The organism is Halomonas sediminis, from assembly GCF_044871105.1.
In the GTDB taxonomy this organism is placed as follows: domain Bacteria; phylum Pseudomonadota; class Gammaproteobacteria; order Pseudomonadales; family Halomonadaceae; genus Vreelandella; species Vreelandella zhuhanensis.
Window position 1 is genome coordinate 685821 of sequence record NZ_CP085246.1, and the last position, 57165, is coordinate 742985.

Here is a 57165-nt window from a genome sequence, read left to right on the forward strand (position 1 = left end):
GATTACTTCAAGCGCGAGGCCATTCGCTTTGCCTGGACATTCTTGACCGAAACCTTGGGGCTGCCCAAGAGCAAGCTCTGGGTCACGGTCCATATCAGCGATGATGAAGCCGAGCGCATCTGGAAGGATGAGATCGGTATCGATCCTGAGCGTTTCTCCAGGCTGGATGAAGACAATTTCTGGCAGATGGGCGATACCGGCCCCTGCGGGCCGAGTTCCGAAATATTCTTCGATCACGGCCTCGAAGTCTGGGGCGGTCCGCCGGGAAGCCCGGAGGAAGAAGGTGACCGTTATATCGAAATCTGGAACCTGGTGTTCATGCAGTTCGACCGTGATGCAAGTGGCACCTTGAACCCATTGCCCAAGCCTTCCATCGATACCGGCATGGGGCTGGAGCGTGTCGCCGCGGTGATGCAGGGCGTGCATTCCAACTACGAAATCGACTTGTTCCAGAACCTGCTCGCGTCGGCAGCTGAGGTGACCGGGTTCAACAACACGGAGAACCCTTCTCTGCGAGTGATTGCTGACCATATCCGTTCCTGTGCCTTCCTGATTGCCGATGGCGTGCTGCCTTCCAACGAGGGCCGTGGCTATGTATTGCGTCGCATCATTCGTCGCGCCATTCGTCACGGCCATACTCTGGGTGCCGAAGGGCCGTTCTTCCACCGCTTGGTGGATGCGCTGGATGCGGAAATGGGCGAGGCCTACCCGGAGTTGCGCGAAGCGCGCGAGCAGATCACCCGTGTGCTGCTAAAAGAGGAGGAGCAGTTTGCGCGCACGCTGGAACACGGCATCACCTTGCTGGAAACCGCCCTGGACAAGCTGGAAGGCGTGGTGCTGCCCGGCGAAACCGTCTTCAAGTTGTACGATACCTACGGTTTCCCTTACGACCTCACGGCGGATGTGTGTCGTGAGCGAGGCGTGCGGCTGGACGAAGAAGGCTTCAAACGTCAGCTTGACGCCCAGCGTGAACGGGCGCGTGCCGCCAGCCAATTCGGAGCGGATGCCAGTATTAACATCGAGCTGGAAGGCAAGACCGACTTCACTGGCTACGAGCAGCTGGAAGACAGTGCCCAGGTCATCGCGCTGATGGATAGCGCCGGCAATGAACTTGTCACCCTGGAAGCTGGCAAGAAAGGCCTGGTGGTGCTGGACCGCACGCCGTTCTATGCCGAGTCCGGCGGGCAGGCGGGTGATACCGGTTATCTCTACTTGGCCAACGGCCGGTTCGAGGTGACGGATACGCAAAAATACGCGAGCCACCACCTGCATCACGGGGTACTGGTGGAAGGCGAGCTGACCGTCGGCGAGCCGGTGACCACCCAGGTGGATGCCGGTCTGCGCGATGCCACGGTGCGCAATCACTCGGCCACGCATTTGTTGCACAAGGCATTGCGCATGGTGCTTGGCGATCACGTTCAGCAGAAAGGTTCCTTGGTGACCGCTGAGCGATTGCGTTTCGACTTTAGCCACTTCGAGCCCATGACCACCGAGCAGCTGGACGAAGTCGAGCACATCGTCAATACGCAAATATTGGCCAATGCGCCGACCCGAACCGAACAGATGAGCTTGGAACAGGCCAAGGTCAAGGGGGCGGCAGCCCTGTTCGAGGCCAAGTACGAGGATAACGTCCGTGTGCTTACCATCGGCCCTGACGATTTTTCCGTCGAATTATGCGGTGGTACGCATGTGGGGCGCAGTGGCGATATCGGCTGTTTTCATGTGGTCTCGGAAGTGGGTATCGCCTCGGGAGTACGGCGCATCGAAGCGATTACCGGTGAAAATGCCTTGAGCTATTTCCGTGAACAGGAAAGTCGTTTGAATCGCATCGGTGAGCGCCTGAAGGTCAAACCCGAGCAACTGGAGTCGCGGGTCGAATCATTGGTCGAGCGTAACCGTACCCTGGAAAAAGAGCTTGAACAGCTCAAGGGCAAGCTGGCCAGTGCTGCGGGCAGCGATATGCTGAGTCAAGCCCGTGAGATCAGCGGCGTCAAGCTTCTCGCTACACAGCTGGAAGGCGTTTCCGGAAAGGAATTGCGCGGTATGCTCGACCAGCTCAAGAACAAATTGGGTTCAGGCGTTATCGTGCTGGCGGTGGCCGACGAAGCCGCCGGTAAGGTCAGCTTGATTGCTGGGGTCACCCAGGACCTGACGGATCGCGTCAAGGCGGGTGAGTTGATCAACTTCGTGGCGTCTCAGGTGGGTGGTAAAGGCGGAGGTCGTGCCGATATGGCGCAGGCCGGAGGAAATCAGCCAGCGGCCTTGCCTAGTGCTCTGGAAAGCGTGCCTAGCTGGTTGGAAGCTCAGCTCGGCTAAAAAACCGGGCCGGTGGCGAAATGCCCCGGCCCGGTTTTTTGTTATTATCCCTTTTTATTCATTTTCCAGTTTCATTCACCCTCCATTCCCGAACGAACAGGAAAAACGGCATATGGCACTATACGTACAGAAGTTCGGCGGCACCTCGGTAGGCTCTCCCGAGCGCATCAAGGCCGTGGCGGAAAAGGTCAAGGGCTTCCGCGATCAGGGCCATCAGGTCGTGGTGGTGGTCTCCGCAATGAGCGGCGAAACCAACCGGTTGACCGAACTGGCCCGCTCGATCAATGAAGAACCCACTCCCCGTGAAATGGACATGCTGCTTTCCACCGGTGAACAGGTGACGATTTCCTTGCTGGCGATGGCGCTACAGAAGATCGGTGTTCCGGCTACCTCACATACCGGTGCCCAGGTGGGTATTCATACCGACAGTGCCTACACCAAGGCGCGTATTCAGCGTATTGAAACCGATGATCTTAAGGCTGACCTGGATGATGGTCAGGTGGTCGTGGTCGCTGGCTTCCAGGGAGTGGATGAGGAAGGCAATATCACCACGCTGGGTCGGGGCGGCTCGGACACTACCGGTGTTGCCCTGGCGGCGGCGTTGGGTGCGGATGAATGTCAGATTTACACCGATGTGGATGGCGTTTATACAACCGACCCCAGGGTGTGCTCCAAGGCCAAACGTCTGGAACGCATTACCGTTGAGGAAATGCTTGAGCTTGCCAGCCTGGGCTCGAAGGTGCTGCAAATCCGCGCGGTCGAATTCGCCGGCAAGTACAACGTTCCCTTACGGGTGCTGTCGAGTTTCGAAGACGGCCCCGGCACCCTGATTGTTGCAGAATCTGACCAAGACGAGGACTCCATGGAAGAACCGCTGATTTCCGGTATCGCTTTTACCAAGAACGAAGCCAAGCTGACCCTGTTGAATACGCCTGATGTCCCTGGCGTTGCATCACGCATTCTCGGGCCGATTGCCGATGCCAACATCGAAGTCGACATGATCGTGCAGAACGTGGCACCGGCAGGCGATTACACCGACTTCACTTTCACCGTGGCCAAGGGTGACTACAAGGCTACCAAGCGCATTCTCGAAGAGACCGTGATTCCTGACTTGGGCGGCGGTGAGCTGCGTGGTGACGACAATATCGCCAAGGTATCCCTGGTCGGTGTGGGTATGCGTTCGCATGCCGGGGTGGCTTCCAAGATGTTCCGTGTGTTGGCGGATGAAAATATCAATATCCGTATGGTTTCTACCTCGGAAATCAAGATATCGGTAGTCATCGATGAGAAACGCATGGAGTTGGCGGTAAAGGCGTTACACACGGCGTTTGGACTCGATAAATCCGATATTGAAAGCGAGTAACGTTCACGTCACGAACCTTCTACCCTGAAAGGGACTCGCTGCCGAGTGGTGGTGGGCTTTATTTCAACGGAAAGTTTCAGTGCTATGAAACTGGAGCATTGGTGACTAGCATCACCATGCCGCATAATGGCATGGTGGCGCTGTTAGCGTGCACATCCCGTTGCTACAAAACGACTGAGAAGGAGATCAGCCATGCTCATCTTGACTCGCCGTGTCGGCGAAACCCTGATGATCGGTGATGAAGTCACCGTGACCGTACTGGGTGTAAAAGGCAACCAGGTACGTATCGGCGTTAATGCGCCTAAAGACGTCGCCGTACACCGTGAAGAGATTTATCAGCGCATTCAGCGTGAGAGAAGCAGTGAAGAAGGCGCCGAATAAGGTGCTTTCCACTGCCTGCCGAGCAGGCTGTTTCCGGCGCTGCCAAGCAAGATGGTTTGATGCGTGCGCGAAAAAATCCGCGGGATGACTGGACAAGCATCTCTGAAATCGGTAATATTCGCGCCGTGCCGTTAAGGAGAGGTGGCCGAGTGGCTGAAGGCGCTCCCCTGCTAAGGGAGTATAGGGTTTATAGCCCTATCGAGGGTTCGAATCCCTCTCTCTCCGCCAATCGGTAGATGTGAAGACAAGCGCCCGTAGCTCAGCTGGATAGAGTACCTGACTACGAATCAGGTGGTCGGAGGTTCGAATCCTCCCGGGCGCACCATCTTCATCCATGAAGTTAGCTGTAAATATCAAATTCTTACATCAGTCTTCATGCATTTGTTTAGCGCCCGTAGCTCAGCTGGATAGAGTACCTGACTACGAATCAGGTGGTCGGAGGTTCGAATCCTCCCGGGCGCACCAGATTCCAAACCCGCCCTCTCGTGAGGGCGGGTTTTCTGTTTCAGAGTTACTGTTTCAAAAATACTTTTTCTTCTTTTTACTGGCTAGACCAACTGCTGCTCGCAAGACGGTCTGGTGATCGTGTTTGGCGCCCTCGCTTTGCGAAGGGCGCTTTTTTTTAAGCCGCTCCCAGGGCGTCCAGGAGTGTAGGCAGATCAGTGATGCGCTTGAGCTGCTGAAAGCGTGTTTCCACTTCCTGGCTACGCAAGCGCATCTGGGCCAGCCACTGCTTGACCAGAGAGACCACAACACGCGGCGGCAAGCTTTGGCTCTGCCGAGCCGCGTAATGCCGGAGCATGTCTGCCTGCATCGCCCAGGTGGTGGCAGGTAGGCGCTCGCCAGTGGCTTGCCAGTGGCGAATACGGCTTGCCAGCCAAGGGTCGGCCAAGGCGCCTCGCCCAAGCATGACATCGCGACAGCCCGATAGGGTGCGCGCTTTCCAATAATCTTCCAGTGTCCAGATATCGCCATTGGCGACCACCGGTATGCGTAAACGGTGATGAATCCTGCCTATCCACTCCCAATGTGCCGGTGGGCGGTAGCCTTCGTCGCGAGTACGCCCATGTACCACGAGCTGGCGAGCACCCCCGGCTTCGGCAGCCAGGGCGCACTCAAGTGCCAGGCGGCGATCAGAGAACCCGAGGCGGATCTTGGCGGTTACGGGGATAGACTCACCGACGGCGTCGGCAACCGCCTGTACGGCTTGATGCAAGCGCTCCGGCCGACGCAGCATCGAGGCGCCACCATCATGCCGGTTGACAATTCTGGCTGGGCAGCCAAAGTTAAGGTCTATGCCGATTGCGCCCAATGCCAGTGCTTGGCGGGCATTGGCGGCGAGTGCCTCGGGTTCGGAGCCCAGTAACTGAAGATGTACCGGTACTCCACTAGGCGTTGCCACCGGTGTCCTATCGAGTTCTGGGCAATGTTTGCGAAACACTCGCGGGGGAAGGCGGGCATCGACCACGCGCACGAATTCCGTTACTGCCCAGTCGAAGCCGGAGACCTGTGTCAGAAGGTCACGGGTGGTGGCATCGATGACGCCTTCCATTGGCGCCAAGCCAATTTTTCCACTTTGTAGTAAATTAACAACGTTGACTTCCACCATGGCGACCTTGCAATCTTTTCAGGGTGTGGCAGGTTAATGCATCATTCGTAGTGGGCCAAGTTGCTTTTCTAGGCAGTTATACTGGCAACAAGTGCAAATATTCAGGAGAGAAACCGTATGCAGGATACACAGCTGCTCCGTGAAGGACTGGCCTTGATGGGACTGGGCATGGGGTTTGTTTTTGTTTTTCTTACGGTTTTGGTCATCAGCGTGACGCTGATGTCGGGCGTAATCCGACGTTTTGCTCCCGAGGCTGCGCCGGTCGCGACAGCTAAATCAGCGACACCAGCAACGTCGGGCACCCCCCAGGAAGATGAACTGAAGGTGGTGATCAGCACCGCCATTCACCGTTATCGCAACCGTCATCGGGATTGAACCACACACGACAGGCCGTTTGGGCGCCTGTCGTGTGTCGTTTTCGTGTGTTTATTTCCTATTCATATTTGCGTCTTTTTTCTTCATTTTTCATTAAAACGACACTAGGGCCTACATCATGAACGACACAAAACGTCCTCTAGGCATTACGGATGTTGTGCTGCGCGATGCGCATCAGTCACTGTTTGCCACGCGCATGCGCCTGGATGACATGCTGCCGATCGCCGAAAAACTCGACAAGGTGGGCTTCTGGTCGCTGGAGTCCTGGGGTGGCGCAACCTTCGACGCCTGTATCCGTTACTTGGGCGAAGACCCTTGGGAGCGCATTCGCGCCCTGAAGGAAGCGATGCCCAATACCCCGCAACAGATGTTGCTGCGTGGCCAGAACCTGCTGGGGTACCGCCACTACGCCGACGATGTGGTGGATAAATTCGTCGAGCGGGCCAAGACCAATGGGGTGGATGTCTTCCGGGTGTTCGATGCCATGAATGACCCGCGCAACCTGGAGCGGGCGATTAAGGCCGTGCGCCAGGTGAGCGGCCACGCCCAAGGCACGATCTCCTACACCGTGAGCCCCGTCCACACCCTGGATAGCTGGGTCGAGCTGGCCCGGTCGATCGCCGACATGGGCGCGGATTCGCTGGCGATCAAAGACATGGCCGGGCTGCTGACGCCTTACACGGCGTTTGAATTGGTGTCGCGGCTGAAAAAAGAGCTGTCGATTCCCATTCACATGCAGTGCCACGCCACCACCGGGCTTTCCACCGCGACCATTCTCAAGGCGGTGGAAGCGGGCATCGATAATGTGGATACCGCGATTTCCTCGATGTCGATGACCTATGGCCACAGCCCCACAGAGTCGGTCGTGGCGATGCTCAAGGACACCGACCGGGATACCGGCCTGGACCTGGAATTGCTTGAAGATATTGCCGGTTATTTCCGTGAGGTACGCAAGAAGTACGCCGCCTTTGAAGGCTCGCTCAAGGGCATCGACTCGCGCATCCTGATCGCCCAGGTGCCCGGCGGCATGCTGACCAACATGGAAGGCCAGCTCAAGGAGCAGGGCGCCGGTGACAAGCTCGATGCCGTGCTCGAAGAAATTCCGCGGGTGCGCGAGGATCTGGGCTTCATTCCGTTGGTCACGCCCACCTCGCAGATCGTCGGCACCCAGGCGGTGATGAACGTCATGATGGGCGAGCGCTACAAGTCGATTTCCAAGGAAGTCCAGGCGCTGCTCAAGGGCGAGTACGGTACCGCCCCGGCGCCGTTCAACAAGGAGCTGCAGAACCGCGTGCTCGAGGGCGGTGAGCCGATTACCTGTCGCCCGGCGGACAACCTCAGCCCGGAAATGGATAGGCTCACCACCGAGCTCAGGGAAAAGGCCAAGGCCGAAGGCATCCGTCTGGCCGAGGGCGAGCGCGAGATCGATGATGTGCTCACCTATGCGCTGTTCCCGCAGATCGGTCTGAAGTTCCTCAAAAACCGTGACAATCCGGATGCCTTCGAGCCGGTGCCCCAGGCTCAGCAGGCAACAGCTCAACCGGCCCAAGCGCCGGCCAAGTCCGCTGCCAAAGTGTCGGCCACTGCCGCCGCCCCGGAAACTTACACCATCAAGCTCAATGGCAAGGCCTATGTGGTGGAAGTCGCTGAAGGCGGCGAGGTCGGCGATATTCAGCCGTCGGCTGCAAGTACGCCATCCGTGTCACGCGACGAAGGCTCGGCGCCCTCTTCGGGGGAAATCATCAGTGCACCCTTGGCGGGCAATATCTTCAAGGTCAACGTCAAGCCCGGCGAGAGTGTCGCCGAAGGCGACGTGGTGATCATTCTCGAAGCCATGAAAATGGAAACCGAAGTGCGGGCCGCAAGCGCGGGTACCGTCACGGCTGTCAAGGTCAGCGAAGGCGATAGCGTCGCCGTCGGCGACACCCTGATCGAACTTTAAGGACAGGACATGGATAAATTACACATCCTGTGGGAAGGGTCGGGGCTATATAACCTGGAAGTAGGCCAGGCCGCGATGATTGCGGTGGGCTTATTACTGTTGTATCTGGCCATCTACAAGAAATTCGAACCGCTGCTACTGGTCCCGATCGGTTTCGGCGGCATCCTGGCCAATATTCCCGAAGCGGGGCTGGCGATTTCCGCGCTGGACCAAGCCATCGGGGTGGCGAAGCCGATGGTGCTCAACCAGATCGCCTCGGCTTTTGGGACCACTCTGGACCCTCTGACCAGCGTCGAGACCTGGCGCGAGACGCTCAAGCTGATCGCCAGTGACGGTGCCTCGCCGGATCAGTTGCGCGCCGCGCATGACGTCTCGGTCAATGTTGGCTATGGCGACGGCCTGCTGTATATGTTCTACAGCGTGGCGATTACCTCCGGTATTGCTCCCTTGATTATCTTCATGGGGGTGGGGGCGATGACTGACTTTGGTCCGCTGCTGGCCAACCCGCGGACCTTGTTTCTGGGAGCGGCGGCGCAGTTTGGTATTTTCGCCACGCTGTTTGGCGCCGTGGCGCTGTCGTCGATGGGCGTGATGGATTTCTCGCTCAATCAGGCGGCCGCCATCGGTATCATCGGTGGGGCCGATGGTCCCACCTCGATCTATGTCTCAAGCATTCTGGCGCCGGAACTGCTGGGGGCCATTGCCGTGGCGGCCTACGCCTACATGGCCTTGGTGCCGCTGATTCAGCCGCCGATCATGAAGCTTCTGACCTCGCGTAAAGAACGCGAAATCACCATGACCCAGCTGCGCCCGGTGTCCAAGCTTGAAAAAGTGGTCTTTCCCTTGCTGCTGCTGCTGCTGGTGGCGATGTTTCTGCCCGATGCTGCGCCGCTGCTGGGCATGTTCTGCTTCGGCAACCTGATGCGCGAGTGTGGCGTAGTCGAGCGACTCTCCGATACCGCCCAGAATGCCCTGATCAACATCGTCACCATCGTGCTGGGTCTGGCGGTGGGTTCCAAGCTGATGGCGGAAAGCTTTCTGGCGATCGAGACGCTGGGGATTCTGGGGCTAGGCATTGTGGCCTTCGGTATCGGCACTGCCGCCGGGGTGTTGATGGCCAAGCTGATGAACCTGATGAGCAAGATGCCGATCAATCCGTTAATCGGTGCCGCCGGTGTCTCGGCGGTGCCCATGGCGGCGCGGGTAGCCAACAAGGTGGGGTTGGAGTCCAATCCGCACAATTTCCTGCTGATGCATGCGATGGGCCCCAACGTGGCCGGGGTCATCGGCTCGGCGGTGGCCGCCGGGGTGATGATCAAGTACTTGGGATAAGTACTTGAGAAAGCCACTTGGCTTGAACGTATCACTGGTAAGAATATAAATAACGCGGCATGCCAGGGCATGCCGCGTTATTTTTTGGTGTCGAGATCCTGGTAGCTGAGTGACGATTTCAAGCGATTTTCCAAAGGCGAGAGATCCAGAGGGTGGTCGCTTGGCCAGCCAATGGTCAGATAGGCGCCTTGAGCATCATAAGAAACCTCAGTGATAGGAATGGCCTGCTCAGCTAGCCAGGCTCGCGCCTCGGCTTCGCCGGCAAAGGGCAGTTGCAAGCCATAACGGCGGCGCTCCACCAGTTCCTTAGTGGGCAAGTCGACAAGGGCTGCGCTGACTGCCTGGGCGTAGGCGCGGGCCAGCCCACCGGTTCCCAGCTTGGTGCCGCCGAAGTAGCGAGTCACCACGCAGCCGACTTGTCCCAGGCTACTGCCTTCCAGTACCTGAAACATGGGGCGTCCAGCGGTGCCGCCCGGTTCACCGTCATCGGAAAAGCCGATGTGGTTCTGCTCACCGGGCGGGCCTGCGATAAAGGCGCTGCAATGATGGCTGGCATTGGGGTGAGCAGTGCAGGCCGCCCTGAGCAGTACCTGGGGCTCGGCGGGAGAAGGCGCATGAGTTACCCAGGTAATAAAGCGGCTTTTTTCTACCTCGATATCGGCACTGTGCCATGTCCCAGGAGAAAGATGGGGAACGAGGAAGCGCATCAGTGCGCCGTGACACGGTGATTAATGCCCATGACCAGGCCCAGTACTTGAATATCACGATTATGCAGGAACATGGCGGGCTGCAGGGTGTCGGCGGGGAGCAAATGAACCCCAAGCCGGTTGATCGAGAGCTTTTTCAAGGTGATTTCCTGTTGATTGATCTCTGCGGTAAGCGTTTCTTCATCGGCGTCATTCTGGAAACGCCGGATAATGATGACATCGCCATCGAAAAGGTTGCAATCATGCAGGGCATTACCGCGAATTTTCACGGCATAGGTATTGCGGCGCATGACTCGACCGTGAGTGGGGGGAATCATGCGAGGAGAGGGTGCGGCGGAAGAGGGCAGCATCAGGGAGCTCCTGGCGGTAGCGCAAAGCGATGGGCTGTCATCCATGGTGGGAGTTTCCATACGTAGATTCTCTTGAATATGTCTTTTTATACAGTGATTGCCAGTATAGGCCTGTCTTTAATTACAGTGCCAGCGACGACTATCAACGTTTGGCTTTCCATGCGACCCGGCGCCGCAGGGCTCGACTAGCGACAAACCACCTTTCCGTGTAAAGTCTGGCTCGAATTCAATATGCTGGGAGAGTCCCTTTGAGCCTGCGGCTACACGCCCGAAACCTAGCCTGTGAGCGCGATGATCGCTGGCTTTTCCAAGGTCTCGACCTGGAGGTGCGCGGCGGTGAAATCGTTCGAATCGAGGGGCCTAATGGGAGTGGTAAAACCACGCTGTTGAAAATCCTTTCCGGCCAGCTGGCGGAGTACGAGGGCGAGCTCTTCTGGAACGACACCCCCATGCGCCAGGCGCGCGAGCATTTTCTGGCCAACCTGCTGTATCTGGGGCATGCCCCTGGGGTCAAGGCGGGCCTGACCCCCTTGGAAAACCTGAAGTGGTACCAGGCGTTGAGTGGCGAGACCGGCAATGAAACGGCTCGCTTCGCTGCACTGGAAAGCGTTGGGCTCGCCGGGTTCGAAGACTTGCCGGCAGGCCAGCTTTCCGCCGGCCAGCAACGTCGCGTCGCCTTGGCGCGGCTGGAACTGACCCCGCGTGCCCTTTGGGTGCTGGATGAGCCGTTTACCGCCATTGACCGAGATGGTGTCGCAGCACTCGAAGCGCGGCTTGTGGCTCATGCGCGGGCCGGGGGCAGTGTTGTGGTCACCACCCATCATGAGTTGGCGGCATCCACAGCATTAAGGCGCATTCAGCTGGGCCAAGGAGATAACCTTGCAGGTATCTGATACAGCTCCCGTGGCCTCTGCTGGCGTGGCGCTTGGGGAACCCGGCGGTAATCTCATGGTCGCTATTACAGCGACCCTAAAGCGTGACCTGACGTTGATGTTGCGACGGCGAGGCGAAATGCTCAATCCACTGGTGTTCTTTGCGCTGGTGATCACCTTGTTTCCGATCGGCATTTCTCCCGACCCCGAACTGCTCGCGTTGATCGCGCCGGGGCTTCTATGGGTGGCGGCGCTACTGGCGGCCCTGCTTTCCCTGGATAGTCTGTTTCGCAGTGATTATGACGATGGCAGCTTGGAGCAACTGCTGCTGGCCCCCCAGCCGCTGGCGGCATTGAGCTTGGCCAAAGTAGCGGTACATTGGTTGTTGACCGGCTTGCCCCTCGCCCTGATGGCGCCGGTGCTGGGCATCATGTTGGCGCTGCCGGCGGGCAGTTATTTGATCCTGGCCCTTTCGCTGGCGTTGGGTACCGCCAGTTTGAGTCTTATCGGGGCGATTGGCGCAGCGCTTACCGTGGGGCTGGCGAAAGGCGGTGTCTTGCTTTCGCTGCTGGTGCTGCCACTCTACATTCCGGTATTGATTTTCGGTACCGGTGCCGTCCAGGCGGCCGTTTTCGGTGATGGCGTCACCGCGCACCTGGCTATTCTAGGCGCGCTACTGGCAGGTGCGCTGATCTTCGCCCCTTGGGCAATTGCAGCCTCGCTGCGAATCAGTATCAACGGTTGAGGACGCATACAGAATGTGGGCTTTCATTCATAAACTGGGTTCGCCCAAGTGGTTTTACCGCATCAGCGCCAAGCTGCAACCTTGGTTCTGGGTGGCGGCAGCCGGTCTGATCGTGACCGGCTCGCTCTGGGGGCTGGCTTTCGCTCCGGCGGACTACCAGCAGGGCAACAGCTTTCGTATCCTCTATGTGCACGTCCCCGCAGCATTTCTGGCGCAATCGATCTTCGTGTCGATGGCCATCGCCGGGCTGGTGTACATGGTGTGGAAGATCAAGGTGGCGGACATGGCGGCGGCGGTCATGGCGCCGCTGGGAGCGGCGATGACCTTCATCTCGCTATTTTCCGGCGCGGTCTGGGGCGTGCCCACCTGGGGAACCTGGTGGATGTGGGATGCGCGTCTGACCTCGATGCTGATACTGCTGTTTCTGTATTTGGGTGTGATTGCCTTGCGTGGTGCCTTTACCAGCCGCGACAGTGCCTCACGTGCCGCCTCCGTGCTGGCCATGGTGGGGGTGATCAATATTCCGATCATCAAGTATTCGGTAGACTGGTGGTACACCCTGCACCAACCGGCCACCTTTACCATTACCTCGCGTCCGGCGATGCCCACTGAAATGTGGCTACCGTTGCTGCTCATGGTGTTGGGTTTTTACAGTTTTTTCATTGCACTGACCTTGATGCGCACGCGCAGTGAAATATTGCGGCGTGAATCGAATAAACGCTGGGTGCGTGAGCTGGTAGAGGAAAAACAATGATGGCATTCGATTCGTTTGGAGACTTTCTCGCCATGGGCGGCCATGCGCCTTATGTGTGGTCCTCCTGGGGAATCACCTTCATGTTGCTGATTGGCGCCGTGCTGCATGCACGCCTCGAACGTCGCCAACTGCTCACGACACTCCGGCGGCGCGTTCGCCGCGAACAGGCACGCCATCAGCCGGTGGCATCTCAGGCCCCGTTGAACACAGCTCAAGGTGGAGGCAATCATGACCCCCAAGCGTAAACAGAAACTCTTTATCGTGCTCGGCCTGGTGTCACTGGCGGCAATTGCCATCGGGCTGACCCTGTATGCCCTGCGGGCCAATATCAATCTGTTCTTCAGCCCGGTGCAGATCGCGGCGGGTAGCGCTCCCATGGAACGACAGATTCGCGCCGGCGGCATGGTCAAGGAGGGTTCCGTGTCGCGTAATAAGGAAAGCCTGGAAGTGGAGTTCAAGGTGACCGACTACGTCGATGATCTGGAGGTCTATTACAGCGGCATCCTGCCGGATCTGTTTCGTGAGGGTCAGGGCGTGGTGGTCGTGGGTGAGCTGCAGAGCGACGGGCGTTTTCGTGCCGATCAGGTACTGGCGCGCCATGATGAAAACTATATGCCCCCGGAAGTGGCTCAAGCCTTGGAAGAGGCCGGCTATTCTCCCGCCGACTATCAGGCCAAGGCGGCTGAAGTGGGTAAACGTCTAAAAGCCCAAGGTAATGCCGAAACCAGCCAGTATTGATCCGGAGCCCCCATGTTGATCAAGATGATTCCTGAAATCGGCCATTTTGCGCTGATCATCGCTTTGCTGCTAGCCGCAGTGCAAGCGGTCGTGCCACTGGCCGGTGCCGCTACACGGCGTCCGTTGTGGATGGCCTACGGTCGCCCCATGGCGATGGGGCAATTTCTGTTCGTGTTGATTGCATACGCCTGTTTGACCGCCAGTTACATGCTGGATGATTTCAGCGTGGCCAACGTGGCCAATAATTCCAATTCCTTGTTGCCCTGGTATTACAAGTTCAGCGCGGTATGGGGAAACCATGAAGGGTCTGTCTTGCTGTGGAGCTTGATGCTTGCAGGCTGGGCCTGTGCGGTCGCGGTGTTCTCACGGGACTTGCCCCGGGATATGGTGGCCCGGGTACTCGGAATCCTGGGCATGGTCTGCATGGGGTTCTTGCTGTTCATTCTGGTGACCTCAAATCCGTTTGAACGCCTGTTGCTCAATATTCCCCAGGACGGCGCCGACCTTAACCCCCTACTGCAGGATTTTGGCCTGGTGGTGCATCCGCCCATGCTCTATATGGGTTATGTGGGCTTTTCGGTGGTATTCGCCTTTGCCATTGCGGCATTGCTGGGAGGGCGGCTGGATGCCGCCTGGACACGCTGGGCACGTCCCTGGACCAATCTGGCCTGGGCCTTTCTCACGGTCGGCATCGCGCTGGGTAGTTGGTGGGCTTACTACGAGCTTGGCTGGGGTGGCTGGTGGTTCTGGGATCCGGTGGAAAATGCCTCTCTGCTACCCTGGCTGTCCGGTACCGCCCTGATACACTCGCTTGCGGTGACTGAAAAACGCGGCTCGTTCAAGAGTTGGACCGTACTCCTGGCGATTACCACCTTTTCGCTGTCGTTGATGGGCACTTTCCTGGTGCGCTCCGGGGTTCTCACCTCGGTGCATGCCTTCGCCAACGATCCAGCCCGCGGCTTCTTCATTCTCGTTCTGTTGGCCATCACGGTGGCGCTATCCCTGCTGATATTCGCTCTGCGCGCGCCACGGGTGAGCCAGAACGTGGGCTTCAGCTGGTTGTCGCGGGATGCCTTGTTGCTGATCAACAATATCCTGCTGGTGATCATGACGGTGACGGTGTTGCTGGGAACCATCTACCCCTTGATTCTGGATTCCTTGGGGCTGGGCAAGATCAGCGTGGGTCCGCCTTACTTCAACTCCCTGTTCGTCCCCTTGACCGTGATCATGTGTGTCTTCATGGGGCTTGGGCCGTCTTCACGCTGGAAGCGCATGTCGGCCTCGGCATTGGCTCGCAAGCTATGGATGTCAGGGGTGGCCGCACTGGCCATCGGGATATTGGCGCCATTGGTATATGGCGGCAGCTGGAATCTCTGGGTGTCGCTGGGCATCGTCTCGGCGCTGTGGATCGTGCTGCCCATGCTGCGTGACATGTTCGACAAGACACGTAACGCCAGCTCATTTTTCGGCGGGCTGCGCAAGTTGTCGCTGGCGTACTGGGGCATGGTGTTAGGACATTTGGGTGTCGCGGTTACCATCATTGGGGTCACGGTGGTTTCCAACTACACTATAGAACGCAATGTGCGCATGACCCCCGGGGAAACGGTCGAAGTAGCGGGTTATCAGTTCACCATGACCAAGCTGGGCAGCCGCCGCGGACCCAACTTCCTGGCCGATACCTCAACGCTGCAGGTACAGCGTGGCGAGAATGGACGCAGCTTTACCATGAATCCGGAAAAGCGCCTGTATATCGCCACCGGTATGCCGATGACCCAGGTCGCGCTGCGCCCTGGCTTGTTCCGTGACCTTTATGTCGCCATGGGGGAAGACCTGGGGGATGGCAGCTGGGCCATGCGTGTGCAGTACAAGCCCTTCGTGCGCTGGTTATGGCTGGGGGCTCTGTTGATGGCTTCAGGTGGCATCATGGCGATTGCCGACAAGCGTTATCGGCGCTTGGCGGGCCGACGTGAGACGCAGCCCGGACAGATCCAAACCCCCTCTCGGGAGGCCACCGCATGAAGCGTCGTTTGTTGTTGCTGTTACCGCTGGTAGGTTTCCTGTTGCTGGCGCTTTTCTTCTATCGGGGCTTGGCACTGGATCCTTCGCATCGCGATTCAGCGTTGATGGCACGTGATTTTCCCGCCTTCGATCTGGCAACTCTGGAAGAGCCGGAAAGACGCGTGGATACTTCGCTGCTCGAAGGTGAGGTGACGTTGGTCAATGTATGGGGCGAGTGGTGTCCCGCCTGTAAGCAGGAAATGCCGCAGCTTCTGAGCCTTGCCGAACAAGGCATTCGCATGGTGGGGATCAATTACCGAGATACCCGTGAAAAGGGGCTGCAGTTTCTTGATGAATTCGGCAATCCTTTTGAAGTCAATATCTTCGATCCCGAGGGAGACCTAGGGTTCGAACTGGGAGTCTATGGGGCGCCGGAAACCTTTCTAGTCGATCGTGATGGCGTGATTCGCTACCACCATACCGGCTATATCTCTCCGACGGATGTGCGCGACACGATTTTACCGGAGGTGGAAAAATGGCAATGATCCGCCCGTTCCTGGGATTGGCGACCGCATTGGCAATGGCGCTGATGCTACTGGGAAATAGTAGCGTTGCGATGGCGGCCGGCATCGAAATTCGTGAGTTCGATGATCCGGTGATGGAGCAGCGTTACCGTGACTTGACCGGCTCCATGCGTTGCCCGTTATGCGAAAATCAGGCGATTGATGACTCGGATGCGCCGATTTCCGCCGATATGCGTCAGCGAGTGTATGTATTGCTGCAAGACGGGCGTGCGGACATCGAGATCGTCGATCATATGGTGCAACGTTTCGGCGAATACATCCTTTATAATCCGCGTCTGGAAAATCGTACCTATCTCCTCTGGGGCACCCCTATTGCGCTGACGCTGGCCGGCTTGCTGCTGGTGGTGTTAATGGTGCGTAGCCGACGCAATGCCGCGGCCCGAGCGCTGAGTCCGGAAGAGCGCGCCCGCTTAAATGACCTTATCAACCGTAAGAGGCCTAAATGACGCTGCTCTGGATCGCTTTCGCTATATTGCTGTTGCCGGCCTTGTGGTTGTTGGTCTCGCCGTTGCGCCAAGCCCGCGAGTGGCACGACGCCCAGCAAGATTTTGAAGCCAATGACACTTCTGCGGAACAGAACGTGGCGATTTTCAGACGTCGAGTAGAATCGCTCGAGGCGGCACTGGCGCGGGGTGATATCGACCAGGCACGTTTCGATGAAGATCGTCTGGAACTTGAGCGTAGCCTGCTCGAAGATACTGCCAACGATCAGCGCCGCCCGCTCAAATCGCCTTCTTCCGGGCGCTTGTTGGTGCCTCTCGCCATGCTGGTGGTAGTGATCGCCGCGGTGATCGGCTATCAGCAGGAAGGCGCAGAAGGTGACCTGGCCCTCTATGCCGTGCAGCAGGAAGTGCAGAGCCATCCCGAGGGGTCGCTGAGCATGTATATCGAGCGTCTGGAAGAACAGGCCGAGCGGCAACCCGACAACCCTAATGTCTGGTCGAGCTTGTTTCCGTTGTACCGCGATTCCGGCAAGGTGCCCGAGGCAGTGGATGCGCTGGAGCGCTTGATCGAACTCGAAGGGCGTATCCCTCCTTTGCTGGCGCAATTGGCCCAGATTCGTTTTTTCATGGCCGGACGTGAATTGACCGCCGAGGTGCAGGCATTGGTCGATGAAACGCTGGAGCAGGATCCGCGCCAGCCCACCGTGCTGGGCATGTTGGGTATCGAAGCTTTTGAGCGTGGTGCTTATGAACAGGCCATTGGTCACTGGCGTCGTGCGGTGGCCAACGTTCAGGATGCTGAAACCGCCGAGTCGCTGCGCGAGGGAATTCGGGTGGCTCAGCAACGCTTGGGTGTCGAACCGGAAACAGTGGCAACCTCTGCAGCCGACGGACCGGGAATTCAGGTGCGTGTCACGCTGGATGAGACCTTGGTTGGCCAGGTTGAAGACGATGCCACCGTGTTCGTGACGGCGCGGGACCTGGAAGGGGAGCTGCCGCCACTGGCCGTGGTACGCGCGGTGGTGGGTGAGCTTCCCATGACCGTGGTGCTCAATGACAACGTCGCGATGTCGCCGCAGGCAACGCTTTCCATGGTCGATCAGGCACGCCTGATGGTGCGCGTATCACCTTCAGGCCAGGCCATGCCACAACCGGGAGACCTGTTCGGCCAATTGGATAACGTCCACGTGGGTGAGAGCGATGCTGAACCGGTAGAGGTCGTTATCGACCGTGTCTTTGAATAAAGCATTGACCGATGCACCGGCCGGGTTTAATCGATGCGTTTGATCTCGATTCGGTTGGCTGGCTTCAAATCGTTCGTTGACCCGGTGACGGTACCCTTCGATGGCAATATGACCGCCATCGTCGGACCCAATGGCTGCGGCAAGTCCAATATCATCGATGCGGTGCGCTGGGTCATGGGTGAGTCTTCCGCCAAGACCTTGCGCGGCGAATCCATGGCCGATGTCATTTTTAATGGCGCCTCCGGACGCAAGCCGGTGGGCCAGGCCGCCATCGAACTGCGCTTTGACAACCGCGACGGAAGCATGGGCGGGCTCTACGCCCAATATGCCGAAATTGCGGTCAAGCGACTGGTAACCCGAGACGGCCAGTCGAGCTATTTCTTCAACGGTCAGAAATGTCGACGGCGCGATATCGCCGACCTATTCATGGGCACCGGTCTTGGCCCGCGCTCCTACGCGATTATTGGTCAAGGCATGATTTCACGCCTGATCGAGGCTCGCCCGGATGACTTGCGTGCTACCCTCGAAGAAGCCGCGGGAATATCCAAGTACAAGGAGCGTCGGCGAGAAACCGAAAACCGCATGCGCCGCACCCAGGAAAACCTGGAACGCTTGGATGACATTCGCGAAGAGCTCGACAAGCAGCTCGATCGCTTGAAGCGTCAGGCGGAGGCCGCTCAACGTTACCGAGATCTGAAACAGCAGGAATACCGGCTCAAGGGAGAGCTGGCGCTTTTGCGTGGACGTACGTTGCGTGCCGAGCAAACTGCCCAGGAAAATCGCGTCAACGAGCTCGAAACCGCCGTCGAGCGTGATGTGCTGGGGGTCAGGCAATGTGAAAGTCGCCTTGAGCAAGCCCGTCTGGCGCATGACCGTCTGGCCGAAGACCTGGATCGTCATCAACAGCGCTTTTTCGAAACCACCACCGCCATTGCCCGCCTGGAACAGGATAGTGCCCACCGACGCAGCCGGGATGCCCAGTTGGCCAGTGATATAGCCGCTGCGGTCAAGGAACAGGTAGAGCAGCGCCAGATTCATGCCGGCGATGCTGAGCGTCTGGAGACGATTACCCAACGCCTGGCTGAGCTTGCGCCGGAACAGGCGGCGCTGGAAGAGCAGCTCGGCGATATAGAGGAAACCCAGCAACAGTGTGAGCCCGCGGCCAGGGCCGCTGAGCAGGCCTGGGAGGAAGCCAACGCCGGCTGGCAACAGGCTAGCCGTGATGCCGAGCGGCGCCAGGACCAGCTACGTGACCTGGAAAGCCGTATCACACGCCATCAAGCGGATATTCAGCGTCGCCATCAACAGCGCAGCGAACTGGAAAGCTTCGAGGAGCTTGAGATAGCCCACCAGCAAGCGCTGGAACGCCTGGCGATCGCCGAAGACCAGACCCGGGCGTTTGCCGCGCGTCGTGAAACATTGCAGCAGGCGCGTACCGAACGTCGCGACGCCCAGCAGCGCCTCGAGCAAGAGCGTGACCTCTGTCGCGACAAGGTCAGTCAATGCCAGGGAGAACTGGCATCACTTCAGGCATTGCTTGATGTCGCCCTGGCCGATCACGACCCTCAACTGAGCGAGGCACTCAAGCAGCGGGGGCTGGAAAATGCGCCTCGCCTGGGCGAAACCCTGGACGTGGCAGACGGCTGGGAGCGGGTCGTTTCCTGGGTGCTGGCGCCTTGGTTGAACGCCCGGCTGGTCGGTACGCAACAACTGAGTTTATTGGATAGCCAGGTAGCGGCGGACTGGCAGTTGGTCGATGTGGCGCAAAGCGGTGAGGCTTCTGCGGCGTCCTTGGCCGCACTCGTTTCAGGAGCGGGGGCCCTGAGCGACTGGCTGAGCCGGATTCACTGTGTCGACAGCGCCGCAGAGGCATTGGCCATGGCCGCTCGATTGCCCGACCACTCATCTGAACGGCATAGCGTGCTTAGCCGGGATGGTGTGTGGTGTGGCAACGGCTGGCTATGCCGCCAGGGTGAAGGCGAGGGGGTGGATGCCCTGCTGGTCACCCGTCGCCGCTACGCGGACACGCAACAGCAGTTAGAACATAGCCTGACACAACTGGAAGCCTGTGAAAGCAAGCGACTGGAAGAAAGTGAACGCTTGCATGAGGTGGAGCAATCCCTCGATACCCTGGCTCAGGAAGAGCGCGACCATGCCACCGACCATCAACGCCTGGCGCTCCAGGAACGCGAACTTTCCAATCGGCTGATGCATCTGAAAAGCCGTGGCAGGGAGCTGGACGAGGAGCTTACCCAGTTGCAAGCGGATGCCGCCGAACTCGAACTGACCCTGGACGAACAGCGCGAGCAATGGGACCAGGCCATGATCCGCCTGGAAGAGGCTGCTTTGGCTCGTGAACAAGCTGAGCAGGCCAGGCAGGCGGCGCGTGAGCGACTCGGTCTTTTGCGCGAGCGTCATGCCCCTCTGAAAGACCAGCAGCAAGCCCTTGCATTGGAAACTCAGCGTTTGATGACCGAGCGTGACGGCCTGCTGGCTCAGCAATCCCGCAGCGATGACACCCAGGAGCGTCTGGCGTTACGCATAGCCGAACTTGAGGAAATGCGCGAAGCCCTGATCGAGCCGGATGAACTGGGGCGTGAAGAACTCGATGAGCTTTTGGAGCGCCGCGCCCGGGAAGAGCAGGGCCTCAATCAAGTGCGTCAGCAGTCCCAGGCGTTGGCCGAACAGTTGCGTGCGGATGAGCAGGCCCGCCAACAACATGAGCGAAGCCTGGAGCAAAGTCGCGAACACCTTCAGCAGCGACGCATGGATGTTCAGGCACTTTCTCTCAAGGCCGCCGCCCAGGAAGAGCAGCTGGCCGAGCTGGGCCACGATGCCCAGGTACTGAGCGAGGGCCTGGCGGTTGATGCCACTGAAACGGCTTGGCAACAGCAGCTAGAAACGACTACTGAAAAAATCCGCCGATTGGGAGCGATCAACCTGGCGGCGATCGAGGAGTACGAACAACAAGCCGAGCGGCGCAATTACCTGGAGGCCCAGCATCAGGAACTTAGCGAAGCGCTGGAGACGCTGGAGCGTGCCATCCGGCGTATCGATCAGGAAACACGGCTACGCTTCCGAGCCACCTTCGATCAAGTCAATGAAGGGCTGCAAGTCCTGTTTCCGCGTGTTTTCGGGGGTGGCGCCGCCTGGTTGACCTTGACCGGCGATGACCTTCTGGAAACCGGGGTGGCGATCATGGCACGACCTCCGGGCAAGAAAAACAGCACGATCCATCTGCTTTCAGGGGGAGAAAAAGCGTTGACGGCGCTTTCCCTGGTGTTTGCTATCTTTCAATTGAATCCGGCACCGTTCTGTATGCTGGACGAAGTGGATGCGCCCCTCGATGATGCAAACGTCGGTCGTTATGCCAAACTCGTCAAGGAAATGTCGGAAAGCGTCCAATTCATCTATATCACTCACAACAAGATTGCCATGGAAGCCGCCGAACGTTTAATGGGGGTAACAATGCAGGAACCTGGCGTGTCTAGACTTGTCTCTGTTGGAGTGGAAGAAGCAGCTGCCTTGGCTGACGCTAGCATCTAGCAAGTAGCTAACGGCATGTTAATAGGAAGAAGTTCAATTTTTTGCATGACGCCGCGCTATTTTTGGCTAAACTCTAAAGTGTTAGTTGACAGTCAAAAGTATCAATTAAGCAGTGATAGAATAAGAAAACTGGTGAAAATTGGCTCTTTTTGTAGCAATCGCGCTATGCTTGCGGGCAGTATTTATTCAGGCACGGTGACTTAGCAACAGGCAAGACGACCCATGGAATTTTCAACATGGAATTAAGAGAGTGGCTTATCATTCTGGGGCTGGCATTAGTAACGCTGATCGTCATAGACGGCGTACGGCGTTTACAGCGGCAGCGTCGTGTCCCTCGCCTGGACCAGGCGGAAGACAACCCTACGAATTCTACGAGTTCGGCGGCATCAGATGCCGATCCGGAAGAGGCGGCCCGCGAGGCGGAAATTAATTGGGAGCTGCCCAACGGTGGCGCGCGCGTGATTCGCTCGGCGGATTACGGTGTCGGGGAAGAAAAGCCCAAGCTCAAACGTCAAGATCATCCTGGACCTTCAAAAGTACTCTCGGAATTCCGTCGCTCCTTCAGCGCGAAGAAGGCAGAGAGTGAGAAGAAGGCAGAGAGTACTGACAAGACAAGTGCTAGCCAGGCAGACAGAAGTCATAAAGTACATAGAGGAAATAGCCCCTTTGATGCGCCGTCTAGCGAACCGCGCCGCGAACCGCATATTTCAGCATTGGGGCGGGAAGAGCAGCCTACGCCCAATGTTAACCCGACGGCACAAGATATATGGAAAGCCGAGCCTGAAGTCGATCAGGCCGATTTGGGAAAAAATCCATCAACCGAGCAGCAAAGCGAACCGCTAGCGTCATCGCCCTCATCCAGTCGTCGCCAGCTGCGTGGCAACACTGCCGGTAATGACAGGGGAACTTCCCCGATGCAGGCAGAACTGGAAGAAGACCAGGAGTACGAAGAGGAAGATCGTTACCGTCTGGTCGATTTCGAAGGCCTGGGCCGCTCGTTCAAGGAGCGCTTGGCCCAACGGCGTGAAGCCAAGCAAGAGCGCAAGGCAGAAAAGGCACGTCGCGCTGCTGCGTTGGCCGAGCGTAAGGCGCTTGAAGCTGAGCAACACCGCGAAGCAGAGGCCGCTGCCCAGGCCCAACGGCTGCGTATTGAGCAGGAAAAGGCCCAGGAAGCTCAAGAACGAGCTCAAGAACAGGCCTTCCAAGAAGAACGTGAGCAAAATATTTACGAAGACGATTATTCAACCGATAATCACGAATACGTTCATCCTGCGATGGAAAAGGCCCTGCGCAACGACGTCGGTGGTGCTCACGCTAAGGAAACGTTGACCAATGCCGAGGAAGTCGTGGTCATCAGCATCATTTCACGGGACGAAGAAGGTTTCTCCGGCGGCAGGTTGCTTGACCTCATGCTGGCATGCGGTCTGCGCTACAGCAGTGAAATGGGTATTTTCCATCGTTTCGAAACCGAAAGTCCCGACAGCGAATTGCAGTTTTCCATGGTGAACATGGTCAAACCGGGCACTTTCCCGATTGAAGCCATGAGCGACTTTACGACGCCAGGTATTACGCTGTTGATGCCTTTGCCGGGTGCCGATAATAGTTCCGCTGCCTTCGAAGCCATGGTGGAAACCGCGATGGTCGTGGTGCGTCATATGGGTGGGGAGTTGAAGGATGAAAATCACAGCGTCATGACCGCGCAAACCATCGAGTTTGCCCGGCAACGTGTGCATGAATTCGAGCGCCGCCATCGCCTGAATCGTCAACTCCAGGCTCATTGATCTTTACTTCGCCAACAGCCGTCATCTTGAATAGATGACGGCTGTTGGCGTTGCCGTTATAACCGCCAGATTTGGATTGCCCGATGAGCCAGCCTGACTCCAAGACGCTTGATGAAGTGGCGCAGCTGCGTGCCGAACTCGATGAAGCCAATTACCGTTATTACGTACTGGATGACCCCACGCTCAGCGACGCCGACTACGATCGCATGATGCAGCGTCTGAAAAAAATGGAAGCAACCTACCCTGAGCTGATTACTCCCGATTCCCCCACGCAGCGTGTCGGCGCTGCTCCCGCAGCAGGTTTCCCGCAAGTCGAACATGCCATCCCCATGCTGTCGTTGGATAACGTCTTCAGTGAGAAGGATATCCAAGCCTTTGCCCAGCGCGTCGCCGAGCGTTTGGAAATACGTGCCGAGTCACTCAGCTTTAGTTGTGAACCCAAACTCGATGGAGTAGCGGTATCGCTGGTGTATGAAAAGGGTGTGCTTATCAGTGGGGCTACCCGTGGTGATGGTCGTACCGGTGAAGGGATTACTTCCAACTTGCGCACCTTGCAGACGGTTCCGCTCAAGTTAAGAAATCAGAGTACCCCTGAACTTCTCGAAGTGCGCGGGGAAGTGATCATGCGCCATGCCGGCTTCGAAGCGCTGAACGAACGCGCCCGTGAGAGAGACAGCAAGATATTTGCCAACCCACGTAATGCTGCCGCCGGTAGCCTGCGTCAGCTCGACCCTGAGGTTACCGCCACTCGCCCGTTGGAGTTTCATCCTTATCAACTGGCGCGGCTTGAACCGGACATGGGCGACGAACGCCATAGCCAACTGATGCAACGTCTGGGCAAGCTGGGGTTTCGCTCGAGTGTCGAACTTGAAGTGATTAATGGCGCTGAGGCAGTGATCGATTACTGTCATCGGCTGGAGGCCAAGCGTGACCGCCTTGGCTATGATATCGATGGGGTGGTGATCAAGATCGATGACTTGCGTTTGCAGCGCGAGTTAGGTTTTGTCGCTCGCGCCCCACGCTGGGCGGTGGCGTACAAGTTTCCGGCCCAGGAAGAAACCACGGTGGTCAATGATGTAGAGTTCCAGGTGGGACGTACCGGGGCAATTACCCCGGTGGCTCGCTTGGAGCCGGTATTGGTCGCCGGTGTGACCGTCTCCAATGCCACGCTGCATAATGCCGATGAAATTGAGCGGCTGGGGGTGATGATCGGCGATACGGTGGCCATTCGGCGAGCGGGGGATGTGATTCCCCAAGTGATCCGGGTGGATAAGGATAAGCGCCCTGACGATGCGCGCCCGATTGAATTTCCCACGCATTGCCCGGTATGCGGAGCCGACGTCGAACGCCTGGAAGGCGAAGCCGTAGCAAGGTGCTCCGGAGGGCTTTACTGCGCGGCCCAGCGCAAGGAGGCGCTCAAGCACTTCGCCAGCCGCCGGGCACTCGACATCGATGGGTTGGGAGATAAGCTGATCGAGCAGTTGGTCGAGCGGGATTGGGTGAAGACGCCGGCGGATCTATTTCATCTGACGGCAGAGCAACTGGCAACGCTGCCCCGGATGGGTGAAAAATCTTCCAGCAAATTGATCAGGGCGTTGGACAATGCTCGCCGAACCACACTTTCGCGTTTTATCTATGCCTTGGGTATCCGGGAAGTAGGCGAGGCGACCGCGGCTAACCTAGCTCGCCATTTCGGCACGCTTGAAGGGGTGATGCAAGCCGAAAAACCCGCCTTGGAAGCGGTGGACGATGTTGGTCCGGTGGTCGCCGCGCATGTGCATACGTTCTTTCGGCAGCCGTATAATCGCGAGACCATTGACGCCTTGTTGCAAGCAGGGGTCACCTGGGAAGAAGCCCAAGTGACGCATGGCCCTCAACCACTGGAAGGCCAGACCTGGGTGTTGACCGGTACCTTGGAAAGCATGACGCGCGACGAAGGCAAGGCCCGGCTGCAAGCCTTGGGCGCCAAGGTGTCCGGCAGTGTCTCGAAAAAGACCGCCTGCGTGGTGGCGGGGGAAGACGCCGGCAGCAAACTGAGCAAGGCAGAGCAGATGGGCGTTGAGGTGATCGACGAACCCACCTTTCTTGCGCGTCTGGGAAAGTGGGAAAACAGCGTGACGCAAGGAGAGGAATCATGAGTCGCTTTATCGAAGTCCCGGCGCGCATGTTGCCGCCGGAGACATTGAATGCCCTGCTTGAAACCTTTGTCACCCGCCAAGGCTATGACACCACTGATACCGGCGAAGGCATGGCCGGCTGGGTGGTGGAGCTCAAGCGACAGCTGGAGCGCAACGAGCTGATCATCGCCCACGACCTGGAGCTGGAAATGACGGAAGTGATGACGCTGGCGCAGTGGCGTGCCTTCGGTCGCGACCTGGCCGACGACGAAGAGGAAGGCGAGCACTATTGATATAGATCAATAGTGCGGTGATTGCCTTGCTCATTTTTGGCTGCTTAGGCGATATTCGTTATGGCTTTCTGGTCATTCTGGCGTCCTCATTAGCATGCCTTTAACTCCATGTTTCGGGTCATGCGCCAAGAATGGATCCGCGATGATCTTGAAAACTTCATCGAAGCCACCAAGGTGGCTCATGCAGACTCGCCTTTCAAAATTGAAATCTATTGCGGTTCCAGAAACTCAAGTAGGCCTTCGGGGATATAAATATGGTTCGGGGCTCAGCGACTCAAGGACGCGGCCGTCGAATTAGCGCGCTGATCAGGCGGCGGCCGGGGTGCAAGTGGTCGACCAGCGGGGCTTCAAGCGGCAGAGGCTCGTCACACATGCGTGAGGCAATCACCTCGGCACACAGCGCAGCGCTGGCCAACCCCCGCGAACCATGCGCGGCACTGATCCATAAGCCGGCATGGTGTCGCCCGGGTGTCCGGCCTACCCGGCCGGCATCCTTGCTGAGTAGGGCGTAGTCCGTCTGCCAGGCCTCGGCATTCGGCACCGGCCCGGCGTAGGGGGTTTTATCGGGGCTCGCGGCGCGTATCGCCGCCCGGCCGGTCAGCTGGGCTGGGTCGAGCGTTGCCCCCGCCTTTTCCAGTGCCTCCACCAACGAGGGCAGAGTACGCTTGAGTTCCTCAAGGTTGCTTTGATGTTCTGCCTCGCGCAGCTCGTTTTGGGTGTCGCCGGGAATGAAACTGGCACCAAAGGTCAGCACTCCCTCCCAGGCCGGGGATACATACCCACCCGCGCAGACCACACGTTTCAGATTGGCAACGCCTGAAGGCAAGGCAAGCTGCGTTACCTGTCCGCGTACCGCTTGTAGCGGCAATTGACGCGTCTGGTGGAAGCTGTCGGCCAGGCTAGCGGTGGCAATCACTACCTGGTCCGCCTGCAGAGTTTCGCCGTTTTCCAGCGTCAGCAACCAGCCCTCATCCTGTGCTTTCAGACTGGCCACCTCGGCCTTTCGAAAGTGAATGCCAGGGCGTTGAGCCAGGTGGTCGCACAGCGCTTGGGGACGGACCCAGCCTGCCTGTGGATAATCCAGCGCGCCTGTGGCCTCCACCTGCATGCCGATGCGCTCTCCCGCCTGAACAGGGCTCAACTCTTCGATTAGCGTGTCTGGAAATTCATGGTCGCGAGCAAAACGTGCCTGGCGTTGCGCTTCCTTTGCGGTCAACGCGAGTTGCGTCACCCCGCAATCTCGCCACAACTGCTGTTCGGGGTCGAGGCGCGCCAGCCATCGGCGGCTATGCATCAGGCCTGCCAGATAAAAGCGGCTCTGAAGATTGGTCTGTGCCGCCAGCTTGACGTAAAGCGCCCCCTGGCGATTGCCCGAGCCACCCGCGCCGGGAGCGTCGCGGTCCAGCAAGGTGATGTGGACGCCCCGCCGAGCCAGGGCCTCGGCGACACTGGTGCCAGCGATACCCGCACCGATCACCGCGACATGCGACGTGGCCTGAAGCGCTGGGGGAGTGAACCAGGGGGTAGCCTTGCGCCGCTGGTCGGCAGGCGGAACTGTGATTTCACCGGCAAGCATTTCTCGCTTGCGCCCGAACCCCGGCTCTTTTCGCCAGGCAAAGCCTGCCGCTTTCAGGCCACGCTTGACGATGCCCGCACAGGTGAACGTTGCAAAAGTAGCCCCGGGTCGTGAACGTGCCGCCATGGCATCGAATAGCTCGGGTTGCCACATCTGGGGATTCTTGGAAGGGGCAAAACCGTCCAGAAACCAGGCATCCACAAGGCCGTCGAGCAACTGCAGGCGCTCGGTGGTATCGCCAAAGTGCAAATCCAGGGTGACTGCATCGCTTAACCACAGCCGATGAACGCCGCTGATGCAAGGCGGCCATTGTTCGAGTAACACCCGAGCATGGTCGGCAAGCGTGGGCCAGGCGGAAAGTGCCTGTGCAAGGTCTTCGCGTCTCATGGGGTATTTTTCAGTGGAAATCAGATGCAGCCGCGCGCCGGGCGGGGCATGCACCTCAAAGCAGGCCCAGGCACACAGCATGTTGAGACCGCTACCAAACCCGGTTTCACCGATCACGAAAGGGCGGGGAGCCGCCCACTGGGCGAAGCGTTCGGGCAGTCGGTTGGCATGCAGAAACACATGCTCGGTTTCGGCACGTCCATCCTGGCGCGAAAAATACACATCGTCGAAAGCGCGGGAGTGGGGCGCACCGTCTTGCCAGTCCAGAGGGGGTGGCGTCAGATGGGTCAGTGGCGGTAGAGCGGGAAAGCGATGAGACACGCACGACACCCTTTTTAATTAGAAAAATACAAGCGCATGAAATGGCATGTGATAAACATCAAAGCCCATGAAGACTGAGATTGGTCATCATCGACAGTCGTCAAAATAGGTTAAAAAATAATCAATCAGTGGACAGTGCCGCTAGCTCTGGCTTAGCACAAAGCGTCCGCCGTCTTTCAACAGAGTTTTCCACAGGGTTTGTGCAAAACCCCAGCCAAAATGCCTGGGGTGGTGAAAACTGTGCCTATCCTGGGTATAAGCGGGTATAAGCGGGTATAAGCGGGTATAAGCGGCCGGGCGAAGGGTCAGGGCAAGACTTTCTTGAAAGGCTTCACCGTTACCTGTGCATAAACGCCGGCAATCATGTAGGGGTCGACCTCCGCCCAGGCCTGCGCCGCTTCCAGACTTTCGAATTCGGCAATCACCAAGCTACCGCTGAAGCCTGCTTCACCGGGAGTTTCGGCATCAATCGCCGGGTGCGGGCCGGCCAGCACCAGGCGTGCTTCATCACGCAAGGCTTCCAGGCGAGCCAGGTGATCCGGTCGTGCGGCGAGACGTCCTTCCAGACTATCGGGTACATCTTCACTGATAATGGCATACAGCATGGGACAACTCCTTGGGAAAGCCCGGCGTGATTGACCACACGGGCGCAAGCGCGCACCATATTCGGGCGCGTCGTTAACGACATCCTATTTTGACAAACTCGCCGGACGGCGTCATTCCTATGCCCCCATTACCTTGTGCGTTTGCCACCGAGCAACGCTATTGTATCGACCTGCACATGCATTCCACGGCTTCCGATGGGGCGCTTTCGCCTACGGAACTGGTCAAACTGTGCGCCGAACGCGGCCTGACGCATATGGCGTTAAGTGACCATGACACCATGGATGGCGTGCTCGAGGCCGGTGAAGCGGCTCGTGAAGCAGGCCTTTGCCTGGTACCGGCCAGTGAGTTGTCCAGTCGCTGGCAGGGCATCAATATCCATGTGGTGGCCTTGCTGCCCGGCGGTTTGCAGGGGCCGCTGGTGGAGGCGCTCGAGCAGCAGCGATTGGCGCGTATCGCCCGCGGCGAAGTGATTGCCGAACGTCTGGAGAAGCTGGGGCTGGAAAATGCGCTGGCCCGGGCGCGTGAACAGGCGGGCAGCGAACGGCCACTGGGGCGGCCTGACTTTGCCAATGCCCTGGTGGCGGCGGGAATGGTGCCGGATGTCGCGACCGCCTTCAAACGTTACCTGGGAAGCGGAAAACGCGGTGATGTCAAATCTCACTGGCCGGAAATCGCCCAGGTGGTGGCCTGGATCGTGGCGTCCGGAGGCGTTGCGGTGCTGGCGCATCCCATGCGCCATGGCTTGACCCGACGCAAGCGCGGCCTGCTGCTGGATGCTTTCAAGGCCGCCGGCGGGCAGGCGGTGGAACTGGTCAGTGGGTATCAGAACCCCGATGCCACCCGTGACTTGGCGCGCCAGCTCGATGAGCGGGAACTCTACGCCTCACTGGGCAGCGATTTTCACTTTCCCGGAGGACACCTGGCGCCGGGAAGCATGAGCCCGGTGCCACGTACCGCAGCACGTCCTGTGTGGCGGCATCCAAGATTGCTGCATCTTGATCAGGCCGAGCCAGGCCCATTGGCCGCCGGCTGAGCCGTTCGGTTATGCTAGGCTGAGACAGGCATGAGTTTTAATGCCTAGTTCCTTACGGTCACACTGGTTCCTTAGGTCACAGGAGTACTGCATGAGCCAATTTTTCCAGATTCATCCGGAAAACCCCCAAAAGCGCTTGATTGATCAATCCATCGAGATCATTCGCAAAGGCGGTGTGGTGGCCTATCCCACTGATTCGGGTTATGCCTTGGGCTGCCATCTGGGCGACAAGAAAGCCATCGACAAGATCAAATGGTTGCGCTCGCTGGATGACAAGCACAACTTTACGTTGATGTGTTCGGATCTTTCCGAGATTGGCACTTATGCCAAAGTGAACAATGATGTTTTTCGCCTATTGAAAGCGCATACCCCCGGGCCCTACACCTTCATTCTGGATGCCACCAACGAAGTGCCGCGCCGGTTGTTGCATCCCAAGAGGCGTTCGATCGGGGTGCGGGTGCCGGATCACCGGATCACGCATGCCTTGCTGGAGGCCCTGGGAGAACCCTTGATGAGCGTCACCTTGATTCCGGTGGGCGAAGAGTTGCCCATGACCGATCCGGAAGATATTCGTGAGCGTTTCGCCGCCCATCTGGATGCGATCATCGACGGTGGCGCCTGCCATCTCGAACCCACCAGCGTGATTGATCTGCGCGAACTGCCGCCCAAGATACTGCGTGAAGGCCGGGGAAATGTTGAGCCTTTCAAGGCTTAACAATTGATGCTTTACCTATTCAGTGCTGAGGCAACAGAGCGCTGACGTAACAGAGCAGGGCGATGCTGAGACAGAGCCGTTTTTCCCGGAAAATTATCAACCATTGGGTCAAATGGGCGCCGATATTCAAGGTGATGGCAGTGCTATGGCTAGTGCTTGCCATGTTCATGATGTTGCCCTGGTTGGTGCTGGTCATCGAACAAGACCCTGATGCGTTAGCCTTTGGCATTTCAATTCTCATTATATTGGCCGCAATACTCCTCTGTTGGCTGGCTACGCTGGGCGTTCAGATTGCTCTCAAGCCTTGGCAAATGTTCATGCTCACTACCAGCAGCTGGGTCACTATCAGTGGGTTCGCCAGCCTACCGCTGATACTGGGAGCGCCACAGCTTTCCTTTACCAATGCCGTTTTCGAGTCCGTTTCCGCGATTACCACCACGGGCTCCACCATCTTCGTAGGGATCGAATTCCTTTCCGATGGCCTCAAACTTTGGCGAGGCATCATGCAGTGGTTGGGAGGCATCGGGATTATCGTGATGGGCATCGCCATTCTGCCCTTTCTGAAAGTGGGTGGTATGCGGCTGTTCCATACCGAATCTTCGGATTGGTCCGATAAAGTGATGCCGCGCACGGGGGGTATTGCCAAGGCTACCTTGGGTATCTATTGCGGCTTCACCCTGATGGCCATCGTGGCTTATCGGCTGGGAGGCATGACGATGCTGGATTCGGTCGTCCATGCCATGACCTCGCTTGCAACCGGAGGGTTTGCCAACTCCGATGCTTCTTTCGGGTTTTATCGAGACCAACCGCATTTGATGTGGATGGGTAGCTTTTTCATGCTTACAGGAGCCTTGCCTTTCGTGCTTTATATCCGCTTTTTGCGGGGTTCACCCATGTCGCTGGTGAAGGACCAGCAAGTACGGGGGCTATTATTGCTGCTGTTGTTGGTAACGTTAGGCTTGACCACTTGGCGGATCTGGAATGGCATCGCCCCTTTCGAGGCTTTGACGCACGTCACCTTTAACGTGGTCTCAGTGGTCTCCACCACCGGCTATGCCTCGGACGATTACAGCGCCTGGGGGCCTCTGGCCTTTGTCGCCTTCTTTTATCTTACCTTCGTTGGTGGTTGCAGTGGGTCTACCAGTGGCGGCATGAAGATATTTCGTTTCCAGGTGGCGGCCATCATGCTGAGAAACCAGCTACGTTTTTTGGTGCACGCCAGCGGCGTGTTCTCCGCACGTTACAACAGCTATTCCCTGACGGATGAAATAACCCGCGGCGTGGTGGCTTTTTCGTTCTTCTTTTTCTTGACCGTTGCAGGCTTGGCCCTCGGCTTGGCCTTGATGGGGCTGGATTTCACCACGGCACTGTCCGGTGCCGCCACCGCAGTGGCTAACGTGGGTCCGGGGCTGGGTAATATCATCGGTCCTTCAGGTAACTTCGCTACCTTGCCCGATGCCGCCAAATGGCTCCTGTGCGTCGGTATGCTGATGGGCAGGCTGGAAATCTTGACCGTCCTAGTGCTGTTAACGCCGATGTTCTGGCGTCAGTAACAGACTGTCGGTTGCTTGCCGCGATTATTGCTTGGACTCAGGGGATGAAGTTAATGCTTCTGTGCGGATTGCCTATGAGTGCTTGCGAGGATCTTCGGTGGTTTCATCCAGCCAAGTGCCGCATCGCAAGCAATAACGGGCTTTCTTCTCATGGCGGTCATAGCCGCAGCCGGGGCAGGCTTCATTGGAATAGCGTTCCTCGCGGATCGAACGAATGACTTGCGCGGAAAACACCCCGGTGGGCACGGCGATGATCGAGTAGCCGATGAGCATCAGCACCACCGTGATCGTCTGGCCTAACGAGGTGGCGGGGACGATATCCCCATAGCCTACCGTGGTCAGGCTGACGATTGCCCAGTAGATGGACTTGGGAATGCTGGTGAAGCCCGCTTCAGGCGATTCGATCAGGAACATCAGCGAGGCGAACAATGTCACCAGCATGAAAATGCTGCAGAAGAACAGCAGTATCTGCCGTAGGCTGCGCCTCAGCGCATCCAGCAGCAACTGGGCCTCGCCGACAAAGGTAATCAAACCGAGTATGCGAAATATCCGCAGTATTCGCAGCATGCGAACCAGCACGAGAACCTGAACCCCGGGGAACAGTAGCGCCAACCAGGTGGGAAGCACCGCGATGATATCCACGATGCCGTAAAAGCTTTTCAGGTATAGCCAGGGCCGCTCTAGGCAGTAAATTCGCAGCGCGATTTCCACGGTGAACAGCAGCGTCAGCATCCAGTCGAGATAGTAAAAAAAACTACCGAAGCGCAAATGAAGAGCAGTGACGCTATCCAGGATGACCACCATGACGCTTATCATGATGGCGACAATCAGGGCGATATCAAAACCCTTGGCAAGGGGAGTATCGGACTCAAAAATGATCTGAAACAGACGCTTGCGAATCCCTACGCTAGCCGGTTTTAATCCAGACTCCATGCTGTTTTCCTGTGTGTAAATGCGGGTGGCTGAAATGATGCTTCGGCCAGCTTTTTCAGGTAGGCGTGGTTTTGAACGCCATGTGACGCGAGAGCGTCAGTGCCGCCTGGCCAAATGCCGCAGCAAACTCCCCATTGTCGTCGAGTTGCGAGATCAAGCGTTCGGCCAATAGCCGCTCTTCGCAGTGTAGCGCCTGATGGTGTGCCAATTCCCGCAAGGCTTCATGGGCTGCCTGGAGAAAATAGCCATCCGTGCTGTCGTGATAAGCATCCAATGCCACAATGGCACGCTGCAACCATTGAGCGGGAGTCTCTGCCTCCGGCAATGCCCAATGCCGCTGCAAGAGGGCGTTGCCTCGGGCGGCCTTGCTCATGTCGGCGGGACGTAACCTGATGGTTTCAGCCAGGGAAAACGCGACCGCCCAAAGTGCCTGGGGATCGCCTTTGACAAGTTCGAGTTCTGCCTCGCGGATGCTGGCGCGGTGGGAGCCGGCACGAATTTCACCCTGATCGAGTGCCACTTCCATAGAGCTTCCCGACGCATCGAGCTGCCAGGTGGTACGGTTGAAATTTGTCTGTAGGCGGGGGGCAAGCCGCTCAAGTGCCGCGCTTTTCCAGTCGTGCATCACAGGAAGCGCACTCAGACCGTCAAGATCAAGCTGGCCGGCGGGTACTTCCCATTCCCACTCGCCGCGTTCGGACATGCCGCCGCCGCCCTGGCCTGCGGTTTTCAATGTTTGCAGGGTGCGGCCGTCCACCTGGCGCAGGCGCAATGCCATGCGGGCATTTTCCAGGACGCCTTCCGGAGTGTCGAAATAGATATTGATCAGCTGTTGCCGGCGGCAAGGCAGAGAAGCCAGCAGGGCATGCGTGGCGAGTGCCTCGGGGCCGTCTTCGGTCAATGCCAGTTTCAATTCGACTTCCCGAGTGTTTCGGCTATCTTTTGCCATGCTGCTACCTCGGTTGCATGATGTTTTGATGAATTTTTGATGACATTATGAACTTTTCATGACGGCACGGTATGCAGTCTTTATACTGGCGCCGCCATTTCCAGGCTCCCCCGAAAACAGGCTTAAAGGCATTATGGTAACCACCAACCCTTTTTCCGCGATGTTCGGCCGCTCGCCATTTCAGCCGCTGCTGGCCCACATCGTCAAGGCCAATGAATGTGCCGATCAACTTCTGCCGTTTTTTGAAGCATCCTTGCAGGAGGATTGGGACACCGCCAATGAACTGCGTGAGAATGTCACGCGCCTCGAACACGAGGCTGACGAGCTCAAGACCGACCTGCGCTTGAATCTGCCCAGTACCATGTTCTTGCCGGTATCGCGCTCGGATCTGCTCGACCTGATCAGCGTACAGGACAAGATAGCCAACAAGGTGCGCGATATTACCGGCATCATGCTGGGACGCAAGATGCGGGTGCCCGATGCATTGGCCGACCCGATGCGCGATTACATGCGTACCTCGGTGGCTTGCGTGGCCCAGGCGCGTCAAGCGCTGGAAGAACTCAAGGACCTGCTTGAATCCGGCTTCGGCCGCAATGTCTCGGATGTCATGCAGAACATGATTCGTGAGCTGCATACCCTGGAACATCAAGCGGATGGCCAGCAAGTGGCGATTCGTCGTTTGCTGTTCGAACTGGAAAGCGAATTGCCCCCGGTGGATGTGGTTTTTCTGTACAAGATCATCGATTGGGTGGGTGAGCTATCCGACCGCGCCGAGCGCGTGGGTAGTCGGTTACAGATTCTGACAGCGCGCTAAGGGGCCTTTATGCTGATCATTACTCAGTACAGTGAAGTATTCATCATTCTAGCCTGTCTATTCGGCTTCTTCATGGCGTGGGGTGTGGGGGCCAACGATGTCGCCAATGCCATGGGCACCTCGGTGGGGTCAAAAGCGATCACCATCAAGCAGGCAATCATCATTGCCGTGGTGTTCGAGTTTCTAGGGGCCTGGTTGGCCGGGGGGGAAGTTACCGATACCGTGCGCAAGGGTATCGTTGATCCTGCCTTGCTCAAGGACGACCCCCAGTTGTTGGTCTACGGCATGCTGGCAGCGCTTTTGGCAGCGGCTACCTGGCTGCTGATCGCTTCCATGAAAGGCTGGCCGGTTTCCACCACGCATTCGATCGTGGGGGCTATTGTAGGCTTTGCGCTGGTAGGTCTTGGAGCCCATACCATCGACTGGGGCGGAGTCAGCATGATTGCCGCCAGCTGGGTGGTGTCACCGCTATTGGCTGGTTCCCTGGGCTTTCTATTGTTCAAGTCCGTGCATCATTTGATCTTTGAAAACCATGACCCCTTTGCGGCGGCCAAGCGCTACGTACCTGTCTATGTGTTCCTGGTAGGGTTCATCATTTCCATGGTGACCATGACCAAGGGGCTCAAGCACGTCGGGCTCGACTTCAGTTTCGGTCAGAGCTTCCTGCTCTCCCTTGGGGTGGGGCTGTTGATCATGGGCCTGGGTATCCTCATGGAACGCCGGGTGACGTATGTGAAAGACGCCGAAGATCACTTCGGCTATGCCAATGTCGAGCGTGTATTCGGCGTTCTGATGATCTTTACCGCCTGTGCCATGGCGTTTGCCCATGGCTCCAACGACGTGGCCAATGCCGTAGGCCCGCTGGCAGCGGTCATCAGCGTGGTACAGAGTGACGGTGTCATCGAAAGTGCTGCCTTGGTGCCCTGGTGGGTGCTGGTGCTGGGCGGTGGCGGTATCGTGGTCGGGCTGGTTACTTACGGCCACAAGGTCATTGCAACTGTGGGTACCGGGATTACCGAGCTGACCCCCAGCCGGGGTTTTGCTGCAACACTTGCTGCTGCTACTACCGTGGTACTGGCATCGGGTACCGGCCTGCCGATTTCCACCACGCATACGCTGGTCGGCGCAATCTTAGGTGTCGGCTTGGCACGGGGTATGGCAGCGCTTAATTTGCGTGTGATCGGCACCATCGTCATGTCATGGTTGATTACCTTGCCGGCCGGTGCTGGTTTGGCGATTGTCTTCTTCTTTATTTTCAAGGCCATTTTCGGCTGAAGTTGACTTATCACGGCTAGAAAGACGTAACGAAAAAGCGGCGGTATCACGACAGTGGTGCCGCCGTTTTTGTGGGTCTGGTAAAGTAGGGGCGGATATTGTCTTTCACCTGCTGCCGGAGAGCGGCCCTTGGATACGCGTTTCCCTTTCGTTGACTGGTTCCGTAACGCATCGCCCTATATCAATGCGCACCGTGGACGAACCTTCGTGATCCTCGTCGAAGGTGAAGCCATGGCATCCGGTCGCGGCGAACAACTGATTCAGGACCTCGCCCTGTTGCATACCCTGGGCGTACGCCTGGTGGTGGTGTTCGGTATTCGTCCCCAGGTTCAACAGGCGCTAATGACAGCGGGCATCGTTCCCACACGTCATGACGGCCGCTGGGTAGCCGATTCCACGGTCATGGCTCAGGTCGAGCAAGTCGCGGCGCATCAACGCCTGTGGTTGGAAGCGCGGCTATCGCTGGGTTTGCCGAGTACACCGCTGCATGGCGTGGAATTGACCGTGGTCTCGGGCAATCTGGTCATGGCCAAGCCGCTGGGGGTCCGGGATGGCGTGGATTTCGACCACAGCGGTGAAGTGCGCCGGGTGCGGGGTGGTGCCATTCAGGGGCTACTGGACAAGGGCTCGCTGGTGTTGCTCTCGCCGCTGGGATTTTCCAGCACCGGCGAAGTGTTTGATCTGGATGCCTCGGAAGTCGCCCAGCAGACAGCGGTGGCACTGAATGCCGATAAATTGATTTTGCTGGGGGAATCCGAAGGCTTGCGCGATGAAGCGGGGGCCTTGTTACGCCAGCTGACCCCGGCGGAGGCCGAACCCCGCCTTGAGTATGCCCAAACCGACAGTGAATTGAGGCGTCACTTGCAGGCTGCCTGTAATGCATCACGCCAAGGCGTGGCCCGCACGCACCTGCTTTCCTGGCACAATCACGACGCCCTGCTGGGAGAACTGTTCACCCGCGATGGCGTGGGCACCATGATCACCCAGCATCGCTATGAGCAGTTGCGCCCTGCCACCCTGAACGATATCGCAGGGCTGCTTGATCTCCTCGAGCCGCTGGAGCGCCGTGGCATGCTGGTAGCACGTTCCCGCGAGCGCCTGGAGCATGAAATCGACGATTATGTGGTGATCGAGCGTGACGGTATGGTGATCGGCTGCGCGGCACTGCACGAGTTTCCGCAAAGTGATATTGCCGAGCTTGCCTGCGTGGCGGTTCACAGCAGTTATCGAGGTGGCGAACGTGGTGAAAGGCTGGTGGAAGCCTTGGAGCGCCGTGCCTGTAAACACAACATAAGCAGCTTGTTCGTGCTGACCACTCACACGGCTCACTGGTTCGTCGAGCATGGCTTTCGCCCGGCCACCCTCGAAGAGCTCCCGCCACTCAAACGCGACACTTATAACCAGGCGCGAAAATCCAAGGTATTGCTCAAAGAGCTTTCATGAGTTGCCGAGATGTAAGTGGAAGTGATCCTAAGTATTAAGCATAATTGCTATTATGTTAAACATACTTCAAGCTATGGTGAAATTCTTTTCTAGGAAAAGACTCGTGACAGCAAAGCCACTCAAGACTCCCCGACGTCCTAGCGTTGCCGATTACCTGGCAGAAAATATTTTTTCCGGACATTATCAGCCCGGCGATTTTGTCCCCAAGGAAATCGATCTTTGTGAACAGTTTTCCATCAACCGTTCCGCTGTCCGTAGTGATCTTCGGCAATTAGTGGATCTTGGCATTATCGAACGGATTTCCGGGCATGGCTCCAAGGTAAGAGATTATGAGGAGTGGAATATCCTCGATCCCGTCGTGACCAATTGGATAACGCGCCATGCTTCTCCCAACCCCAGAATTCAACAAGAAATTCTGGCATTTCGATTGGATGTCGAGCCTTACGTGGCTATGACGGCAGCTAGACGCGCTAAGGCGCGTGATCTCGTGGCTATCGAAGAAGCCTTTGAGGGGATGGGAGAAAATCTACGTAATGCAAGCTGTGCGGCGGAGCGTAAATTGCACAGCGATTACGACTTGGCCTTTCACGTCGCTATTTTCAAGGCAACTCATAATATCGTCTGGTCACAGCTCTCGCATATCTTACGACCCTCCATCTATCTGCTGGTGTCGGAGTCCAATATCAATGCGACAGATCCTGAAGACAGCCTTGAGCGTCATCGCCTGGTGATGGAACATATTCGAGCCCGCAATCCACGCGAAGCCTTCCTGGCTTCACAAGAGGTTCTGAAAGGCACGGCCCAGGCGTTGGGCATCAAAACGGCTGAGAATATTCTGGGCAAAGAATTGGAACTGCTGTAAGAGCACTAAAAATAAGCGCTTCAATGCCTGGTCGGCAGCCGGAAAATAATCAAAGCCGCAACAGCCCGGCTGGGACGGATATACAAAGCGGGAATCCGGCACCAGAAATGTGGCGTGGTGCTGATAGACCTCTGCGACCACGATAACGAGCAGCTGGGCCTGCTGGCTGATCCCTGAGCGATGAGAAGCGCGAACGCAACGAACGATTAATGGCAACGCTGGACAATCTCAACAAGGAGCACGGCAAGAATACAGTGCGGCGGGGAATGCCGAGGAAAGGAAATGCATGGGAGTTGCACTGCGCGCATCGCTCGCCGCGGTACACCACCAGGTGGGATGAGCTGCCAGTCGTGCGGGTGAAGTGAGAAGCGAGATACAAAGAAGCCCGGCCAGTGGTCGGGCTGTGTCTTCCCTTCCTTGTATTCCATCGTAGGCTTCCTGCCTGCGCATCCTTGAGCTTAAGTCATCCTGACTCGTCCTTCCCTGATGAGCCTCCCTGGCTCAGTACAAATAGATTGCCAACCCAGTACCGCCTAGGAAATAACTTAAGTTAAGGGACCGGATAAAAATAGTCTACCGCGCTCACGCCGCAACAGGATTTGGAGTCACGATTGGGTCATAGCGCATTACGGCATGAGTATGCACAGGTGCTACTCTGTGTTCTTTGACACAGGAGAAGCCCATGCAAGATATAAGTTATCTCGACGTTGGCATGAAAACAGAGATTGGCGCGGATCAAGTGGAGGGGCCTGAGGTGGGAAAGGTGTATGTGCGGCCGCTCGATTCGAATACCTGGCTTCCCTTTAAAGAAGATGCTGCCGAGGATCGCCCGCTTGTTGTTCGCATTGATAGTATCGATGGCGATGTGTGCCACTGCACGGTCACAAGAAAGCCAAGTTTATAGCAGCATCGCACCTTAGCCGCTGGCATGCGCACATGGTGTGGCCGGTGAGCTATGAATCCACACTATCCATCTCGAACGCCGGGGATGAATGGTTGCCCGATGACCACCTGGCGCGCTTCGTCGTGGACGTCGTCGAGCAGTTGGACCTCTCGGCGCTGACGCGGCGGTACGCCGGCCGGGGACACAAGGCGCATCACCCCGCCGTGTTGCTGGGGTTGTTGGTCTACGGCTATGCCACCGGGGTGTATTCCAGCCGCAAGATCGAACGAGCCCCCCTATGACTCGGTGGCGTTCCGCTATCTGGCCGCCAACACCCATCCCGATCACGACACGCTGGCCACCTTCCGGCGGCGCTTCCTGCCGGAACTGGAGCAGCTGTTCGTCCAGGTGCTGCTGGCCCGCGAGATGAAACTGCTCAAGCTGGGTACCATCGCCCTGGACGGCACCAAGCTCAAGGCCAATGCCAGCAAGCACAAGGCGCTGTCATATGGCCATGCCAAGAAGCTGGAGGCGCAGTTCAAGGCCCGAGGTGAAGGCGTTGGCCCAGCGGGCCGAGTCCGCGGATCGGGATGACGCCGCCGATGGCATGGATATCCCGGCCGAGATTACCCGGCGCGAACAGCGCCAGCCGCCTATCGGGAACGCCTGGCGACGATCCAGCAGATTGCCATCATTTCCGGCCTGTTTGTCGCCTTCCTTAGTGATTTCCTTCTCGCCGATATCGCCGAATCCTCGATCGCCGTGCTGTGGCTCGACCATGCTGCCTGGCGCTGGGTGTTCTGGGTCGAATTGCTGCCGGCCTCTATCTTTCTGCTCGCCCTGTTGTTCATCCCCGAAAGCCCGCGTTTCCTCATCAGCACTGGCAATGAGGAAAAGGCGCGCCAGGTTCTGCGCCTGGGAAAACGAGGTGGAAGGCAAGCTGGAGGAGATAAATGCCACACTGGACCGGGAGCACAGGCCGCGGTGCTCAACCGGGCCACCGGTAAGGTACACGGTGTCGTCTGGGTGGGTATTGTGGTTGCCTGATTGCCATTGCGCTGATCGATAGGATCGGTCGCAAGCCGCTGCTCTGGATAGGCTCGGTGGGAATGGCCGTCACTCTAGTCTGTATGGCTTATGCCTTGTCCTCGCCAACTCGTTGGCATAACGGATGGTAATGGCATCTTTGTGCCATCACCTCTTTCTCACTGAAACGAATCACCGGCGGCTCATCCAGGTGACACCCGGGTCTGGGCATGCCGGCGATTCTTGGTGGTAACGCAGTGAAAGGGAAAGCTTATTGTTGCGTCGTCAGATAGGCCTGCCATTGGCGAATGCCAAAGGTCCAGGGTGGCAGGCGATCGCTGCGATCTACCTGATTGACGAGGGCACCCAAGGTCGGTGTAGCAATAGTTACGGTGTCGTTCAAGTGATGGGTGAAGCCCTGGCCTACGCCATCACGATCCTGTATCGGCGAGAACATGGTGCCGAGAAACAACATGAAACCATCCGGGTACTGGTGATGGGCACCGCAGGTCTGCTGCACCAGATCTAGTGGATCGCGGCTGATCTGGCGCATATCACTGGCGTCCTCGAGCACGAAGCCGTCATCGGAACCTTCGATGCGCAGGGAGACACGGGCCTGGCGCACGGTGTCCAGGGTGAAAACATCGTCAAAGAGGCGAATAAAAGGGCCGATGGCACAGGAGGCGTTGTTGTCCTTGGCCTTGCCCAACAGCAGGGCACTGCGCCCCTCGACGTCGCGAAGGTTGACGTCGTTACCGAGTGTGGCTCCCCGGGGCGTGCCTCGAGCATCCACCGCCAGCACGATTTCAGGCTCGGGGTTGTTCCATTGTGAGGCAGGATGAAGGCCGACCCTGGCCCCGAAGCCTACCGAGGAGAGGGGTTGAGCCTTGGTGAATACTTCGGCATCGGGGCCGATACCGACTTCCATGTACTGAGACCAGGCGCCACGGGACTGCAGTTCCGCCTTGAGAGCCAAGGCTTCCTCGGAGCCGGGCACGATTTGTGACAGATCGCTTCCGATCAGTGCCTGGATTTCCTGGCGGAGTTCGACAGCGCGAGCTGGGTCGCCGGCGGCCTGTTCCTCGATTACTCGTTCCATCAGACTGACGGCAAAGGTCACGCCGCAGGCCTTGATCGCCTGTACGTCACAAGGGGCGAGTAGATAGGGTGCTCGCGGCGGCTCTGCCAGCGAGTTCTCAAGCAGTGCTTCTACCGGGCCGAGGGATTTCCCCTCGACCTTCGATACAACCTCCACCACGTCATCGCAGTCCAGCAGGTCGGCCATGCAGCGATAGTCGGCACTGATATCAATGACTTCGCCATGGCGAATCACCACCAGCGCCGGGCCCGATCGAGGGGCCTGACGCCAGACGCGCCCTACCAGCAGGGCCTGGGTGTGATCCTCGGGAAGAAAATCACTCATCTTGTTATCGTCATTCATGTCCTATACCTCGCGCTTGCCATCCACCAGCCGGCTTATAGCCAAGGGGTTGCCTTCATGCAGGGCATCGGGCAGCAGCCCTTCGGGCAGGTTCTGATAGCAGACCGGACGTAGAAAGCGATGGATCGCCGCGCTGCCCACCGAGGTGGTACGCGAGTCGGACGTGGCTGGGTAAGGGCCTCCATGCACCATGGCATGACATACCTCGACGCCGGTGGGCCAGCCATTGGCCAGAATACGGCCGGCTTTGCGTTCAAGTGTCGGTAGCAGGGCTCTTGCACTGCTCAGGTCGCCCTCGTCGATATGCAGGGTGGCGGTGAGCTGGCCTTCGAGCTGCTCGGCGACGTGCTGCAACTCGTCGATGCTCGAGCATTCCACCACCAGCGAACAGGCCCCAAACACTTCTTCCTGTTGCAATGCCTCGTCAGCGAGGAATTCGGAAGCGGTGGTTTGAAATAACGCCGCTTGGCAATCATGAGGGCCGGAACCCTGCTGGCCGCGGGCCACTTCACGGACCTTGGCATGGCTGGCGAAGCGATTGACACCTTCTTCGTAGGACTGGTGGGTACCCGGCGTGAGCATCGTTTGCGCCGCACTCTCCTTGACCGCAGTGCCTGCAGTCTCGAGGAAAGCATCCAGAGCGGGACTTTTCACTGCGAGTACCAAACCCGGGTTGGTGCAGAACTGGCCGGCGCCCATGGTGAGGGAGCCAACGAAGGTCTTGGCGATCTCCTCACCCCGATTGTCGAGTGCTGCCGGGAACAGGAAGACCGGATTGATACTGCTCATCTCGGCATACACCGGGATCGGTTCGGGGCGGCTCTGGGCCGTCTTCATCAACGCGGTTCCGCCTTGGCGCGACCCGGTAAAGCCCACCGCCTTGATGCGTGGATCGGCGACCAGTGCCTGACCGAGATCGCGGCCCGAGCCGTAGAGTAGCGCGAAGACACCCTCCGGCAGACCGCAGTGTTTTACGGCTTTCTGTACTGCCTTGCCGACCAGCTCGGAGGTGCCGGGATGAGCCGAATGCGCCTTGACCACCACGGGGCAGCCTGCGGCTAACGCCGAGGCGGAATCACCCCCGGCGACGGAAAATGCCAATGGGAAGTTGCTGGGGCCGAAGACAGCCACCGGCCCGGTAGCCACATGTCGCTGGCGCAGGTCGACCCTGGGCATGGGTTGACGTTCCGGCAGTGCCGGGTCGATGCGCACATCGAGCCATTCACCGGCACGCACCACGGAGGCGAACAGACGCAGTTGACCACAGGTACGCCCCCGCTCGCCCTCGAGACGTGGCCGGGGTAGGCCGCTTTCAGCCATGCCTCGCTCGATCAATTCATCGCCGATGGCTTCGATTTCGGTCGCGATGGTTTCCAGAAAAACCGCACGCTCCTCAAGCGAGGTCTCGCGATAGGTGTCGAAGGCAGCCCAAGCCATCTCGCAGGCCAGATCAACTTCGGCCTGTCCTCCGCCTTGGTAGGTGGGTTCAAGCTTCTTGCCGGTAGTAGGGTCGATGGCGTAGATTTCAGCGGCATTGCCGCCGACGGTTTTTTGACCGATCAGTGATTTACCTTCCAGTGTCATGATGAACTCCTTGGGTGATTAAAGTGATGCAATTGCGCTAGTGATCGTTTCCGTTTCAAAACGGAGGGGGTTGCGCAGCGGCCGTCCGAATTCAGGCAGACTGATATCGAAGCGATCGCCTTCTTGAGTGCTGATGCCGTCGGCGAAACTCAGGGTGGCGGTGCCGAAAAAATGCACATGTACATCGCCGGGACGACGAAAATTGTCGTACTTGAAGTGATGGTATTCAAGGTTGGCCAGGCTATGCGCCATGTTGGCCTCGCCGGTCAGAAACGGCTTTTCCCATAATGTCTTGCCATTGCGCACGATGCGACTGCTGCCTTCCAGATGCTCGGGCAGGTCGCCGATCAAGAGCTCCGGTCCGAAGCTGCAGGCGCGCAGCTTGGAATGCGCCAGCCACAGATAATTGAAGCGTTCGGTGACATGGTCGGAAAACTCGTTGCCGATGGCGTAGCCGACCCGCCAAGGCGTGCCGTCGTTGCCGATCACATAGAGCCCGGCCAGTTCCGGTTCCTCGCCTGCATCCTTGGCGAAGCCGGGTACCGGAATCGCGGTTTCCGGGGCCACCACGCAATCACCGTCACCCTTGTAGAACCATTCCGGCTGGGCGCCCGTCTCGCTGGGGGAGGGCTTGCCACCTTCGACACCCAGCTTGAACATGCGCATGGAGTCGGTCAATTCGGTCTCGTCGGCTTGTGTCTTGGCATGCATGGCCGAACGGGTGTCGGCACTGCCCAAGTGAGTGAGGCCGGTGCCGGTGACCAGGCAGTGGGCAGGGTCGGTATGAGTCAATGGCGGTAGCAAGCGCTTTTCATCGATCAACTGCTGATAGTCGAGTCGGCTGTCGGTCATAGACGACTCGACGATGTCACTCAACGGCTTGCCGCTACCGATCGCACGCATCGCCATGGTATAGGTGTCGGCATCGAGAAGCCTGACCTGTTGTTCGTTTTCCACCAGGGCGGCGCGGACTTGGCCCTGATGGGAACATTGAATCAATCGCATGATGATTTCCTCATGGGGGTATTGAGCCGGTGCATCAAAGAGGCCAGATAGCCAGTTGCGGCCAGAGCAACAGCGCCGCCAGTACGCACAGCTGGATGGCCATGAACGGCAGAACCGATAAGTAGATGTCTTTCAGACTGATATCCGGTGGCGCCACGCTTTTCAGGTAGAAAGCGGCGGGGCCGAAGGGCGGCGACAGGAACGAGACCTGCATGTTGACTGCGAACAGGATGCCGAACCAGATCGGGTCGAACCCCAGCTGAATGACGATTGGCAGGAAGATGGGCAGGGCCAGCATGGCGATGCCGATCCAGTCGAGAAACAGCCCCAGTACCAGCATGATGGCCATCATCACCAGAATGATCACGATCGGCGCCACATCGAGCCCGAGTATCATGTCCGAGACGAAGCGGTTGCCGCCCATCAGGTTATAGACACCCACCAGGGCAGCGGCGCCGATACCGATCCAGATGATCATGCCGCAGGTGTTCATGGTCTGGCTCAGGCTGTGGTGCAGCATGCCCATGTTGAATTCGCCGCGTACCAGCGTGGCGAGTAGTACCCCGAACACACCCATGGCGGCGGCTTCGGTCACCGAGGCGATACCGCCATAGATGGTGCCCAGCACCAGAAAGGCGATCAGACCCGGCAGCAGGATGGCCTTGAGCGCATCGAGCCGGCTGGCGAAAGGGTTGTCCTGAGTGGTTTCGTCGAGGGGCGGTCCGAGAGAAGGATTCTTGAGGCAGCGCACCATCACGTAGGCGATGTAAGACCCCATCAGGATCACTGCCGGGGTAATGGCCGCGGTAAACAGCTCGGCAATCGAGACGCTGGCGATCAGGCCGTAAATGATCAGCACGATGGAAGGGGGCATCATGGTGCCCAGGGCGCCACCTGCACAGACCACACCAATAGACAGGTGCTTGTCGTAACCCAGCCGCAGCATCTGGGGCAGTGCCAGAATGCCTAGCAGCACTATTTCACCGCCGATGATGCCCGACAGGGCGGCGAGGAAAAATGCCACCACAATGGTCTGTACTGCTACGCCACCCGGAAGTCGTCCGGCGAATACGCGCATGGCATTGAACAAATCCTTGGCGATTCCCGAGCGGTCGAGTAACGAGGCCATCAGCACGAACATCGGTACGGCCACCAGCGAATACTCGGTGATGAAGCCGTAAACCCGGCTGGTGATCAGCGGCAATGCCATCTCGCCGAACCAGCCGAAGGTGAAGGCCAGGGCCACCAGGCCTGTAATGAAAGCCAAGGGGAGACCGGTGATCAGCAGGGCAAAGATTGCACCCACCATCAGGATCGTCGCGGTTCCGATATCCATCAGTTCGTCTCCTCGGTAGCGGCGGGCCTGGCACGAATTGCCTGAATCAAATGCAGCAATGCCTGAACACTCATCAGTACCAGGGCGAACAGGATCACGCCCTTCACCATGGCGGGAAACGGCGGATTCCAGGAGGTCCCGGAACGCTCCAGCGACCATTCGCCGAGCGGGTTATGCGATGCGCCCCAGAACATGTGGAAAGCGGCATAGCTCATGGTCAGGCAGAAGCACAGCGTCAGGAAATCGTTCAAGCGGTCCATCCAACATTTGAGACGTGGACCGGCGCTGTCATAGAGCACCTTGACCCGGATATGGCTGTTTCTCGCCAAGGCTGCCGGACCACCGAGGGCAAAGATTATCGCGATTAGAAACACCACGGTTTCATGTACCCACGAAGTAGGGTTGTCGAACCCGTAACGCATGAACACTTCCACGACGCTGATGCCCATGGCCAGCAGTACCAACCAGGCGGCGACACGACCCCCTCGGGCAACCACACGATCAAGCGCCGTGCGTTCGGGTGGAACCTCTTCGACTTTTTCCAGGATGTCGGAAAGATCCTGGGTGTCAGGTACGAGGTCTTGGGTAGCAGGAATTTTTTTCGGCATGACTCGTCTCTACGCATATCGCCCGAGGGGCTTTCTCGAGCGATATGCCGTTTGGGATTAAATGACGCCGGATCAGAGAAGGTTGCGCGAGCGCAGGAAATCGGTGGCGGAGTCATAGATCTTCTGGGTCATCACGTTTCTGTCGGCCCACTCCTTCCACTCCTGCTCCGCCGCAGTACGAAATTTCTTGCGGTCTTCGGCAGAGAGATCGTGGGGATGGACATCGGGATCATCCTGAAGCTTGCGCAGGGTCTCGATGTCCTGCTGCTTGAGGCGCGCGATCAGGTCATAAGACATGCCATCGAAAGCAGTGTTGAGAGTGGTCTGCAACTCCTCGGGCAAGCCATCCCAGATGTCCTTGTTGATCGATACTGCAATCATCGGCATGGAGTGAAAGCCGGGATACAGAGGGTAAGGAGCGAACGCATGCAGGCCCATGGCGTCGTTGTTGGAGAGTACCGTGGAGTCTGCAGCGTCAATTACCCCTTTCTCCAGGCCGGTATAAACCTCGGAGCCCGGCAGGTTGACCGGTGTCGCGCCGATACGCTCAAAGATGTTGTAGACCATGCCTTGAGGCGCGCGGATCTTCAGGCCTTCAAAATCTTCCAGAGATTCGATAGGTACGGTGGAAGGGATTGATTCCAGAGGAAAGGTGGCCGCAGCGATCAGGTGAGTACCATAAGGCTCGACCAGCTCGTTGTAGAGTTCCTCGCCGCCGGCGTATTTCATATATTCCAGAAAATCATAGGGGTTACTCCAAGCCCCCACCAGGTTACCCAGCATGCCGAAAGCTGGATCCTGTCCTGAGAAGTAACTGGGGTCGGTCATGTGTCCTTGGAGAATGCCGGCGCTGACAGCGGTCAACGTCTCGGTAGGCCCCACCACGGCATTGATCGGCATCACTTCGATTTCAATACGGCCATCGGTCATCTTGGTGATCTTATTGGCCCATTCCTGCTTGATTTTAAAGCTCGGCTCACCGGACGTCTCCGAGGCCTGAAATTTCCATTCATATTCGGCTGCTTGGGCTGTGGACAGTCCTAGCATCAAAGCGGAACCAGTGAGAAGAAGGCTGTATTTCGTGTATTTCGAATTGAGCATGTGTTTCTCCGGCGAAGAAGATTGTTGTTGTTCCATGGAGGGGTAATTCCCGTTCGGGCATGTATAATGTTGAACATTTATTTAATTTGTTCAACATATACTTTCGTATGTATCGACTATGCAGGGGGGAGGGAGTAACGTTTTAGGCGAATTTACGCCATATACGGGTTGGGCCATCGGCCGTGACCCTTTAAGGAGTGACTACGATGTCCCAACGACAGCGGCCATTACGCAGTGCCGAGTGGTTTGGTAGCGCGGATAAGAATGGTTTCATGTATCGCAGCTGGATGAAGAATCAAGGAATTCCCGATCATGAGTTCCAAGGTAAGCCAATCATCGGTATCTGCAATACCTGGTCGGAATTGACGCCATGCAATGCCCACTTTCGTAAGCTTGCCGATCACGTCAAGCAGGGTGTGCTAGAGGCCGGCGGCTATCCAGTGGAGTTCCCGGTGTTTTCCAATGGTGAATCCAACCTGCGGCCCACGGCGATGTTCACTCGCAACTTGGCGAGCATGGATGTCGAAGAAGCTATTCGCGGCAATCCCATGGATGCAGTGGTGCTGTTGGTAGGATGTGACAAGACTACCCCGGCGTTGTTGATGGGCGCGGCGAGCTGCGATATTCCCACCATTGTGGTCACCGGTGGGCCGATGCTGAACGGCAAGCATAAGGGCAAGGACATCGGCTCGGGTACGGTCGTCTGGAAACTCTCGGAAGAGGTCAAGGCGGGCAAGATATCCATGCACGAGTTCATGGCGGCGGAAGCCGGGATGTCGCGTTCGGCAGGTACCTGCAACACCATGGGCACCGCCTCGACCATGGCGTGCATGGCAGAGTCCTTAGGCACCTCGCTGCCTCACAACGCCGCGATTCCAGCGGTAGATTCGCGTCGCTATGTCCTGGCGCATCTTTCCGGCAATCGCATCGTCGAGATGGTCAATGAAGACTTGACCCTGTCGAAGGTACTGACCCGCGAGGCCTTCGAAAATGCGATTCGCACCAATGCCGCCATCGGCGGATCGACCAATGCGGTGATCCATCTCAAGGCGATTGCCGGGCGCATCGGTGTCGATCTCGCTCTCGATGACTGGACCCGAATCGGGCGTGGCACGCCCACGATCGTCGATCTTCAGCCGTCGGGGCGCTTCTTGATGGAAGAGTTCTACTATGCTGGGGGGCTGCCTGCGGTGCTGCGGCGTCTGGGAGAGGCCGACCGCTTACCCCATAAGGATGCCTTCACCGTCAACGGCAAGAGCTTGTGGGAAAACGTTCAGTATGCGCCGCTCTACAATGATGATGTCATCCGTGCCCTGGATAACCCTCTGCTGGCTGATGGTGGGATCTGCGTGCTGCGCGGCAACCTGGCCCCCAACGGTGCCGTACTCAAACCATCGGCGGCGACGCCTGAGCTGATGAAGCACCGTGGTCGCGCGGTGGTCTTCGAGGACTTCGATGACTACAAGGCGCGTATCGACGATCCGGATCTTGACGTCGATGCGACCAGCATATTGGTAATGAAACACTGTGGGCCACGTGGTTATCATGGCATGGCCGAGGTCGGCAATATGGGCTTGCCGGCCAAGCTGCTCGAACAGGGTGTGACTGACATGGTGCGCATCTCCGATGCCCGCATGAGCGGTACGGCTTACGGCACGGTGGTACTCCACGTAGCACCGGAAGCCGCTGCCGGGGGGCCGCTCGCGGCAGTGCGTAACGGCGACTGGATCGAGCTCGACTGCGATGCGGGTAGCTTGCATCTGGATATCGGCGATACCGAACTCGCCTCGCGCCTGGCCGAAAGTGATCCCACCGAAAAATCGCGGCGTATCGCCAGCGACGGTGGCTATCGTCAGTTGTATATCGAGCATGTGTTGCAGGCGGACGAGGGCTGTGATTTTGACTTTTTGGTGGGCTGTCGTGGCGCCGATGTACCGCGACACTCGCATTAAGGATGGCTAAAATCTCAAAAACTGGAGGCTCCATGGCCAAAAAAAACGACAAGATGACCGCCGATAAACTACGTTCACGTTGGTGGTTCGATAATCCTGAACATCCCGGCACTACCGCGCTGTGTATCGAACGCTACATGAACTACGGCATCACGCTGGAAGAATTGACCAGCGGTAAGCCGATCATCGGGATTGCGCAGTCCGGTTCCGACCTGACGCCCTGTAATCGCCATCACATCGAGCTGGTGAAAAGAGTCAAGGACGGTATCCGTGAAGCGGGAGGGGTGCCCTTCGAATTCCCCATGCATCCCATTCATGAGAATGTACGGCGTCCGACAGCGGCGCTGGATCGCAACCTGGCTTACCTGGGATTGGTCGAAATCCTGCACGGCTACCCCCTGGACGGCGTGGTGCTGACCACCGGCTGCGACAAGACCACCCCGGCCTGCCTGATGGCGGCGGCAACGATCAATATTCCCGCCATCGTGCTTTCGGGCGGCCCCATGCTCAATGGGTGGCGCGGCAATGAACGTGTCGGATCGGGAACCATTATCTGGGAGTTGCGCAAACGCCTGGCCGCCGGGGACATCGACTACGATGAGTTTCTTTCCCGGACCACCAATTCCGCGCCCTCCATTGGCCATTGCAATACCATGGGCACCGCTTCCACCATGAATTCTATGGCCGAGGCGTTGGGAATGAGCTTGCCCGGCTCGGCGATGATTCCGGCTCCCTACAAGGAACGTGCTGCGGTGGCCTACGAAACGGGCCAGCGAAGCGTGGCGATGGTATGGGAGGATCTGCGGCCCAGCGATATCCTGACGCGAGCCGCCTTCGAGAACGCTATCGTGGTCTGCTCGGCGCTGGGTGGGTCTTCCAATGCACCGGTGCATATCAATGCGATCGCCAGACATTCGGGCATCGAACTGAGCAATGATGACTGGCAGCACCTCGGCCATGAAATACCGCTACTCGCCAATGTCATGCCGGCGGGTGCCTATCTCAGTGAAGAGTTTTATCGTGCCGGCGGGGTGCCTGCAATACTCCATGAATTGCTCAAGGCGGGGCACCTCCATGGCGATACCTTGACGGTCAACGGTCGAAGCATCGCAGACAACGTCGAGCATAGCGAAACCCAGGACCCAGAGATAATCCGGCGTTACGACAATCCATTGGTCAAGCATGCGGGTTTTCTCAATCTCAAGGGCAACCTGTTCGATTCCGCCTTGATGAAGACCAGCGTCATTTCGCGTGAATTTCGTCAACGCTTCTTGAGCGATCCTGACTCTCCCGATGCTTTCGAGGGAAGGGTAGTGGTTTTCGATGGCTCCGAGGACTATCACGCGCGAATCGATGACCCCGCCCTGGGGATCGATGCCCGCACTATTCTGGTAATGCGCGGCGCTGGGCCGGTCGGTCATCCAGGCGGAGCGGAAGTGGTGAACATGCAGCCTCCCGAAGCGTTGATCAAGGCCGGTGTCGAATCGCTGCCATGCCTGGGCGACGGTCGTCAGTCGGGTACCTCGGGTTCTCCTTCAATTCTCAACGCTTCGCCTGAAGCGGCCGTTGGCGGTGGTTTGGCGTTGCTTGAAACCGGCGACCGGCTGCGAGTCGACCTCAAGAACGGTGAAGTCAGGTTGCTGATCAACGATATCGAGCTTGAAGGGCGCCGTCAGCGTCTGGAAGCTGCCGGTGGCTATCAATATCCGGCACACCAGACGCCATGGCAGGAAATTCAGCGCAGCCTGATCGAGCCGTTGGACCGAGGCATGACGTTAGACTTGGCAACTAAGTACCGTGATGTGGCCCGGCGTAGCCCTCCTCGAGACAACCACTGAAAGTGGTGAAGTGGTGCGCTCGACATTAAATTCCATTATTTTTTTCAAATTTTACAGCCAGGGTGTGGAGAGATTTTTCTCTCTACACTACGCTGTAGTTGGGTTTTGTTAAATAAAATTGCATATATAACGTTTGTTAAAACTGGAGAGCGAGTTTTTATAAAGGTTTAGCTGTGAGGACTCAAGGAATGAGGAAATCAAGTGAAAATAATGATCGAATGTCGATTATGACGGATGGGTGGCAAACGTTCCGGGATGGTTTTTTTTATCATTGTCTGGGACGGTATGCCGAGCTGCCAATTGATTGCAGATATCTGTTTTTAAAGGAAGAAAGTGAGCGGATTGATGTTGAAAAGCATCAAGTGTTGAAGGCGGGTGGGGGTGCGGAATCAGATGTTTATGTTCTGGAAAGCGGGTGGGCTTGCTCGTTTGTTCCTTCGGGAAATGGCGATCGTGAAATAATCGATATATTTTTACCTGGAGATATTATTGGTTTACGTGAGGGTTTTCTGACAGGGGAAAATGCTGACGTGGTAATGCTTACCAGTGGCAGTTTGGTGGGTATGAAATATTCCGCATTACATGGCTTAGCTAAAGAGAATGAAAATATTGGTAGTGCAATACTGCGTTTAATTATTATCCATGACAATATTTTGATAGAGCGCTTAAGGAGTTGTACTCAATACCAAGCGGAAAAGCGAGTGGCGCATTTCCTGCTTGAGCTGCACGCCAGGCTGTCTTTTTCAAAAATAATAACAGGAAGTTATTTTAATATACCGATTACGCAGGCCATCACCGGTAATTTGCTAGGCATTACCAGTGTCCATGTCAGTCGATGTATGTCTGCCCTAGAAAATAGAAAGCTCATAAGAAAACAACGTAATGGCGTCGAATTATTGAAAGCCAAAGTGATGTCTCATGAAACAGGGTTTAATGAGGATGATCTTTATAAGAATTTTATGTTTAAGGGGGGGTAAAGCTTTTGGGTAATGACCTCTCATTGTAATTTGGCCTGGCGCTGGAAGGAGGTAATGTGCCCGATACCTCGTGCCACAGCGGAAATACGCGAACTGAACTGGTAACCTGCGAGGGAGATGGGTAAGTTCGTCAAGAAATACAGCGAACCTGGATGCCTAGCCTCTTGAGCCATAAAGACCCACCGACACATGACCGGCTTACGTCAATTCAGCGCCTGAGTGGCGACCCTTTTGAGTTGGGCAAGACGCTGGGCCGTTTGGGGCGCGATGCGGTTCAGCATGAGCTCACCGCGACCACGTTATGGGCACAGATTCAAGCGGCGAGGCATCACCCGGCTGTCGCCCGGATGGCGGCTACCACGCAACGCCATTTTCCGTCGATCTGGGCGGAACTCGAAGGCTTGGCCGCCGGACTGCAGCTGCCTCTGGAGCAGGTGCTCGCCTGGCATTGTCGAGGGGAATTGCTGGCCGACACGGCGGATGGCTGTACCTCTGTGCAATTGCCCGGCGAGTCCCCACTGATCGCCCATAACGAAGATGGCTTGCCGTGCCTGCGTGGCCACTGCTTCATGGTGGACGTGGAACCCGCGCAGAGCCAGGGCTTTACCGCTTTCTGTTATCCGGGGTCACTGCCCGGGCATACCTTTGCCTTTACCCGCCAAGGCCTCGTTCAGACGGTCAATAATTTGCGCTTGACGGCGTTCTCGCCCAGCGTGCCACGCATGGTGCTGGGCCGCGCCGTATTGAACCAGCCCAGCCTGGCGGATGCCCGAGAAGGGGTAGCACGCACTCACCTGCTTTCCTGGCGCAACCACGACGCATTACTCGGGGAACTATTTACCCGCGACGGCGTTGGCACCATGATTATCCAGCACCGTTACGAGCAGCTGCGCCCTGCCACATTGAACGATGTGGCAGGCCTGCTAGAACTGCTGGAACCCCTAGAGCGGCGTGGCATGCTGGTTGCTCGTTCGCGGGAGTGATTAGAGCACGAAATCGACGACTACATGGTGATCGAGCGGGACGGCATGGTCATCGGCTGTGCTGCGCTGCACGTTTTCCCAGGCACTACCGTCGGGGAAATGGCCTGTGTTGCGGTACATGGTAACTATCGTGGCGGTGAGCGTGGCGAGCGCTTAGTGGAAGCGTTAGAACGACGCGCTCGCCAGCGAGGGCTTTTCGAAATGTTTGTGTTGACTACCCATACGGCCCATTGGTTTGTTGAACGCGGTTTCCGCACAGCCAACCTGGACGACCTGCCGCCGCTGAAACGCGAAGCCTACAACCATGCCCGTAAATCCAAGGTGTTGGTGAATCATTTAGCGTAAGCGCCCTTTTTTAAACAGGAAACGCTAACCGAACCGGGTGCCTTTGTGGCACCTGGTTTCGCATGTGTGTAAAAAATTAATGCAAATATTTGGTCATTTTAAATATTTATGCAATTATATTTGCATGTGTGTTTGTAGATAAATTCGGCCAAGCCATTCCAAACCCATAACAACGAACAACGCCGATACCAGCACGCAACGTCACTCACAAACTGCCAATAACATCGACGTCACGAGGATTTCTCCATGAAGACACTCACCACTTTAATGGCTGCTACTGCTTTCTCTCTCTCCGCAGCAACTGTTGCCGCTGACAAGCTGGTCGTTGCCACCGACACTGCCTTTGTGCCCTTTGAGTTCGCTCAAAACGGTGAATACGTCGGTTTTGATATCGACATGTGGGCAATGATTGCCGAAGAGCTTGAGCTGGAGTTCGAGCTGCGGCCAATGGATTTCAACGGCATTATTCCCGGCCTGCAGACCGGTCAGTTAGATGTTGCCCTAGCGGGCATTACCATCCGCGAAGATCGTGCTGAGGTGATTGATTTTTCAGATGGCTACTATGAGAGCGGCTTCCGCATCATGGTGCCAATTGATAGCGATATCGAAAGTGCGGAAGACCTGGCGGGCAAAACCCTGGCCGTACGCACCGGCACTTCTGCGGCGGACTATGCGCGGGAAAACTTCACCGATACCCAGCTACGCCAGTTCCCCAATATCGACAATGCCTACCTTGAGTTACGCACTGGCCGCGTCGATGCCGCTATGCATGATACGCCCAACGTTCTCTACTACATTGCCACGGCAGGTGATGGCCAGGTAAAAGCGGTAGGCGAGCAGATGATGGCGCACGAGTACGGCATTGCTTTTCCCAAGGGGAGCGAGTTGGTCGAGCCGGTTAACGGTGTGTTAGCGGCCATGCGTGAAGATGGTCGCTACGACGAGATCTACATTAAATGGTTCGGTGAAGCGCCGGCTGAATAACGCCTGATTATTCTAAGCATCCTGCGGAGGGAAATAGATCCCTCCGCTGAGTTCGAACTATCAGGAGTACGGCGATGAATGTCGATTGGTCGATTATTATTAATTTCCTGCCTCAACTCTTCCACGGGGCAAAAATCACGCTGTATATCACCGTAACAGGCTTGATCGGTGGTATTGCATTGGGGGCTGTTATTGGCCTGATGCGCGCCTACGGCGGCTATATTCTCAATACCCTTGCATTTATCTATGTCGAAGTCATTCGTGGTACGCCGATTGTTGTTCAGGTGATGTTTCTGTACTTTGCCTTGCCGGTGCTGGTGGATATCCGCATTGACCCGATGACAACGGCAATTCTGGCGATCGTCATTAATGCCGGCGCGTATGTTGCCGAGATTGTCCGCGGCGCGGTGCTATCGATCTCAAAAGGATTAACCGAGGCTGGGCGCGCTATTGGTCTGCCGCGCTGGAAGGTGGTGGTCTATATCGTTGGCCCGCTGGCCTTTCGCCGGTTGATTCCGCCGCTGGGTAACCAATGCATTGTTAGTTTGAAAGACACCTCCTTGTTTATTGTTATCGGCGTTGGTGAACTGACGCGTACCGGCCAGGAAATCATGGCGGCCAACTTTCGTGCGGTTGAGATATGGACGGCGGTTGCTGTGTTCTATTTGATCATGACCGGCACCCTGTCGCTGCTGTTGCGCATCATTGAGAAACGGATGAGGATCTTATGAGCGCCATCATAGAGTTCAAAAATGTGTCCAAACACTTTGGCCCGCTTAAAGTGCTTGAAGAGGTTGATTTGGACATCAGCCGTGGCGAAGTTGTTGTGCTCATCGGTCCATCCGGTTCTGGAAAATCCACCTTGCTGCGCTGTATTAACGGGCTGGAAATGATCACCTCGGGTGATCTTCTGGTTGACGGCCTGAGCGTAAAGGGCGGGAACAAAATTCTGCGCGAAATTCGTCAGGAAGCGGGCATGGTCTTCCAGCAGTTCAATTTGTTTCCACAAATGACCGCGCTGGAAAACGTCGCCTTTGGCCAGCGCCATGTGCGAGGTATGGGGCGCAAGGCTGCAGACATCAGTGCCCAGGAGCTGCTGGAAAAAGTCGGCCTGGGGGATAAATCCCGCCACTACCCACACGAGCTTTCTGGTGGGCAGCAGCAGCGGGTAGCTATTGCTAGGGCGCTGGCGATCAAGCCCAAAGTAATGCTGTTTGATGAGCCTACCTCGGCGCTTGACCCTGAGCTTAAGCAGGAAGTATTGAGTGTGATGCGCAAATTGGCAGAAGAGCAGATGACCATGGTGGTGGTAACCCATGAAATGTCGTTTGCCAAGCAGGTGGGGACGCGCTTGATCTTTATGGAGCACGGTAAAATTGCCGTTGATGCCAACCCTGTTGATGTTATCGATAACCCGCCTAATGACCGGATGAAGGATTTTCTGCGCCATGTCTAATCAAGCAAGCTCTCTTGGTTGGCACGTGATCAACGGATGCCCTTATGATATCGGCGTTGCCCTTGGGCGCGCCGGGCGCGACGCGGTGCACCGGTTTCTGCTGCCGAGCGCTATCTGGGCTGAGATTAACGATCCGGTTCATCGGGATGCTGTTGCCACCATGGCCGCCAATACCCAGCGTGATTTCCCCCAGGTATGGGAAGAGCTGGAAGGTCTGGCGGAAGGTCTTAATCTGCCCATTGAGGCGGTATTTGCCTGGAACTGCCGTGGTGATCTGTTGGCCCACGTGCCGGATGGCTGTACCACCTTGGTGGTTCCCGGAGAAACACCGCTGGTGGCGCATAATGAGGATGGCCTGCCATTTTTCCGCGGCCACTGCTTTATGGCGGAAGTGATGCCATCAACGGGAGTCGGGTTTACGGCCTTCTGCTACCCAGGTTCCATACCTGGCCACACCCTGGCGTTTACCCGCCAAGGCTGGGTGCAGGCGGTTAATAATTTGCGCTTGCTTGCTGTTACGCCCAAGGTGCCACGCATGGTGTTAGGTAGGGCATCCTTAAACCAGCCCAATGTAATCGACGTGGTGGCACTGCTGCAGCGCTACAATGAGTGCGGCGGTTTTCATTTTTCGCTAGCCCAGTGCGGCCAGCGAGAGGTGACAAGTATTGAGTTCGGTGGCGGCGACGCTGCCCAGGTCGCGCTGAATGTCCCCAGCATCCATGCCAATCATGCGCTGTATCATCCAAGTGGTGTGGCGTCACAATGGATTACCGACTCTTCTAGAGACCGTCAGCAGCGCGGGGACCAGTTGCTGGCCGAAGGCGAGACCACGCCGCTGGGAATCCTGCATGATCAACAAGCCAGTGGTCTGCCCATTCTGCGACTTAGCGCTGATGATCCTGATCACGAAAACACTCTGGTTACGGCGGTGATGCGTCTTGAAGCGGATGGTGTAGCATGGCAACTTTATGATCGCCCTGGAGAACCGCCCGCTTATGACGGAAAACTCTTCTGCGCACATTGACAGCGCAAGCCGCCCCCCGGAAACAGTCGATGGACTCCGTGAGCTGGCGCTCAGTATTGCCCGTGGCGAGAGCGAGCTACGTCTTGGTCCCAAATCACGGGAAGTACTGGCGCGCCTTATCGACCTTCAGGGTGACCAGGTGCTGCTGTCTATTTCCTCGGTAGCCCGTCGGTTAGAGGTCAACCCGTCGAGTATTTCACGCCTGGCGCGCTCGCTGGGTTACGCCCGTTTCAGCGATCTGCAAACAGTTCTGTTAAGTGCGCACTTTAGCTCGTCTGCATCTTTCTACCGTGATCACGCCGCTAGTGCGCTGGCTGCAGACAGACGTAGTTTGCATGTCCAGGCGCAACAGCTCTGCGCTGAAAATAAACACAATATTGATCGTTTTCTACAGAGCGTGAAACATGAGGATATCGAAGCATTTGCCCAAGCGGTGATCAGTGCGCCGAGAGTGCGGCTATACGGCGTGCGTCAGTTTCATGCGCTGTGCAGTTTTTCAGCTTATGGGCTGGGCATGTTGCGCCCTGATGTGGCGTTGCTCAGCGATGCTACCAACGGCGTAGCAGAAGGGTTGGCGTCGTTATCTGAAGGTGACGTGCTAATTGCCGCTAGCTGTCAGCCCTACACACGCCAAGTGGTGGATGTATGTCGTATGGCCCAGGCGC

Annotated in this window: 51 protein-coding genes, 3 tRNA genes and 2 pseudogenes (2 of these 56 running past the window's edge); 43 read left to right on the forward strand and 13 right to left on the reverse strand. The window is 57.4% G+C overall.

The features are described from left to right. The 6 genes from alaS to LG290_RS03340 form a co-directional block, all read left to right on the forward strand. Positions 1 to 2316: the 3' portion of an alanine--tRNA ligase gene (alaS, locus tag LG290_RS03315; RefSeq protein ID WP_499836241.1), read on the forward strand. The gene continues 294 nt to the left of window position 1, outside the view; only the last 2316 of its 2610 coding nucleotides appear in the window; its start codon lies off the left edge, out of view; the stop codon is at positions 2314 to 2316. Between the two features lie 112 nt (positions 2317 to 2428). Next, on the forward strand, positions 2429 to 3679 hold the full coding sequence (locus tag LG290_RS03320; RefSeq protein WP_160417399.1) for an aspartate kinase: 1251 nt from the start codon (positions 2429 to 2431) through the stop codon (positions 3677 to 3679). Positions 3680 to 3871: 192 nt separating this feature from the next. Further along, positions 3872 to 4060: a carbon storage regulator CsrA gene (gene csrA, locus LG290_RS03325; protein WP_114486914.1), complete on the forward strand. Its 189-nt coding sequence runs from the start codon at positions 3872 to 3874 to the stop codon at positions 4058 to 4060. Between the two features lie 135 nt (positions 4061 to 4195). Beyond that, positions 4196 to 4288, forward strand: a tRNA-Ser gene (locus tag LG290_RS03330). A 20-nt stretch (positions 4289 to 4308) separates the two neighbouring features. After that, positions 4309 to 4385 (forward strand) — tRNA-Arg (locus LG290_RS03335). Between the two features lie 63 nt (positions 4386 to 4448). Further along, a tRNA-Arg gene (locus tag LG290_RS03340) sits at positions 4449 to 4525 on the forward strand. Positions 4526 to 4682: 157 nt separating this feature from the next. On the opposite strand, the gene LG290_RS03345 is transcribed toward LG290_RS03340, so the two are convergent. Next, positions 4683 to 5612 (reverse strand): tRNA dihydrouridine synthase, encoded by a 930-nt coding sequence (locus tag LG290_RS03345; protein WP_499837014.1) that lies wholly within the window; start codon positions 5610 to 5612, stop codon positions 4683 to 4685. A gap of 174 nt (positions 5613 to 5786) precedes the next feature. Between LG290_RS03345 and LG290_RS03350 the strand changes: the two genes are divergently transcribed. The 3 genes from LG290_RS03350 to LG290_RS03360 all read left to right on the forward strand — a co-directional run bounded on the left by LG290_RS03350 (position 5787) and on the right by LG290_RS03360 (position 9318). After that, positions 5787 to 6044, forward strand: a complete 258-nt coding sequence (locus tag LG290_RS03350; RefSeq protein ID WP_160417398.1) for an OadG family protein — start codon at positions 5787 to 5789, stop codon at positions 6042 to 6044. 118 nt (positions 6045 to 6162) lie between these two features. Then, a complete protein-coding gene (gene oadA, locus LG290_RS03355; RefSeq protein ID WP_499836242.1) occupies positions 6163 to 7986 on the forward strand; it encodes a sodium-extruding oxaloacetate decarboxylase subunit alpha in 1824 nt (607 codons plus the stop codon). A 9-nt stretch (positions 7987 to 7995) separates the two neighbouring features. Beyond that, a complete protein-coding gene (locus LG290_RS03360; protein WP_499836244.1) occupies positions 7996 to 9318 on the forward strand; it encodes a sodium ion-translocating decarboxylase subunit beta in 1323 nt (440 codons plus the stop codon). Positions 9319 to 9395: 77 nt separating this feature from the next. Here LG290_RS03360 and LG290_RS03365 read toward each other — a convergent pair whose 3' ends face one another. Both LG290_RS03365 and LG290_RS03370 read right to left on the reverse strand, forming a co-directional pair. Then, positions 9396 to 10025 carry an IMPACT family protein gene (locus LG290_RS03365; protein WP_499836246.1) on the reverse strand — a complete coding sequence of 210 codons (630 nt, stop codon included), beginning with the start codon at positions 10023 to 10025 and terminating at the stop codon, positions 9396 to 9398. Then, positions 10025 to 10375, reverse strand: a complete 351-nt coding sequence (locus LG290_RS03370; protein ID WP_499836247.1) for a LexA family protein — start codon at positions 10373 to 10375, stop codon at positions 10025 to 10027. The genes LG290_RS03365 and LG290_RS03370 overlap by 1 nt, the downstream gene beginning before the upstream one ends. Before the next feature lie 248 nt (positions 10376 to 10623). Between LG290_RS03370 and ccmA the strand changes: the two genes are divergently transcribed. From ccmA to LG290_RS03435, 13 genes are all read left to right on the forward strand, one after another. Then, positions 10624 to 11268 (forward strand): cytochrome c biogenesis heme-transporting ATPase CcmA, encoded by a 645-nt coding sequence (ccmA, locus tag LG290_RS03375; protein ID WP_499836248.1) that lies wholly within the window; start codon positions 10624 to 10626, stop codon positions 11266 to 11268. Positions 11269 to 11323: 55 nt separating this feature from the next. Further along, positions 11324 to 11992 (forward strand): heme exporter protein CcmB, encoded by a 669-nt coding sequence (ccmB, locus tag LG290_RS03380; protein WP_160417639.1) that lies wholly within the window; start codon positions 11324 to 11326, stop codon positions 11990 to 11992. A 13-nt stretch (positions 11993 to 12005) separates the two neighbouring features. After that, positions 12006 to 12746, forward strand: coding sequence for a heme ABC transporter permease (locus tag LG290_RS03385; protein WP_160417393.1), 741 nt, complete (start codon positions 12006 to 12008; stop codon positions 12744 to 12746). Continuing rightward, positions 12743 to 12991 carry a heme exporter protein CcmD gene (gene ccmD / locus LG290_RS03390; RefSeq protein WP_319928085.1) on the forward strand — a complete coding sequence of 83 codons (249 nt, stop codon included), beginning with the start codon at positions 12743 to 12745 and terminating at the stop codon, positions 12989 to 12991. Before LG290_RS03385 ends, ccmD begins: the two co-directional genes overlap by 4 nt. Continuing rightward, positions 12975 to 13484, forward strand: coding sequence for a cytochrome c maturation protein CcmE (ccmE, locus tag LG290_RS03395; protein ID WP_499836249.1), 510 nt, complete (start codon positions 12975 to 12977; stop codon positions 13482 to 13484). Before ccmD ends, ccmE begins: the two co-directional genes overlap by 17 nt. A 12-nt stretch (positions 13485 to 13496) precedes the next feature. Next, positions 13497 to 15503, forward strand: a complete 2007-nt coding sequence (locus LG290_RS03400) for a heme lyase CcmF/NrfE family subunit (protein WP_160417391.1) — start codon at positions 13497 to 13499, stop codon at positions 15501 to 15503. Next, positions 15500 to 16027: a DsbE family thiol:disulfide interchange protein gene (locus LG290_RS03405; protein WP_160417390.1), complete on the forward strand. Its 528-nt coding sequence runs from the start codon at positions 15500 to 15502 to the stop codon at positions 16025 to 16027. Before LG290_RS03400 ends, LG290_RS03405 begins: the two co-directional genes overlap by 4 nt. Next, positions 16018 to 16512 (forward strand): cytochrome c-type biogenesis protein, encoded by a 495-nt coding sequence (locus LG290_RS03410; protein ID WP_371829346.1) that lies wholly within the window; start codon positions 16018 to 16020, stop codon positions 16510 to 16512. The genes LG290_RS03405 and LG290_RS03410 overlap by 10 nt, the downstream gene beginning before the upstream one ends. Next, positions 16509 to 17753 (forward strand): c-type cytochrome biogenesis protein CcmI, encoded by a 1245-nt coding sequence (gene ccmI, locus LG290_RS03415; protein ID WP_499836250.1) that lies wholly within the window; start codon positions 16509 to 16511, stop codon positions 17751 to 17753. Before LG290_RS03410 ends, ccmI begins: the two co-directional genes overlap by 4 nt. Before the next feature lie 33 nt (positions 17754 to 17786). Then, on the forward strand, positions 17787 to 21299 hold the full coding sequence (gene smc, locus LG290_RS03420) for a chromosome segregation protein SMC (protein ID WP_499836251.1): 3513 nt from the start codon (positions 17787 to 17789) through the stop codon (positions 21297 to 21299). Positions 21300 to 21535: 236 nt separating this feature from the next. Next, on the forward strand, positions 21536 to 23080 hold the full coding sequence (gene zipA, locus LG290_RS03425) for a cell division protein ZipA (RefSeq protein ID WP_499836252.1): 1545 nt from the start codon (positions 21536 to 21538) through the stop codon (positions 23078 to 23080). Positions 23081 to 23163: 83 nt separating this feature from the next. After that, entirely contained in the window at positions 23164 to 25218 is a 2055-nt protein-coding gene (ligA, locus tag LG290_RS03430) for an NAD-dependent DNA ligase LigA (protein ID WP_499836253.1), read from the forward strand. Beyond that, a complete protein-coding gene (locus LG290_RS03435) occupies positions 25215 to 25490 on the forward strand; it encodes a YheU family protein (protein ID WP_160417385.1) in 276 nt (91 codons plus the stop codon). Before ligA ends, LG290_RS03435 begins: the two co-directional genes overlap by 4 nt. A 274-nt stretch (positions 25491 to 25764) precedes the next feature. Here the strand turns inward: LG290_RS03435 and mnmC are convergent, their stop codons facing one another. Continuing rightward, positions 25765 to 27774 (reverse strand): bifunctional tRNA (5-methylaminomethyl-2-thiouridine)(34)-methyltransferase MnmC2/FAD-dependent 5-carboxymethylaminomethyl-2-thiouridine(34) oxidoreductase MnmC1, encoded by a 2010-nt coding sequence (mnmC, locus tag LG290_RS03440; RefSeq protein ID WP_499836254.1) that lies wholly within the window; start codon positions 27772 to 27774, stop codon positions 25765 to 25767. A 305-nt stretch (positions 27775 to 28079) separates the two neighbouring features. Then, the gene (locus tag LG290_RS03445; protein ID WP_499836255.1) at positions 28080 to 28379 is read right to left on the reverse strand and encodes a YciI family protein; all 300 of its coding nucleotides are present in this window, start codon (positions 28377 to 28379) and stop codon (positions 28080 to 28082) included. Between the two features lie 119 nt (positions 28380 to 28498). On the opposite strand from LG290_RS03445, the gene LG290_RS03450 reads away from it, so the two are divergent. The 3 genes from LG290_RS03450 to trkI all read left to right on the forward strand — a co-directional run bounded on the left by LG290_RS03450 (position 28499) and on the right by trkI (position 31681). After that, entirely contained in the window at positions 28499 to 29413 is a 915-nt protein-coding gene (locus tag LG290_RS03450) for a PHP domain-containing protein (RefSeq protein ID WP_499836256.1), read from the forward strand. A gap of 91 nt (positions 29414 to 29504) precedes the next feature. Continuing rightward, the gene (locus LG290_RS03455) at positions 29505 to 30128 is read left to right on the forward strand and encodes an L-threonylcarbamoyladenylate synthase (protein ID WP_499836257.1); all 624 of its coding nucleotides are present in this window, start codon (positions 29505 to 29507) and stop codon (positions 30126 to 30128) included. 62 nt (positions 30129 to 30190) lie between these two features. Next, the gene (gene trkI, locus LG290_RS03460; protein ID WP_499836258.1) at positions 30191 to 31681 is read left to right on the forward strand and encodes a Trk system potassium transporter TrkI; all 1491 of its coding nucleotides are present in this window, start codon (positions 30191 to 30193) and stop codon (positions 31679 to 31681) included. 72 nt (positions 31682 to 31753) lie between these two features. On the opposite strand, the gene LG290_RS03465 is transcribed toward trkI, so the two are convergent. Both LG290_RS03465 and LG290_RS03470 read right to left on the reverse strand, forming a co-directional pair. Next, positions 31754 to 32614, reverse strand: a complete 861-nt coding sequence (locus LG290_RS03465; protein ID WP_499836259.1) for an ion transporter — start codon at positions 32612 to 32614, stop codon at positions 31754 to 31756. A gap of 55 nt (positions 32615 to 32669) precedes the next feature. Further along, on the reverse strand, positions 32670 to 33563 hold the full coding sequence (locus tag LG290_RS03470) for a CYTH domain-containing protein (protein WP_499836260.1): 894 nt from the start codon (positions 33561 to 33563) through the stop codon (positions 32670 to 32672). Between the two features lie 133 nt (positions 33564 to 33696). Here LG290_RS03470 and LG290_RS03475 point away from each other — a divergent pair, with 133 nt between their 5' ends. The 9 genes and pseudogenes from LG290_RS03475 (at position 33697) to LG290_RS03515 (ending at position 40018) form a co-directional block, all read left to right on the forward strand. After that, positions 33697 to 34377: a TIGR00153 family protein gene (locus tag LG290_RS03475; protein WP_160417379.1), complete on the forward strand. Its 681-nt coding sequence runs from the start codon at positions 33697 to 33699 to the stop codon at positions 34375 to 34377. Positions 34378 to 34386: 9 nt separating this feature from the next. Further along, the gene (locus tag LG290_RS03480) at positions 34387 to 35652 is read left to right on the forward strand and encodes an inorganic phosphate transporter (RefSeq protein WP_499836261.1); all 1266 of its coding nucleotides are present in this window, start codon (positions 34387 to 34389) and stop codon (positions 35650 to 35652) included. Positions 35653 to 35781: 129 nt separating this feature from the next. After that, positions 35782 to 37095, forward strand: coding sequence for an amino-acid N-acetyltransferase (gene argA, locus LG290_RS03485; RefSeq protein ID WP_499836262.1), 1314 nt, complete (start codon positions 35782 to 35784; stop codon positions 37093 to 37095). Positions 37096 to 37198: 103 nt separating this feature from the next. Then, positions 37199 to 37957 carry a FadR/GntR family transcriptional regulator gene (locus LG290_RS03490; RefSeq protein WP_499836263.1) on the forward strand — a complete coding sequence of 253 codons (759 nt, stop codon included), beginning with the start codon at positions 37199 to 37201 and terminating at the stop codon, positions 37955 to 37957. A gap of 209 nt (positions 37958 to 38166) precedes the next feature. After that, positions 38167 to 38322: a DUF4113 domain-containing protein gene (locus LG290_RS03495; RefSeq protein ID WP_499836264.1), complete on the forward strand. Its 156-nt coding sequence runs from the start codon at positions 38167 to 38169 to the stop codon at positions 38320 to 38322. A gap of 317 nt (positions 38323 to 38639) precedes the next feature. Further along, on the forward strand, positions 38640 to 38861 hold the full coding sequence (locus LG290_RS03500) for a hypothetical protein (RefSeq protein WP_499836265.1): 222 nt from the start codon (positions 38640 to 38642) through the stop codon (positions 38859 to 38861). A gap of 32 nt (positions 38862 to 38893) precedes the next feature. Next, positions 38894 to 39507, forward strand: a pseudogene (locus LG290_RS03505) (transposase); the annotation flags it as partial. A gap of 26 nt (positions 39508 to 39533) precedes the next feature. Beyond that, positions 39534 to 39887: an MFS transporter gene (locus tag LG290_RS03510; protein WP_499837015.1), complete on the forward strand. Its 354-nt coding sequence runs from the start codon at positions 39534 to 39536 to the stop codon at positions 39885 to 39887. A gap of 38 nt (positions 39888 to 39925) precedes the next feature. Continuing rightward, on the forward strand, positions 39926 to 40018 hold the full coding sequence (locus LG290_RS03515; protein WP_499837017.1) for a hypothetical protein: 93 nt from the start codon (positions 39926 to 39928) through the stop codon (positions 40016 to 40018). 119 nt (positions 40019 to 40137) lie between these two features. Here the strand turns inward: LG290_RS03515 and LG290_RS03520 are convergent, their stop codons facing one another. From LG290_RS03520 to LG290_RS03545, 6 genes are all read right to left on the reverse strand, one after another. Further along, positions 40138 to 41307 (reverse strand): fumarylacetoacetate hydrolase family protein, encoded by a 1170-nt coding sequence (locus tag LG290_RS03520; protein WP_499836266.1) that lies wholly within the window; start codon positions 41305 to 41307, stop codon positions 40138 to 40140. Between the two features lie 3 nt (positions 41308 to 41310). Beyond that, positions 41311 to 42891, reverse strand: a complete 1581-nt coding sequence (locus tag LG290_RS03525) for an aldehyde dehydrogenase (NADP(+)) (protein ID WP_499836267.1) — start codon at positions 42889 to 42891, stop codon at positions 41311 to 41313. Between the two features lie 18 nt (positions 42892 to 42909). Beyond that, a complete protein-coding gene (gene araD1, locus LG290_RS03530; RefSeq protein WP_499836268.1) occupies positions 42910 to 43896 on the reverse strand; it encodes an AraD1 family protein in 987 nt (328 codons plus the stop codon). A 34-nt stretch (positions 43897 to 43930) separates the two neighbouring features. Beyond that, positions 43931 to 45232 carry a TRAP transporter large permease gene (locus LG290_RS03535; RefSeq protein ID WP_499836269.1) on the reverse strand — a complete coding sequence of 434 codons (1302 nt, stop codon included), beginning with the start codon at positions 45230 to 45232 and terminating at the stop codon, positions 43931 to 43933. Next, positions 45232 to 45840, reverse strand: a complete 609-nt coding sequence (locus tag LG290_RS03540) for a TRAP transporter small permease subunit (RefSeq protein ID WP_499836270.1) — start codon at positions 45838 to 45840, stop codon at positions 45232 to 45234. The genes LG290_RS03535 and LG290_RS03540 overlap by 1 nt, the downstream gene beginning before the upstream one ends. Before the next feature lie 72 nt (positions 45841 to 45912). Further along, positions 45913 to 46941 (reverse strand): TRAP transporter substrate-binding protein, encoded by a 1029-nt coding sequence (locus LG290_RS03545; RefSeq protein WP_499836271.1) that lies wholly within the window; start codon positions 46939 to 46941, stop codon positions 45913 to 45915. 206 nt (positions 46942 to 47147) lie between these two features. Between LG290_RS03545 and LG290_RS03550 the strand changes: the two genes are divergently transcribed. The 9 genes and pseudogenes from LG290_RS03550 to LG290_RS03590 all read left to right on the forward strand — a co-directional run. Continuing rightward, positions 47148 to 48893 carry an IlvD/Edd family dehydratase gene (locus tag LG290_RS03550; protein ID WP_499836272.1) on the forward strand — a complete coding sequence of 582 codons (1746 nt, stop codon included), beginning with the start codon at positions 47148 to 47150 and terminating at the stop codon, positions 48891 to 48893. Between the two features lie 32 nt (positions 48894 to 48925). Beyond that, the gene (locus LG290_RS03555; RefSeq protein ID WP_499836273.1) at positions 48926 to 50731 is read left to right on the forward strand and encodes an IlvD/Edd family dehydratase; all 1806 of its coding nucleotides are present in this window, start codon (positions 48926 to 48928) and stop codon (positions 50729 to 50731) included. Between the two features lie 188 nt (positions 50732 to 50919). Beyond that, positions 50920 to 51708 (forward strand): Crp/Fnr family transcriptional regulator, encoded by a 789-nt coding sequence (locus LG290_RS03560; protein WP_499836274.1) that lies wholly within the window; start codon positions 50920 to 50922, stop codon positions 51706 to 51708. A 152-nt stretch (positions 51709 to 51860) separates the two neighbouring features. Continuing rightward, positions 51861 to 53036: pseudogene (gene argA / locus LG290_RS03565) on the forward strand (amino-acid N-acetyltransferase). 246 nt (positions 53037 to 53282) lie between these two features. Then, positions 53283 to 54020, forward strand: coding sequence for a glutamine ABC transporter substrate-binding protein GlnH (gene glnH, locus LG290_RS03570; RefSeq protein WP_499836275.1), 738 nt, complete (start codon positions 53283 to 53285; stop codon positions 54018 to 54020). Positions 54021 to 54094: 74 nt separating this feature from the next. Then, entirely contained in the window at positions 54095 to 54751 is a 657-nt protein-coding gene (gene glnP / locus LG290_RS03575; RefSeq protein WP_499836276.1) for a glutamine ABC transporter permease GlnP, read from the forward strand. Then, complete coding sequence (glnQ, locus tag LG290_RS03580) at positions 54748 to 55476, forward strand: glutamine ABC transporter ATP-binding protein GlnQ (protein WP_499836277.1); 729 nt, start codon at positions 54748 to 54750, stop codon at positions 55474 to 55476. Before glnP ends, glnQ begins: the two co-directional genes overlap by 4 nt. Then, positions 55469 to 56500 carry a C45 family autoproteolytic acyltransferase/hydrolase gene (locus LG290_RS03585; RefSeq protein ID WP_499836278.1) on the forward strand — a complete coding sequence of 344 codons (1032 nt, stop codon included), beginning with the start codon at positions 55469 to 55471 and terminating at the stop codon, positions 56498 to 56500. The genes glnQ and LG290_RS03585 overlap by 8 nt, the downstream gene beginning before the upstream one ends. Beyond that, positions 56472 to 57165 carry the 5' portion of a MurR/RpiR family transcriptional regulator gene (locus tag LG290_RS03590; protein ID WP_499836279.1) on the forward strand. It continues 236 nt past the right edge of the window, so only the first 694 of its 930 coding nucleotides appear in the window; it begins with the start codon at positions 56472 to 56474; its stop codon lies off the right edge, out of view. The genes LG290_RS03585 and LG290_RS03590 overlap by 29 nt, the downstream gene beginning before the upstream one ends.

Excerpts from the sequence above, each read along its gene's own strand:
- LG290_RS03320 (WP_160417399.1), top strand. The coding sequence starts at position 2,429 with ATGGCACTATACGTACAGAAGTTCGGCGGCACCTCGGTAGGCTCTCCC.
- csrA (WP_114486914.1), top strand. The coding sequence starts at position 3,872 with ATGCTCATCTTGACTCGCCGTGTCGGCGAAACCCTGATGATCGGTGAT.
- LG290_RS03345 (WP_499837014.1), bottom strand. The coding sequence starts at position 5,612 with ATGGAAGGCGTCATCGATGCCACCACCCGTGACCTTCTGACACAGGTC.
- LG290_RS03350 (WP_160417398.1), top strand. The coding sequence starts at position 5,787 with ATGCAGGATACACAGCTGCTCCGTGAAGGACTGGCCTTGATGGGACTG.
- oadA (WP_499836242.1), top strand. The coding sequence starts at position 6,163 with ATGAACGACACAAAACGTCCTCTAGGCATTACGGATGTTGTGCTGCGC.
- LG290_RS03360 (WP_499836244.1), top strand. The coding sequence starts at position 7,996 with ATGGATAAATTACACATCCTGTGGGAAGGGTCGGGGCTATATAACCTG.
- LG290_RS03365 (WP_499836246.1), bottom strand. The coding sequence starts at position 10,025 with ATGCGCTTCCTCGTTCCCCATCTTTCTCCTGGGACATGGCACAGTGCC.
- LG290_RS03370 (WP_499836247.1), bottom strand. The coding sequence starts at position 10,375 with ATGCTGCCCTCTTCCGCCGCACCCTCTCCTCGCATGATTCCCCCCACT.
- ccmB (WP_160417639.1), top strand. The coding sequence starts at position 11,324 with ATGGTCGCTATTACAGCGACCCTAAAGCGTGACCTGACGTTGATGTTG.
- LG290_RS03385 (WP_160417393.1), top strand. The coding sequence starts at position 12,006 with ATGTGGGCTTTCATTCATAAACTGGGTTCGCCCAAGTGGTTTTACCGC.
- ccmD (WP_319928085.1), top strand. The coding sequence starts at position 12,743 with ATGATGGCATTCGATTCGTTTGGAGACTTTCTCGCCATGGGCGGCCAT.
- ccmE (WP_499836249.1), top strand. The coding sequence starts at position 12,975 with ATGACCCCCAAGCGTAAACAGAAACTCTTTATCGTGCTCGGCCTGGTG.
- LG290_RS03400 (WP_160417391.1), top strand. The coding sequence starts at position 13,497 with ATGTTGATCAAGATGATTCCTGAAATCGGCCATTTTGCGCTGATCATC.
- LG290_RS03405 (WP_160417390.1), top strand. The coding sequence starts at position 15,500 with ATGAAGCGTCGTTTGTTGTTGCTGTTACCGCTGGTAGGTTTCCTGTTG.
- LG290_RS03410 (WP_371829346.1), top strand. The coding sequence starts at position 16,018 with ATGGCAATGATCCGCCCGTTCCTGGGATTGGCGACCGCATTGGCAATG.
- ccmI (WP_499836250.1), top strand. The coding sequence starts at position 16,509 with ATGACGCTGCTCTGGATCGCTTTCGCTATATTGCTGTTGCCGGCCTTG.
- smc (WP_499836251.1), top strand. The coding sequence starts at position 17,787 with ATGCGTTTGATCTCGATTCGGTTGGCTGGCTTCAAATCGTTCGTTGAC.
- zipA (WP_499836252.1), top strand. The coding sequence starts at position 21,536 with ATGGAATTAAGAGAGTGGCTTATCATTCTGGGGCTGGCATTAGTAACG.
- ligA (WP_499836253.1), top strand. The coding sequence starts at position 23,164 with ATGAGCCAGCCTGACTCCAAGACGCTTGATGAAGTGGCGCAGCTGCGT.
- LG290_RS03435 (WP_160417385.1), top strand. The coding sequence starts at position 25,215 with ATGAGTCGCTTTATCGAAGTCCCGGCGCGCATGTTGCCGCCGGAGACA.
- LG290_RS03445 (WP_499836255.1), bottom strand. The coding sequence starts at position 28,379 with ATGCTGTATGCCATTATCAGTGAAGATGTACCCGATAGTCTGGAAGGA.
- LG290_RS03450 (WP_499836256.1), top strand. The coding sequence starts at position 28,499 with ATGCCCCCATTACCTTGTGCGTTTGCCACCGAGCAACGCTATTGTATC.
- LG290_RS03455 (WP_499836257.1), top strand. The coding sequence starts at position 29,505 with ATGAGCCAATTTTTCCAGATTCATCCGGAAAACCCCCAAAAGCGCTTG.
- trkI (WP_499836258.1), top strand. The coding sequence starts at position 30,191 with ATGCTGAGACAGAGCCGTTTTTCCCGGAAAATTATCAACCATTGGGTC.
- LG290_RS03465 (WP_499836259.1), bottom strand. The coding sequence starts at position 32,614 with ATGGAGTCTGGATTAAAACCGGCTAGCGTAGGGATTCGCAAGCGTCTG.
- LG290_RS03470 (WP_499836260.1), bottom strand. The coding sequence starts at position 33,563 with ATGGCAAAAGATAGCCGAAACACTCGGGAAGTCGAATTGAAACTGGCA.
- LG290_RS03475 (WP_160417379.1), top strand. The coding sequence starts at position 33,697 with ATGGTAACCACCAACCCTTTTTCCGCGATGTTCGGCCGCTCGCCATTT.
- LG290_RS03480 (WP_499836261.1), top strand. The coding sequence starts at position 34,387 with ATGCTGATCATTACTCAGTACAGTGAAGTATTCATCATTCTAGCCTGT.
- LG290_RS03495 (WP_499836264.1), top strand. The coding sequence starts at position 38,167 with ATGGCAACGCTGGACAATCTCAACAAGGAGCACGGCAAGAATACAGTG.
- LG290_RS03500 (WP_499836265.1), top strand. The coding sequence starts at position 38,640 with ATGCAAGATATAAGTTATCTCGACGTTGGCATGAAAACAGAGATTGGC.
- LG290_RS03520 (WP_499836266.1), bottom strand. The coding sequence starts at position 41,307 with ATGAATGACGATAACAAGATGAGTGATTTTCTTCCCGAGGATCACACC.
- LG290_RS03525 (WP_499836267.1), bottom strand. The coding sequence starts at position 42,891 with ATGACACTGGAAGGTAAATCACTGATCGGTCAAAAAACCGTCGGCGGC.
- araD1 (WP_499836268.1), bottom strand. The coding sequence starts at position 43,896 with ATGCGATTGATTCAATGTTCCCATCAGGGCCAAGTCCGCGCCGCCCTG.
- LG290_RS03535 (WP_499836269.1), bottom strand. The coding sequence starts at position 45,232 with ATGGATATCGGAACCGCGACGATCCTGATGGTGGGTGCAATCTTTGCC.
- LG290_RS03540 (WP_499836270.1), bottom strand. The coding sequence starts at position 45,840 with ATGCCGAAAAAAATTCCTGCTACCCAAGACCTCGTACCTGACACCCAG.
- LG290_RS03545 (WP_499836271.1), bottom strand. The coding sequence starts at position 46,941 with ATGCTCAATTCGAAATACACGAAATACAGCCTTCTTCTCACTGGTTCC.
- LG290_RS03550 (WP_499836272.1), top strand. The coding sequence starts at position 47,148 with ATGTCCCAACGACAGCGGCCATTACGCAGTGCCGAGTGGTTTGGTAGC.
- LG290_RS03555 (WP_499836273.1), top strand. The coding sequence starts at position 48,926 with ATGGCCAAAAAAAACGACAAGATGACCGCCGATAAACTACGTTCACGT.
- LG290_RS03560 (WP_499836274.1), top strand. The coding sequence starts at position 50,920 with ATGAGGAAATCAAGTGAAAATAATGATCGAATGTCGATTATGACGGAT.
- glnH (WP_499836275.1), top strand. The coding sequence starts at position 53,283 with ATGAAGACACTCACCACTTTAATGGCTGCTACTGCTTTCTCTCTCTCC.
- glnP (WP_499836276.1), top strand. The coding sequence starts at position 54,095 with ATGAATGTCGATTGGTCGATTATTATTAATTTCCTGCCTCAACTCTTC.
- glnQ (WP_499836277.1), top strand. The coding sequence starts at position 54,748 with ATGAGCGCCATCATAGAGTTCAAAAATGTGTCCAAACACTTTGGCCCG.
- LG290_RS03585 (WP_499836278.1), top strand. The coding sequence starts at position 55,469 with ATGTCTAATCAAGCAAGCTCTCTTGGTTGGCACGTGATCAACGGATGC.